The organism is Hongsoonwoonella zoysiae (assembly GCF_013266695.1).
GTDB lineage: Bacteria > Pseudomonadota > Alphaproteobacteria > Rhizobiales > Stappiaceae > Hongsoonwoonella > Hongsoonwoonella zoysiae.
In genome coordinates this window covers 514,277-570,595 of sequence record NZ_JABRXF010000002.1, presented here as the reverse complement: position 1 = coordinate 570,595, position 56,319 = coordinate 514,277, and the positions used below count along the sequence as shown (strand labels likewise).

The 56,319-nt window shown below is 60.2% G+C and carries 52 protein-coding genes and 1 tRNA gene (2 of these 53 only partly in view); 18 read left to right on the top strand and 35 right to left on the bottom strand.

Annotation, left to right across the window (positions count from 1 at the left end; all coding sequences use genetic code 11):
* The 6 genes from trkA to dusB form a co-directional block, all read right to left on the bottom strand.
* Window positions 1-99 carry the start of a Trk system potassium transporter TrkA gene (gene trkA, locus HPQ64_RS13840; RefSeq protein ID WP_172889071.1) on the bottom strand. The gene continues 1,278 nt to the left of window position 1, outside the view, so 99 of the gene's 1,377 nt are visible here — the first part of the coding sequence; its start codon is at window positions 97-99; its stop codon lies off the left edge, out of view.
* A 61-nt stretch (window positions 100-160) separates the two neighbouring features.
* Window positions 161-1,531 (bottom strand): nitrogen assimilation response regulator NtrX, encoded by a 1,371-nt coding sequence (ntrX, locus tag HPQ64_RS13835; RefSeq protein ID WP_172889070.1) that lies wholly within the window; start codon window positions 1,529-1,531, stop codon window positions 161-163.
* Entirely contained in the window at window positions 1,521-3,821 is a 2,301-nt protein-coding gene (locus HPQ64_RS13830; RefSeq protein WP_172889069.1) for a sensor histidine kinase NtrY-like, read from the bottom strand. Before HPQ64_RS13830 ends, ntrX begins: the two co-directional genes overlap by 11 nt.
* A gap of 206 nt (window positions 3,822-4,027) precedes the next feature.
* Window positions 4,028-5,464: a nitrogen regulation protein NR(I) gene (gene ntrC / locus HPQ64_RS13825; RefSeq protein WP_172889068.1), complete on the bottom strand. Its 1,437-nt coding sequence runs from the start codon at window positions 5,462-5,464 to the stop codon at window positions 4,028-4,030.
* A 3-nt stretch (window positions 5,465-5,467) separates the two neighbouring features.
* Window positions 5,468-6,607, bottom strand: coding sequence for a two-component system sensor histidine kinase NtrB (locus HPQ64_RS13820; RefSeq protein ID WP_172889067.1), 1,140 nt, complete (start codon window positions 6,605-6,607; stop codon window positions 5,468-5,470).
* Complete coding sequence (gene dusB, locus HPQ64_RS13815) at window positions 6,604-7,539, bottom strand: tRNA dihydrouridine synthase DusB (protein ID WP_425483820.1); 936 nt, start codon at window positions 7,537-7,539, stop codon at window positions 6,604-6,606. Before dusB ends, HPQ64_RS13820 begins: the two co-directional genes overlap by 4 nt.
* A gap of 267 nt (window positions 7,540-7,806) precedes the next feature.
* Between dusB and HPQ64_RS13810 the strand changes: the two genes are divergently transcribed.
* The 3 genes from HPQ64_RS13810 (at window position 7,807) to HPQ64_RS13800 (ending at window position 10,126) form a co-directional block, all read left to right on the top strand.
* The gene (locus HPQ64_RS13810) at window positions 7,807-9,075 is read left to right on the top strand and encodes a bifunctional 2-C-methyl-D-erythritol 4-phosphate cytidylyltransferase/2-C-methyl-D-erythritol 2,4-cyclodiphosphate synthase (protein ID WP_172889065.1); all 1,269 of its coding nucleotides are present in this window, start codon (window positions 7,807-7,809) and stop codon (window positions 9,073-9,075) included.
* On the top strand, window positions 9,072-9,566 hold the full coding sequence (locus HPQ64_RS13805; protein WP_172889064.1) for a CinA family protein: 495 nt from the start codon (window positions 9,072-9,074) through the stop codon (window positions 9,564-9,566). Before HPQ64_RS13810 ends, HPQ64_RS13805 begins: the two co-directional genes overlap by 4 nt.
* 110 nt (window positions 9,567-9,676) lie before the next feature.
* Complete coding sequence (locus HPQ64_RS13800; RefSeq protein WP_172889063.1) at window positions 9,677-10,126, top strand: hypothetical protein; 450 nt, start codon at window positions 9,677-9,679, stop codon at window positions 10,124-10,126.
* 10 nt (window positions 10,127-10,136) lie between these two features.
* Here the strand turns inward: HPQ64_RS13800 and HPQ64_RS13795 are convergent, their stop codons facing one another.
* The 6 genes from HPQ64_RS13795 to lpdA form a co-directional block, all read right to left on the bottom strand.
* The gene (locus tag HPQ64_RS13795) at window positions 10,137-10,592 is read right to left on the bottom strand and encodes a type II toxin-antitoxin system RatA family toxin (protein WP_172889062.1); all 456 of its coding nucleotides are present in this window, start codon (window positions 10,590-10,592) and stop codon (window positions 10,137-10,139) included.
* 49 nt (window positions 10,593-10,641) lie between these two features.
* The gene (gene lipA, locus HPQ64_RS13790; protein ID WP_172889061.1) at window positions 10,642-11,634 is read right to left on the bottom strand and encodes a lipoyl synthase; all 993 of its coding nucleotides are present in this window, start codon (window positions 11,632-11,634) and stop codon (window positions 10,642-10,644) included.
* A 61-nt stretch (window positions 11,635-11,695) separates the two neighbouring features.
* Complete coding sequence (locus tag HPQ64_RS13785; protein WP_210260269.1) at window positions 11,696-12,139, bottom strand: acyl-CoA thioesterase; 444 nt, start codon at window positions 12,137-12,139, stop codon at window positions 11,696-11,698.
* A complete protein-coding gene (locus HPQ64_RS13780; RefSeq protein WP_172889060.1) occupies window positions 12,136-12,381 on the bottom strand; it encodes a GlsB/YeaQ/YmgE family stress response membrane protein in 246 nt (81 codons plus the stop codon). The genes HPQ64_RS13785 and HPQ64_RS13780 overlap by 4 nt, the downstream gene beginning before the upstream one ends.
* A 21-nt stretch (window positions 12,382-12,402) precedes the next feature.
* Window positions 12,403-12,651, bottom strand: a complete 249-nt coding sequence (locus HPQ64_RS13775) for a GlsB/YeaQ/YmgE family stress response membrane protein (RefSeq protein WP_172889059.1) — start codon at window positions 12,649-12,651, stop codon at window positions 12,403-12,405.
* Between the two features lie 108 nt (window positions 12,652-12,759).
* Window positions 12,760-14,199, bottom strand: a complete 1,440-nt coding sequence (gene lpdA, locus HPQ64_RS13770; RefSeq protein ID WP_172889058.1) for a dihydrolipoyl dehydrogenase — start codon at window positions 14,197-14,199, stop codon at window positions 12,760-12,762.
* Between the two features lie 130 nt (window positions 14,200-14,329).
* Between lpdA and HPQ64_RS13765 the strand changes: the two genes are divergently transcribed.
* A complete protein-coding gene (locus HPQ64_RS13765; protein WP_172889057.1) occupies window positions 14,330-15,532 on the top strand; it encodes an MFS transporter in 1,203 nt (400 codons plus the stop codon).
* An 85-nt stretch (window positions 15,533-15,617) separates the two neighbouring features.
* On the opposite strand, the gene HPQ64_RS13760 is transcribed toward HPQ64_RS13765, so the two are convergent.
* From HPQ64_RS13760 to HPQ64_RS13745, 4 genes are all read right to left on the bottom strand, one after another.
* A complete protein-coding gene (locus HPQ64_RS13760; RefSeq protein ID WP_172889056.1) occupies window positions 15,618-16,985 on the bottom strand; it encodes a pyruvate dehydrogenase complex dihydrolipoamide acetyltransferase in 1,368 nt (455 codons plus the stop codon).
* Window positions 16,986-16,999: 14 nt separating this feature from the next.
* Complete coding sequence (locus HPQ64_RS13755; RefSeq protein ID WP_172889055.1) at window positions 17,000-18,382, bottom strand: pyruvate dehydrogenase complex E1 component subunit beta; 1,383 nt, start codon at window positions 18,380-18,382, stop codon at window positions 17,000-17,002.
* 15 nt (window positions 18,383-18,397) lie between these two features.
* Window positions 18,398-19,456, bottom strand: a complete 1,059-nt coding sequence (gene pdhA, locus HPQ64_RS13750) for a pyruvate dehydrogenase (acetyl-transferring) E1 component subunit alpha (RefSeq protein WP_172889054.1) — start codon at window positions 19,454-19,456, stop codon at window positions 18,398-18,400.
* Between the two features lie 205 nt (window positions 19,457-19,661).
* A complete protein-coding gene (locus HPQ64_RS13745; protein WP_343036005.1) occupies window positions 19,662-19,988 on the bottom strand; it encodes an FtsB family cell division protein in 327 nt (108 codons plus the stop codon).
* A 210-nt stretch (window positions 19,989-20,198) separates the two neighbouring features.
* Here HPQ64_RS13745 and HPQ64_RS13740 point away from each other — a divergent pair, with 210 nt between their 5' ends.
* Complete coding sequence (locus HPQ64_RS13740) at window positions 20,199-20,759, top strand: DUF3291 domain-containing protein (protein ID WP_172889052.1); 561 nt, start codon at window positions 20,199-20,201, stop codon at window positions 20,757-20,759.
* A gap of 18 nt (window positions 20,760-20,777) precedes the next feature.
* Here the strand turns inward: HPQ64_RS13740 and mfd are convergent, their stop codons facing one another.
* The gene (gene mfd, locus HPQ64_RS13735; RefSeq protein ID WP_172889051.1) at window positions 20,778-24,278 is read right to left on the bottom strand and encodes a transcription-repair coupling factor; all 3,501 of its coding nucleotides are present in this window, start codon (window positions 24,276-24,278) and stop codon (window positions 20,778-20,780) included.
* A gap of 32 nt (window positions 24,279-24,310) precedes the next feature.
* Window positions 24,311-24,610 carry an FAD assembly factor SdhE gene (locus HPQ64_RS13730; RefSeq protein WP_172889050.1) on the bottom strand — a complete coding sequence of 100 codons (300 nt, stop codon included), beginning with the start codon at window positions 24,608-24,610 and terminating at the stop codon, window positions 24,311-24,313.
* A gap of 163 nt (window positions 24,611-24,773) precedes the next feature.
* Here HPQ64_RS13730 and recG point away from each other — a divergent pair, with 163 nt between their 5' ends.
* Window positions 24,774-26,876 carry an ATP-dependent DNA helicase RecG gene (recG, locus tag HPQ64_RS13725; RefSeq protein ID WP_172889049.1) on the top strand — a complete coding sequence of 701 codons (2,103 nt, stop codon included), beginning with the start codon at window positions 24,774-24,776 and terminating at the stop codon, window positions 26,874-26,876.
* Window positions 26,877-26,881: 5 nt separating this feature from the next.
* Here the strand turns inward: recG and HPQ64_RS13720 are convergent, their stop codons facing one another.
* Window positions 26,882-27,559 carry a DUF502 domain-containing protein gene (locus HPQ64_RS13720; protein ID WP_172889597.1) on the bottom strand — a complete coding sequence of 226 codons (678 nt, stop codon included), beginning with the start codon at window positions 27,557-27,559 and terminating at the stop codon, window positions 26,882-26,884.
* 264 nt (window positions 27,560-27,823) lie between these two features.
* Between HPQ64_RS13720 and HPQ64_RS20730 the strand changes: the two genes are divergently transcribed.
* Window positions 27,824-28,015, top strand: a complete 192-nt coding sequence (locus tag HPQ64_RS20730; RefSeq protein WP_343036003.1) for a YbaN family protein — start codon at window positions 27,824-27,826, stop codon at window positions 28,013-28,015.
* 187 nt (window positions 28,016-28,202) lie between these two features.
* Here the strand turns inward: HPQ64_RS20730 and HPQ64_RS13710 are convergent, their stop codons facing one another.
* Window positions 28,203-28,823, bottom strand: a complete 621-nt coding sequence (locus HPQ64_RS13710; RefSeq protein WP_172889048.1) for a LysE family translocator — start codon at window positions 28,821-28,823, stop codon at window positions 28,203-28,205.
* 53 nt (window positions 28,824-28,876) lie between these two features.
* Window positions 28,877-30,703 (bottom strand): glutamine--fructose-6-phosphate transaminase (isomerizing), encoded by a 1,827-nt coding sequence (gene glmS / locus HPQ64_RS13705; protein ID WP_172889047.1) that lies wholly within the window; start codon window positions 30,701-30,703, stop codon window positions 28,877-28,879.
* Window positions 30,704-30,897: 194 nt separating this feature from the next.
* On the opposite strand from glmS, the gene HPQ64_RS13700 reads away from it, so the two are divergent.
* On the top strand, window positions 30,898-32,004 hold the full coding sequence (locus HPQ64_RS13700) for a hypothetical protein (RefSeq protein WP_172889046.1): 1,107 nt from the start codon (window positions 30,898-30,900) through the stop codon (window positions 32,002-32,004).
* Window positions 32,005-32,097: 93 nt separating this feature from the next.
* On the top strand, window positions 32,098-33,045 hold the full coding sequence (locus tag HPQ64_RS13695; protein WP_210260268.1) for a DMT family transporter: 948 nt from the start codon (window positions 32,098-32,100) through the stop codon (window positions 33,043-33,045).
* 62 nt (window positions 33,046-33,107) lie between these two features.
* Here the strand turns inward: HPQ64_RS13695 and HPQ64_RS13690 are convergent, their stop codons facing one another.
* From HPQ64_RS13690 to HPQ64_RS13680, 3 genes are all read right to left on the bottom strand, one after another.
* Window positions 33,108-33,845, bottom strand: a complete 738-nt coding sequence (locus HPQ64_RS13690) for a cytochrome c biogenesis CcdA family protein (protein WP_172889045.1) — start codon at window positions 33,843-33,845, stop codon at window positions 33,108-33,110.
* 276 nt (window positions 33,846-34,121) lie between these two features.
* Window positions 34,122-35,105: a TAXI family TRAP transporter solute-binding subunit gene (locus HPQ64_RS13685; RefSeq protein ID WP_172889044.1), complete on the bottom strand. Its 984-nt coding sequence runs from the start codon at window positions 35,103-35,105 to the stop codon at window positions 34,122-34,124.
* Window positions 35,106-35,270: 165 nt separating this feature from the next.
* On the bottom strand, window positions 35,271-35,573 hold the full coding sequence (locus HPQ64_RS13680; RefSeq protein ID WP_172889043.1) for a hypothetical protein: 303 nt from the start codon (window positions 35,571-35,573) through the stop codon (window positions 35,271-35,273).
* A 230-nt stretch (window positions 35,574-35,803) separates the two neighbouring features.
* Here HPQ64_RS13680 and HPQ64_RS13675 point away from each other — a divergent pair.
* From HPQ64_RS13675 to HPQ64_RS13640, 8 genes are all read left to right on the top strand, one after another.
* Window positions 35,804-35,879, top strand: a tRNA-Lys gene (locus tag HPQ64_RS13675).
* Between the two features lie 383 nt (window positions 35,880-36,262).
* A complete protein-coding gene (locus tag HPQ64_RS13670; RefSeq protein WP_172889042.1) occupies window positions 36,263-36,955 on the top strand; it encodes a dienelactone hydrolase family protein in 693 nt (230 codons plus the stop codon).
* Window positions 36,956-36,959: 4 nt separating this feature from the next.
* Window positions 36,960-37,640, top strand: a complete 681-nt coding sequence (locus HPQ64_RS13665; protein WP_172889041.1) for a phosphoribosyltransferase — start codon at window positions 36,960-36,962, stop codon at window positions 37,638-37,640.
* Window positions 37,641-37,693: 53 nt separating this feature from the next.
* Window positions 37,694-38,245 carry an HPF/RaiA family ribosome-associated protein gene (locus HPQ64_RS13660; RefSeq protein WP_172889040.1) on the top strand — a complete coding sequence of 184 codons (552 nt, stop codon included), beginning with the start codon at window positions 37,694-37,696 and terminating at the stop codon, window positions 38,243-38,245.
* Window positions 38,246-38,299: 54 nt separating this feature from the next.
* The gene (gene pdhA / locus HPQ64_RS13655; RefSeq protein WP_172889595.1) at window positions 38,300-39,391 is read left to right on the top strand and encodes a pyruvate dehydrogenase (acetyl-transferring) E1 component subunit alpha; all 1,092 of its coding nucleotides are present in this window, start codon (window positions 38,300-38,302) and stop codon (window positions 39,389-39,391) included.
* Window positions 39,384-40,364, top strand: a complete 981-nt coding sequence (locus tag HPQ64_RS13650; RefSeq protein WP_172889039.1) for an alpha-ketoacid dehydrogenase subunit beta — start codon at window positions 39,384-39,386, stop codon at window positions 40,362-40,364. Before pdhA (HPQ64_RS13655) ends, HPQ64_RS13650 begins: the two co-directional genes overlap by 8 nt.
* Window positions 40,361-41,449 (top strand): dihydrolipoamide acetyltransferase family protein, encoded by a 1,089-nt coding sequence (locus HPQ64_RS13645; protein ID WP_172889038.1) that lies wholly within the window; start codon window positions 40,361-40,363, stop codon window positions 41,447-41,449. The genes HPQ64_RS13650 and HPQ64_RS13645 overlap by 4 nt, the downstream gene beginning before the upstream one ends.
* A complete protein-coding gene (locus HPQ64_RS13640; RefSeq protein ID WP_172889037.1) occupies window positions 41,450-42,565 on the top strand; it encodes a Glu/Leu/Phe/Val family dehydrogenase in 1,116 nt (371 codons plus the stop codon). It begins immediately after the preceding gene.
* Here the strand turns inward: HPQ64_RS13640 and HPQ64_RS13635 are convergent.
* The gene (locus HPQ64_RS13635; RefSeq protein WP_172889036.1) at window positions 42,559-42,927 is read right to left on the bottom strand and encodes an AAA family ATPase; all 369 of its coding nucleotides are present in this window, start codon (window positions 42,925-42,927) and stop codon (window positions 42,559-42,561) included. The genes HPQ64_RS13640 and HPQ64_RS13635 overlap by 7 nt on opposite strands.
* 127 nt (window positions 42,928-43,054) lie before the next feature.
* Here HPQ64_RS13635 and HPQ64_RS13630 point away from each other — a divergent pair, with 127 nt between their 5' ends.
* Window positions 43,055-43,381 (top strand): GYD domain-containing protein, encoded by a 327-nt coding sequence (locus HPQ64_RS13630; RefSeq protein WP_172889035.1) that lies wholly within the window; start codon window positions 43,055-43,057, stop codon window positions 43,379-43,381.
* A 101-nt stretch (window positions 43,382-43,482) separates the two neighbouring features.
* Here HPQ64_RS13630 and HPQ64_RS13625 read toward each other — a convergent pair whose 3' ends face one another.
* From HPQ64_RS13625 to pyrG, 10 genes are all read right to left on the bottom strand, one after another.
* Window positions 43,483-44,295 carry an XdhC family protein gene (locus HPQ64_RS13625; protein ID WP_172889034.1) on the bottom strand — a complete coding sequence of 271 codons (813 nt, stop codon included), beginning with the start codon at window positions 44,293-44,295 and terminating at the stop codon, window positions 43,483-43,485.
* An 11-nt stretch (window positions 44,296-44,306) separates the two neighbouring features.
* The gene (locus HPQ64_RS13620; RefSeq protein ID WP_172889033.1) at window positions 44,307-45,500 is read right to left on the bottom strand and encodes a vWA domain-containing protein; all 1,194 of its coding nucleotides are present in this window, start codon (window positions 45,498-45,500) and stop codon (window positions 44,307-44,309) included.
* A complete protein-coding gene (locus HPQ64_RS13615; protein ID WP_172889032.1) occupies window positions 45,497-46,369 on the bottom strand; it encodes an AAA family ATPase in 873 nt (290 codons plus the stop codon). Before HPQ64_RS13615 ends, HPQ64_RS13620 begins: the two co-directional genes overlap by 4 nt.
* Window positions 46,370-46,404: 35 nt before the next feature.
* Window positions 46,405-48,825 (bottom strand): aerobic carbon-monoxide dehydrogenase large subunit, encoded by a 2,421-nt coding sequence (locus HPQ64_RS13610; RefSeq protein WP_172889031.1) that lies wholly within the window; start codon window positions 48,823-48,825, stop codon window positions 46,405-46,407.
* Window positions 48,822-49,316: a (2Fe-2S)-binding protein gene (locus HPQ64_RS13605; RefSeq protein ID WP_172889030.1), complete on the bottom strand. Its 495-nt coding sequence runs from the start codon at window positions 49,314-49,316 to the stop codon at window positions 48,822-48,824. Before HPQ64_RS13605 ends, HPQ64_RS13610 begins: the two co-directional genes overlap by 4 nt.
* 13 nt (window positions 49,317-49,329) lie before the next feature.
* Entirely contained in the window at window positions 49,330-50,163 is an 834-nt protein-coding gene (locus HPQ64_RS13600; RefSeq protein WP_172889029.1) for an FAD binding domain-containing protein, read from the bottom strand.
* 404 nt (window positions 50,164-50,567) lie between these two features.
* Complete coding sequence (locus tag HPQ64_RS13595) at window positions 50,568-53,750, bottom strand: efflux RND transporter permease subunit (RefSeq protein ID WP_172889028.1); 3,183 nt, start codon at window positions 53,748-53,750, stop codon at window positions 50,568-50,570.
* A gap of 6 nt (window positions 53,751-53,756) precedes the next feature.
* Window positions 53,757-54,914, bottom strand: a complete 1,158-nt coding sequence (locus tag HPQ64_RS13590; RefSeq protein ID WP_172889027.1) for an efflux RND transporter periplasmic adaptor subunit — start codon at window positions 54,912-54,914, stop codon at window positions 53,757-53,759.
* A 165-nt stretch (window positions 54,915-55,079) separates the two neighbouring features.
* Window positions 55,080-55,952 (bottom strand): VOC family protein, encoded by an 873-nt coding sequence (locus tag HPQ64_RS13585; protein ID WP_172889026.1) that lies wholly within the window; start codon window positions 55,950-55,952, stop codon window positions 55,080-55,082.
* A gap of 11 nt (window positions 55,953-55,963) precedes the next feature.
* Window positions 55,964-56,319 carry the 3' portion of a CTP synthase gene (gene pyrG / locus HPQ64_RS13580; RefSeq protein WP_172889025.1) on the bottom strand. The gene runs 1,273 nt beyond the window's last position, so only the last 356 of its 1,629 coding nucleotides appear in the window; its start codon lies beyond the right edge, outside the window; its stop codon occupies window positions 55,964-55,966.

Here is a 56,319-nt window from a genome sequence, read left to right as displayed (position 1 = left end):
CGGCGATGAATCGATTACCGAGACATCGTTTTGCTCCTGCGACAGCTTTTCGGCAATGCCGTAACCGACCTGGCCGGCGCCGCAGATGACAACTCGCATGCACTAAGCCCTTGTGGTTTCTATGCGGTGCTAACGGATATCGCTTCCCACGGCAATTTTTTTACGACAATCCCAGCGTCTTCAGCTTGCGGTGAAGAGCCGAGCGCTCCATGCCGACGAACTCCGCCGTGCGCGAGATATTGCCGCCGAAGCGCTTGATCTGCGCCTGAAGATAATCGCGCTCGAACATCTCGCGCGCGTCGCGAAGGGGAAGCGACATGAGATGCTCGCCATTGCCCGACGACGTCAGGCTCGGCAGCATGTCGCCGACTTCGGCCGGCAGAAGGTCGGCGGTCACCACCGCGTCGGGTTCGCCGCGGGTCAGGATCATCAGGCGCTCGACGTTGTTGCGAAGCTGGCGGATATTCCCGGGCCAGTCGTGCGCCTGCAGCACGGCCATGGCATCCTCCCCGATCTTGCGAACGGGAAGACCGGTCGCGCCGGAAATCTGCTCCATGAAAAAGGCGATCAGTTCGGGAATATCCTCCCGCCGGTCCGCGAGCGGCGGGATACCGAGCGGCACGACGCCGAGGCGATGGAAAAGATCCTGCCGGAAGGTGCCTTCCGCGATCTCCAGTTCGAGGTTGCGCGCACTCGACGAGAGGATGCGCACATCCACCTTCACCTTGCCCGTGCCGCCGACGCGCACGAATGTCTGCTCCACCAGAACGCGCAGGATCTTGCCCTGCGTCTCGCGCGGCATGTCTGCCACCTCGTCGAGGTAAAGCGTGCCGCCGTGCGCTTCCTCCAGCGCGCCGACCTTTCTGATCTTGCCGGTCGCCTCGTCCTCGATGCCGAAAAGCTCTTCTTCCATGCGCTCCGGCGTGATCGTCGCCGCATTGATGACGACGAAGGGTCCGCGCGCGCGCGGCGACATGGTGTGGATCGTGCGGGCGGCAAGCTCCTTGCCCGAACCGGAGGGGCCGGTGATCAGGATGCGGCTATTGGTGGCGGCGATGCGCTCTATCGTCTGGCGCAGGTGGTTTACGGCGGAGGAGGCACCGATCATCTGAAGGGCATCGGAGCTGCGCTGCTTCAGGTCCTTGATCTCGCGCCTGAGCGAGGAAGCCTCCAGCGCACGCTCGGTGATAAGCACCAGGCGGTCGGCCTTGAAGGGTTTTTCTATGTAGTCGTACGCGCCGCGCTTGATCGCGGAAACGGCGGTTTCGATATTGCCGTGGCCGGAAATGATGACGATCGGCAGGTCGGGATCCTGCTCCTTGATCACATCGAGAAGGGCCAAGCCGTCAAGCCGGCTGCCCATCAGCCAGATATCGAGGATCACCAGCGAGGGACGGCGCTCCCTGATCGCCGCAAGCGCGGAATCGCTGTCCCCGGCGGTGCGGGTATCATAGCCTTCGTCATCGAGAATGCCGGCTATCAGCTCCCGGATGTCGGCCTCGTCATCAACGATGAGAATGTCATAGGGCATTGTTTTCTACCGTTTCTTCAACCGTCGATTTGCTGGCGTCCGATTTGCCGGCGTCGTCTTGCGCCTGCTCTTCGGAGGTTGGCGGGCGTGCGCTCAACCGAAGGCGGACCATGGCGCCCCGCCCGCCCCCGGCTACGGCCGGCGCGTCCAGTAGGTCGATGCCGCCGCCGTGCTCTTCCATGATCTTGCGCACGATGGCGAGGCCCAGCCCCGTGCCCTTTTCACGCGTGGTCATATAGGGTTCGAGCAATCGCTGCCTGTTTTCCTGCGGCAGGCCGATGCCATTGTCGATGATATCGATCACGCGCATCTCGTCTTCATTGCGCAAATGCACATCGATGCGCCCCTTTTCGCCTTCGCTGAACTGTGCTGCGGCGATCGCCTCCGTCGCGTTCTTGATGACGTTGGTAAGCGCCTGGCCGACGAGGCGCGTGTCGAAGATCGTCGGCAGGCTTTCCTCCGGAAGATGGGTCTTTATCTCCAGTTCCGGGTGCGCAACGCTTTGCAGGAAGGCCGCCTCGCGCACCGTGTTCCTGAGATCCCCCTTGTCCATGGTCGGCTTGGGCATGCGCGCGAAGGAGGAGAATTCGTCGACCATGCGGCCGATATCGCCTACCTGGCGAATGATCGTGTCGACGCATTGATCGAAGATGGTGCGGTCCTCCTCGATCTTCTTGCCGTAGCGGCGGCGGATACGCTCCGCCGAAAGCTGGATCGGCGTCAGCGGGTTCTTGATCTCATGGGCAATGCGGCGGGCGACATCCGCCCAGGCGGAGGTTCGCTGCGCGGCGACAAGATCCGTAATGTCATCGAGCGTAACGACATAGCCGTGTTCGCGCCTTGTCGACTGTTCGCTGGTGACACGCACGTTCACCGTGCGCTCGCGCCCGTGGCGAACGATGGAAACCTGCGTTTCGCGGAACCGGCCGTCGTTCCTGTTGAGAATATCGTCGACGATGGGAGCAAGCTCGGGAACGGCTTCGGCAAGGGAATGGTCGAGCAACCTTTCCTCTTCCATGTCGAAAAGGGCAAGCGCGGAAAGGTTTACCAGCGAAATCCGCCCCGTCTCGTCGATGCCCACGACACCTGCGGTAACCCCCGAGAGCACGGCTTCCGTAAAGCGGCGGCGGCGGTCGATCTGGTCGTTGGCGGCAAGCAGCGCATCGCGCTGGCCGCGCAACTGCCCGGTCATGTTGTTGAACGTCTCGCCGAGATTGGCGAGGTCGCCTGCGGACTTCTCCGTTTCCACGTTTACCAAGAGATTGCCCCTGGAAACCTCATCGGCGGCGGCGATCAGCCGCCGGATCGGCGCGACCAGCCGGTTCGCGAAGCCGAAACCCATCCAGATCGCTGACAGAAGCAGAACGAGCGCCACGCCCGTAAAGACCAACGCAAAGGCGACCTGCACCCCGAAGCGGGTGTTTTCCAGCTCCGTGTATTGTTCGGCCCCCTCCTCCGCCAGGCGCATGTAATCGACCACGCGCTTGTCCATCGCGCGGGTGATGTAGAGATACATGTCGTCATAGGCGGAAAGCTTGATGACGCCGCCGACAAGATTGGACGGGCCGGGCGCGATCAGCACCGGTTCACCGTCTTCAGCCTCCCTGAAGGCATTGTCGGGCGGCAGCAGGACGCGAGCATCCGGCTTCGGCAGGACGCGGGTGATGATCGACCCGTCGGAGCTCATCAGATAGGCGCCGAGAAGCGCGCGAAGCGAAGTCTGCGCCTGAAAGAAGCTGTCGAACCGCGTCGGCTCGTAGTCATAGACGGCCTTGGCGCGGTCGATATCGTTGCCCATGGCGATGAGATCGGCACGCAGAACCCGCGCATGCTCCTGCAGATAGGCCTGGGCAACGACGAGCGCGTTGTTGATGATGGTGCGCGTGCGATCCTCGAACCAGCGGTCGAGGCCGCGGTCGAGCGTGACCGTGGCGACAACCGCGACGATGATCGCCGGAACGGCGGCAACCACGCTGAACAGCGTGACGATGCGCACGTGAAGGCGCGCGGCCGCCCGCCCCCGCCGCCTTGCTTGCACGAGGCCCACGACCTCGTAGCAGATCATGAAAACCAGGATCGCCACGAGCACCGTGTTGATCGCCATGGCAATCGTCACGACCCGGCTCGTCGGCTGAATCGGCGTCAGGCCGGTCAGGACGAAGAACGTCACGGCGATGGAGATCAGAGCAAGGATAACGAGCGCAAACCCCGCCTTGCGGAATCCGCCTGCTCGCGAAGGCTGCTCGCCCTCGATACCGCTTTTGCCGTGACGCTCCGCAAGTACGGACATCAAAACACCATTCGTAAAAAGCCCGATCACATATCGACGAGAAGATGTTTTTCGAAGTTCGCGACGCCGATACCACACTTTGTTGCTTAAATACGACAGTTTGCGGGCAACGTCATGCCCGGTTATGCGGAAATTTAACTATCCACATTTCCCGCAGGCAGAATGGCGCAAGGCGCGGCCGCTTTCCGGCACCTCTTGGAGGTCGTTCAGCGGCTGGAGCGGATGACCTGGATATCCAGATCTTTCACCTTCTTGCGCAAGGTGTTGCGATTGACGCCCAGAAGTTCTGCCGCGCGGATCTGGTTGCCGCGCGTGGCGGCAAGTGCCGCGCTGATGAGCGGATATTCAACCTCGCGCAGGATGCGGTGGTAAAGCCCCGGAGGCGGCAGCGCCTCGCCGAAATTGTCGAAATAGCCGTTGAGATAACGCTCCACCGAATCGCCGAGGTTTTCGCTGGCGTTCTCGCCGTTGAGCGAGGATGGGGCCGGCTGGCTCAGTTCCTGGTCGATCAGCGAGGTGGTGATCACGTCTTGCGGATAAAGCGCCGCAAGCCGTCGGATCAGGTTTTCAAGCTCGCGCACGTTGCCGGGCCAGCGATGACGGCGTAGACGCTCAAGCGCCGCCTGGTCGATCTGCTTGGCGGGAAGCCCTTCCTGCTCCGCCAGCATGAAGAAATGGCGCACGAGATCGCCGATATCCTCAAGCCGTTCGCGCAAGGCCGGCAGGCGGATCGGAACGACGTTGAGGCGGTAGAACAGGTCCTCGCGGAAGAGGCCTTGCTGGATCAGATGGCTCAGATCCTTGTTGGTGGCGGCGATTATGCGCACATCCGTCTTGATGGGCGTACGGCCGCCGACGGTCGTGTATTCGCCCTGCTGGAGAACGCGCAGGAGCCGCGTTTGCGCCTCCATCGGCATGTCGCCGATTTCATCGAGAAACAACGTGCCGCCGTCGGCCTGCTCGAAACGGCCGGAGGAGCGCGCCTGGGCGCCGGTGAAAGCGCCCTTCTCATGGCCGAAAAGTTCCGCCTCGATCAGATCACGCGGTATGGCGGCCATGTTGATGGCGACGAACGGCCCGTTCCTGCGCTTGCCATAATCATGCAGGGCCTTGGCGACAAGCTCCTTGCCGGTGCCGGATTCGCCGGAAATCATGACCGTCAGGTCCGTCTGCATGAGGCGGGCGAGAACGCGGTAAATCTCCTGCATGGCGGGCGAGCGCCCGACCAGCGGAATATGTTCGTTCGTCTCTTCCACGGGCGAAGCGTGCCGGCCCTTCGGCTCCGACAGGGCGCGGCCGACGATGGTCGTCAGTTCCTTGAGGTCGAACGGCTTCGGCAGATATTCGTACGCCCCCTTTTCCGACGCTCGGATCGCCGTCATGAAGGTGTTTTGCGCACTCATCACCACAACCGGAAGATCGGGCCGCAATTTCCGCATCCGCGGCAGCACATCGAAGATGTTTTCATCCGGCATGACGACGTCGGTGATGACAAGATCGCCATCTCCGGAACTTACCCATCGCCAGAGCGTGGTGGCGTTGGAGGTCAGGCGCACGGTGTAGCCCGCACGCGAAAGAGCCTGATTCAATACCGTGCGGATCGCGGCATCGTCGTCGGCAACGAGAATGGTCCCGGTCGGCATTGGTCAACATGTCCTGTCGTTCGAGGGCATACCCTTGGGCAGATAGGCAGGCATCAGGATGCGAAATACGGTTCGCCCCGCCTGGCTGTCGCATTCGATGACGCCGCCGTGGTCGCCGATGATCTTGGCGACAAGCGCAAGGCCGAGGCCCGAACCGTTGGTCTTGGTGGTGATGAACGGCTCGAACAGGTGCGGCAGCAGGTCTTCCGGCACGCCAGGGCCATTGTCGCGAACACAGAATTCAAGCGGCAGACTGACCCGCTCCGTCGTCCCGGGAACGGACAGGCGAATGCCGGGCCTGAAGGCCGTCGTGAGCGCGACCTCGGCATCGGATCTGCCGCCGAGCGACTCGCAGGCGTTTTTCACCAGATTGAGGAAGACCTGCACCAGTTGATCCCGGTTCGCATAGACGGCGGGAAGCGAGGGGTCATATTCCTCGACAATCCGCACGTTGCGGGCGAAGCCGGATTCGGCAAGCCGTTTCACGTGATCGAGCACGACATGGATGTTTACCGGCTCGCGCTCTATCGGCCGTTCGTCGGAAAAAACCTCCATCCGGTCGACGAGCTTCACGATCCGGTCCGTCTCGTCCATTATGAGGCGGGTAAGCGGGCGATCGTCCTCGCCGGTGGAAGCTTCGAGAAGCTGCGCGGCACCGCGAATACCCGAAAGCGGGTTCTTGATCTCATGGGCAAGCATGGCCGCAAGCCCCGTCACTGTGCGTGCGGCACCTCGCGAGGTGAGCTGCCGGTCGATCTTTTCAGCCATGCCGCGTTCCTGGAACATCAGCACGACAGCACCCTGCTGCTCGGTAACGGGCGCGGCGTTGATATCGACGATGCGATCCGCGCCGATGCGAGGCGAGCCGACATCGACCTTGTATTCGTTGACCGGCGCGCCACGTTCGCGCACCTGATCGATCAGCGCCAGAAGCGGGCTGCCGAAGGGCACGAAGTAGGAAATCGGGTGCCGCTTCAAAACGGAGGCGCTGGCGCCGAAGAAGTTTTCCGCCGCCATGTTGGCCGCCACGATCGCACCATCGGGACCGACCTGGATGACGGGATGGGGAAGCGAATCGAGAATGCGCGCGCTCGCCTCGCCGTTCACGGTGTTGCGCACCGGCTGCTGCAATGCGCCCGTCATGCCGCGCTCCGCAAGGCCGTTCCGTCAAAACAGGCAGGAATCGCGCGAAGGACTTCCGCCGGATCGTCGCAGGTGAGTATTCTGCGCCTGAGGTCCGCGGGAACGGGCGTTTCAGCTTCGTCCATATACCAGCCGAGATGCTTGCGCGCCGTCCTGCGCCCGACCTCGACGCCGTGGTGGGAGAGCATCATTTCGTAGTGTTCGGCCACCAGACCGGCAAGCGCGGCACCTGCCGGAACCTCCGGCCCCTCGTTTGCGGAAAGTTCCGCACCGATGAGGCCAGGCTGCCAGGGACGGCCATAGGCCCCGCGCCCGATCATGACGGCATCCGCGCCGGAAAGCTCCATCATCCGCCGGGCATCTTCGGTCGTGCGGCAGTCCCCATTGGCAACAAGCGGGATATCGATCGTCTCCCTCACCTGCCGAATCGCGGCCCAGTCCGCGCTGCCCTTGTAGAACTGGCAGCGCGTGCGGCCATGCACCGTCACCATTCTGACGCCGGCGGCTTCCGCGCGGCGGGCAAGCTCCGGCGCGTTGATGGACCGATCGTCCCAGCCAAGGCGCATCTTGAGCGTTACCGGCACATCGACGGCCTTCACCGTCGCTTCGATCAGCGTCATCGCATGGTCGAGATCGCGCATGAGAGCCGACCCGGAGTAGCCGCTCGTCACTTTCTTGGCCGGGCAGCCCATGTTTATGTCTATGATATCCGCGCCCGCGGCTTGCGCATGTTTCGCGGCTTCATGCATCCAGCGCGCCTCGCGCCCGGCAAGCTGTATGACATGCGGGAATATGCCGTCTCCTTCGGCGCGCAGCGACGTCTCGTCGTGACCTTCCACGAACTGCTCGCAGGCGACCATTTCCGATACGACGAGTCCGGCCCCGAAACGCGCGGCAAGCCGGCGGAACGGAAGATCTGAGACGCCCGACATGGGGGCCAGGAACGCCCGGTTCGGGATTTCAACGGAGCCAATCCGAAGCGGCTCAAGGGGGCTCATCGGCGCAAATGACACTGAATTATTGCTCATATGCTGTGCAGTTTCTTCTAGTGCCTATGTAATAGACATTTATCTCTCGTAGCAAGCCTGTTTTTTGCAGTGCGAAATAACCTTTGGACGATCATCCGTCACGTGACTTGTCTCGCAGGCCCCTTTGGCGCAATACCACGATGAGATGATGTAACGACGGCTGGGAGCGAGATGACGATTGACACGAAATCACGGCGGGAAGCGGGTCTATCCCCGCGAATTGTAGCGATCGTCGTTGCGGCCGGACGCGGCACGCGAATTGCCGGGACACAGGAAAGCGCGACGCCGAAGCAATATATCGAACTGGCCGGCGTTTCCATCCTCCGGCGCACGGTGACAGCGTTGCTCGATACGGGGCTTGTCGATGCCGTCTTGCCGGTCATCCATGCCGACGACCGAGCCCTTTATGACCGTGCGATGGGTAGCGACCCCGAGGACGAACGGATCCTGCCGCCCGCGGTGGGAGGAAGGACGCGTCAAGAATCGGTGCTGAACGGGCTTGAGGCGCTTTTCGAAAACGCGCCGGAATTCGTGCTCATTCACGATGCCGCACGCCCTTTCGTTACCCGCGACATTGTGTCGGATGCGGCCGCAAAGCTTGAAGAAGGCGCAAGCGCCCTCATCGCCGCGGTGCCGGTAGCCGACACGCTGAAACGGGTCGATGGCGGAATGACGGTGGGAGCGACCGTGGACAGGAACGGGATATGGGCGGCGCAGACGCCGCAATCGTTCCGTTATTCCGACGTTCTGTATGCCCACCGGAAAGCGGCGGATGCCGGCAGGGGCGATTTTACCGACGATGCGGCGGTGGCCGAATGGGCGGGAATGAACGTTCATGTTTCAACCGGTTCGCCCGGGAACACGAAGATAACGACGCCGGATGACCTGGTGGCGGCGGAACGGAGAGTGCTGATGGAGGAATGGCTCAAGCTCGGGGACATTCGTGTCGGTACGGGATATGACGTGCACGCGTTCGAACCGGGAAAAGCGGTCATTCTTGGCGGAGTGGAAATCCCTTTCGAGCGGAAACTCAAGGGCCATTCGGATGCGGATGTGGTGCTACACGCCATTACCGACGCGATTTTCGGCGCGCTTGGCGACGGAGATATCGGTCACCATTTCCCGCCGAGCGACCCTGAGTGGAAGGGTGCGGCTTCCGACAAGTTCCTGATATTCGCGATCGATCGCGTTGCGCAACAGCGCGGAAGAATCGCCCACATCGACGTGACGATCGTCTGCGAAGCGCCGAAGATCGGCCCCCACAGGGAAAGGATGCGGCGGCGTATTGCCGAAATCTGTAGCCTGCCGGTATCGAGAGTGTCGGTGAAGGCCACGACATCCGAACAACTGGGCTTCACGGGCCGTCGGGAAGGGATAGCCGCAATGGCTTGCGCAACCATCAGGTTGCCATTCGATAGAGCCGGAGAGGACAACCGATGACCGATCTCTCGACGCTGAAACCGCTTGCCCAGGCCCTTATCGCCGAGTGCACGGAAAAGGGCCTGATGATCGCCACCGCCGAATCCTGCACCGGCGGGCTGGTCGCCGGCCTTCTTACCGAAATCGCCGGATCGTCGGCGGTTGTGGATCGCGGCTTCGTCACCTATTCGAACACGGCAAAAACCGAGATGCTTGGTGTGCCGGAAGATCTGATCGCCAACGTCGGCGCTGTGAGCCGCGAAGTCGCCATCGCCATGGCGAAAGGCGCGCTTGCCCGCTCGCGTGCCGATATCGCCGTTTCAGTGACCGGAATAGCCGGACCGGGCGGTGGGTCGGAGGAAAAGCCGGTCGGTCTCGTTCACTTCGCCGTTGCGCGCAACGGCGAGCCCACTCGCCATGTAGAGCGCCGCTTCGGCGACCTCGGCCGTGACGGCATCCGGCTGGCGTCGGTTCGCCAAGCAATTGAAGGTATTTCAAATTTTATAATCTGACCTAACGTATTCTTTGTTTGCGTGAAATAGCGTCGCTGTCTGAAGCCAAAGGTTTTCATGCTCAAATGCAAATTGGGGCATGCCGTTCACGCCGACATGGACAGAGAAGAATGCGCACGCCCATCATCGCCCTAGCCCTCAGCCTTATCGCCGGTACGGCGCAGGCGACCGAATTCTTCATGATCTCCCGCCATGTCGACGGCGTCTTCTACGCAAGCCACCGCATGTATACCGAAAGAGCGCGCGGGCTTTACCAGATCGAACTCTGCGGCCGGAAGTATTGGTCCCGGCCCCGGACAATCGCCTGGATGCGTTGGGAAGTGGAGCACGGGCGCAAGGTCACGCTGGAGTTCAACCAGGGTTCCGGCTGGCGCCGCGCCTGCCTTAACCCGCAGGAACAAGTGAGCCTGAAGGATATCGGCATCGAGGAAGATTATGTCCTCGTCATGCGCCTCGACGATGGCGAGATCGAATACAACCAGCGCTTCCAGGCGCTGAAGAAGGCGTTCAACAAATACAGCAATTCCGGCGAGCAGGCCTCAACCTACCACGCGAAGTAAAGCACGGATTTCAGGCGGTCTTGTAGATCTCGTCGGCGCGCGCCTCGAACGCATCGGAAAACTTGCTGAAGGCGCGGTCGAACATCGCCCCCATGAGCGCGCCCAGCGTACGGCTCTTGAATTCATAGGTGATGTGGAAGCGTATCTCGCAGGAATTTGCCCCGAGCGGTGTGAAGGCCCAGGTGTTTTCCAGGTGCTTGAACGGCCCATCGAGATATTCGACGTAAATTTCGTAGCTGCCACGGTCTAGCGTGACACGGCTCGTGAAGGTCTCGCGGAAAAGCTTGTAGGCCACCGTCATATCCGCGATGAGCACTTCCTTCCCATCGTCGAACTGCTTGCGGCCCCGCACGACCAGCGCTTCGCAAAGCGGGACGAAGCGCGGATATTGTTCGACATCGGCCACCAGATCGAACATGTTTTTCGCGGAATGCTCAACCTTGTGTTCGGTGTGAAACGTCGGCATGTGTCCTCGGCCTGCTGCTCATCAAGTCGTGGTGCGTTTTCCGGTCGCCCTATCGGGCGATCCTGCCGAATTTCGCCTCGCGCGCGCGGCGAAGGTCCGCGAAATCTTCCCCCGCATGATGTGAGGAGCGGGTCAGCGGGCTCGACGATACCTTCAAGAATCCCTTGGCGTAGGCAATACGCTCATAAGCCTTGAATTCCTCAGGCGTGATGAAGGCCATGACCGCATGGTGCTTCTTCGTCGGCTGAAGATATTGACCGATGGTCAGGAAATCGACATCCGCCGTGCGCAGATCGTCCATCAGCTGAAGCACTTCGTTGCGTTCCTCGCCGAGGCCGACCATCATGCCGGACTTGGTGAACATCGTCGTGTCCAGCTCCTTGACCCGCTGCAACAGGCGAATGGAGTGGAAATACCGCGCGCCCGGACGGACCTTGAGATACTTCGATGGAACCGTTTCCATGTTGTGGTTGAAGACGTCGGGCTTTGCTTCCACGACGATTTCGAGCGCACCGTCCTTGCGCAGGAAGTCCGGCGTCAGAACCTCGACCGTCGTGCCCGGAGAGCCTTTGCGGATCGCCTTGATCACATTGGCGAAATGCGTTGCCCCACCATCGTCGAGATCGTCCCGGTCAACGGAGGTGATGACGACATGGTTCAGCCCCATGGCGGCAACGGCTTCGGCTATACGCTCCGGCTCGCCCTCATCCACCGGGCCGGGCATCCCGGTGCGCACATTGCAGAAGGCGCAGGCGCGGGTGCAGGTGTCGCCGAGGATCATGAAGCTCGCGTGCTTCTTCGACCAGCATTCACCGATATTGGGACAGCCCGCCTCCTCGCAAACCGTCACGAGCTTGTTGTCGCGCACGATATCGATCGTCTCGCGATAAACGGGCGACGTCGGGGCCTTAACCCTGATCCATTTCGGTTTGCGCTGGATCGGGTTATCCGGGCGATGCGCCTTTTCCGGATGGCGAGGACGCTCCGGCGACTTTGCCGCATCGGTGTCGGGCTTGGAGAGAGTGTCGACGATCGTAACCATGGGCTTCACATGTCGTTTTTGCGGAGAAAGGTCAAGTGACGAAGGCGACGGGCAGCGATGTTCATTCGGCCGGCGAAGCCTCCATTATCAATGCGCCCAACCGCTGCAGCACATCCTTTGACAGGGGCGTCGAGCGGCGCGTCGCCTCATCCATCTGCACGATCACGGTTTGCGCCCTGGCAACGCAGGCGTCGTTCTGGAAGATAGCCTGATCAAGCGTCATCGAACTGCGCCCTACCTTCAAAACGCGCGTGCCGATATCGACCGTGCCGGGCCAGTTGATCTCCGACAGAAAATCGAGCTTGAGGCTTGCGATCACGAAGGCGGCACTTTCCTTCGCAAGCGGTCCTGTCTCGGGATTGAAGAACAGCTCGACCCGGCCGGTTTCCAGAAACGTTGCGAAGACGGCGTTGTTCACATGGCCCTGGCGGTCCGTATCGGCATAGCGCAGCTTGTCCGACGTCCGCACCGGAAAGTCTTCAAGCTTCGGCATCTCACCTTTCATGCGGCTTCCCTGATCTTGCGCCAGACGAAGAGGAACAGGATGGCCCCGACGGTTGCGAGCACGAGCTGATCGACGAAGCCACCCGTAATCTTGAGGCGCAGGATCTCGGCAAGCTTGCCGCCGACAAGCGCTCCGACCAGCCCCACAACGAGGCTGCCGATGAACCCGCCACGGCTGTCGAGCACACGATAGGCTACTGCACCGGCAATCAGGCCGATGACGATCCAGAAGATGAATCCCATAAGTTCCCCGGTCGATCTTCGTCAGGCGAGGAAGCGGGCGATCAGCACAACGATGATGGCACCGATGGCAGCAACGACGATCTGGTTCACGTATTCATTGCCCAGATTGACGTTGATCCCGCTCAGGTTCACGAGCAAACCGCCCGCGAATGCCCCGATCAGTCCCGTAACGAGATAGCGCAGTAACCCGCCGCCCCCCACGATGAAGCTGGCCAACCATCCTGCAAGAATGCCGATTGCGCACCAGATAAGGATGTTTTTCGCTTCCATGTCCGCCTCCGTTCCGTATCGCCTGCCTGAGATGCGGCGTATGCCGCACTCTCAGGGTATCGTAAGGCTTTATATCCGCAACGGTATTTATCTGTAATGATCGCCACCTCAGATATTCAGCACCCGCCCGTAAGCATCGAGCACGCTTTCCTTCATCATTTCGGAAAGCGTCGGGTGCGGGAATACGGTGTGCATCAGGTCTTCTTCCGTGGTCTCAAGGTTCATGGCAACCACGTAGCCTTGGATAAGCTCGGTCACTTCGGCCCCAACCATATGCGCGCCGAGAAGCTGGCCGGTCTTGGCATCGAAGATGGTCTTGACCAGACCATCCGGCTCGCCAAGGGCGATCGCCTTGCCGTTGCCCATGAAGGGGAAGCGGCCGACCTTGATCTCATAGCCCGCCTCCTTCGCCTTCGGCTCGGTGAGGCCGACGCTTGCGACCTGCGGATGGCAGTAGGTGCAGCCCGGGATCTTGTTCTTGTCCATCGGGTGGACGTCGAGACCGGCGATCTTCTCGATGCAGATGACGCCCTCGTGCTCCGCCTTGTGAGCAAGCATCGGCGGGCCGGCGACATCGCCGATGGCATAGACGCCGGGCACATTGGTGCGGCCGTAGCCGTCGATCACGACGCAGCCGCGGTCCGTTTTCACGCCAAGCTCCTCAAGGCCAAGGTTCTCGATATTGCCGACGACACCGACGGCGGAAATCAGCTTGTCGGCGGTAATGTCCTGCTTCTTGCCGTCCTTCGTCTCAACGGTTGCAGTGACCGAGCCCTTGCCCTTCTTGACGGCGGTGACCTTGGCATCCAGCAGGATCTTGATGCCCTGCTTCTCGAAAGCTTTCTTGGCGAGGCCCGAGATTTCCGGGTCTTCCACCGGCATGACCTGGGGCAGAAGCTCCACCACCGTCACGTCCGCGCCCATCGTTCGGTAGAAGGACGCGAACTCGATGCCGATCGCACCAGAGCCCATGACGATGAGGGATTTCGGCATGGACGGCGGGACCATCGCCTCGAAATAGGTCCAGATGTTTTCCTTGTCCGGCTCGATGCCCGGCAGCGTGCGCGGGCGCGCGCCCGTGGCGATGATAACGTGTTTGGCGGTATAGGTGCCCTCGCCCTTCACGCCTTTGGGTGCGGGATGCTGCGGCTCCATCGCGGGCTTGCTCGACTTCGAAACCTTGACCTCGCCCGGTTTCGTCAGCTTCGCCTCGCCCCAGATGACGTCGATCTTGTTCTTCTTCATCAAAAAGCCGACGCCGGCATTAAGCTGGCCGGACACGCCGCGCGAACGCTTGACGACGGCGGCAGCGTCGAAGCCGACCTTTTCCGCAGAAAGCCCGTAGTCCTTGGCGTGCGTCATGTAGTGATAAATCTCGGCCGACCGCAGCAGCGCCTTGGTCGGGATGCAGCCCCAGTTCAGGCAGATGCCGCCCAGGTGCTCACGTTCGACAAGCGCCGTCTTGAAGCCGAGTTGCGAAGCCCGGATCGCGGTGACATATCCTCCCGGCCCGCCGCCGATCACGATAACGTCGTAGCTCTCAGCCATGGTTTGATCCCTTTTTTACTGATCCGGCGCTTGCGCTGCCGCTTCTCTTCAAGTTCCAATCCCGCGTGCCGAGTCGTCCGACCCGGCACGTTCAAACTCTGTCGCCATCCGACCGGACGAAGCCGATCCCATGAAATCCAAACCGCTCAGCATCGCGCTTCTGGCGATTTCCTGCGTCGCAGTACTTTCGCTGTGGTTCGCGGCGTCCGTCGTAACTCCGGCGCTGATCGCCGATTACGGCATCGGCCCGACGCGCGCGGCAATGCTGACGACGGCCGTACAGATCGGCTTCGTTGCCGGAAGCCTTGTCAGCGCGATCCTCGGTCTGCCCGACAGGCTGGACCCGAGGCTGCTTTATTGCGCCGCCGCCCTGACGGGTGCCGTCGCCAATGCGGCATTTCTCTTCGTCGAGCCCGGCTCGACCGTTTCCATCGTTCTTCGGCTGATAACCGGCGCGATCATGGCGGGTGTCTATCCCGTCGCCATGAAGCTTTCGGTGAGCTGGGCGAAAAACGATGCGGGCCTTCTGGTCGGCACGCTCGTCGGCGCGCTCACCGTCGGCTCCGCGCTGCCGCATCTCTTCGCCTTCGCCGGCGATCTCGACTGGCGCGTGGTCATGACAACGGCGTCCACCGCCGCGGCAATCGGCGCCGTCCTGGTGCTTGGCGTCGGCATCGGCCCCGGCTTCAAAAACGCCGGCCGGTTCGATCCGCATGTTGCGCTGAGGGCGCTGAAAAGCAGGCCGCTTCGCCTGGCGAACTTCGGCTATTTCGGCCATATGTGGGAGCTTTACGCCGTCTGGGCCTGGCTTGGCAGCTACATCGCGGCAAGTTTTACCGTTACCGGCATGGCGGATGCGGCATCCAACGCCCGTCTCGTCGCGTTTCTGGCGATCGGCTCCGGCGCACTCGGCGCCTTCGGTGGCGGCTACCTGGCCGACCGTATCGGCCGGACGCGGCTGACGATCATCGCACTTGCGATCAGCGGGGTCTGTTGTCTTGCCGCCGGGCCGCTGTTCGGAGCAGCACCCGGCCTGATCGTCCTGCTCTCGCTGGTCTGGGGTGTTTCGGTCATCGCCGATTCCGCGCAATTCTCCACCGGCGTCGCGGAACTCAGCGAACCGGGAACCCAGGGCACCATCCTCACCGTCCAGACCGCGATCGGCTTTGCAATCACGGTCATCACCGTTCAGGGCCTGCCGGCGTGGGTGGAGCTTGTCGGCTGGCAATGGGCATTCCTGCCGCTCGTTCTGGGGCCGATTTTCGGTATCGTGGCGATGGCTCGCCTGAGAAACCTGCCGGAAGCCGCGAAGATGGCTGGCGGCAAACGCTGAACGGATATGGGGTTGCGGCGGAAACCTTCCGCCGCAAACCTTATTCGATTTACTGATTTCGGCCGTGGCCGGCATCGATCCGGCCTCAGACGAGCATCGACATCGGATTTTCGATGAAGCCCTTGAAGGCCTGCAGAAGCTGGGCCCCAAGCGCACCGTCCACCGCGCGGTGATCGGTCGACAAGGTAACGGTCATGACCGTGGCGATCGCCAGCGCACCGTCCTTCACCACCGCGCGCTGCTCGCCCGTGCCGACCGCCAGAATGGTGGCGTGCGGCGGGTTGATGACCGCGCTGAAGTCCTTGATGCCGAACATGCCAAGGTTCGAGACTGCCGTCGTGCCGCCCTGATATTCCTCGGGCTTCAGCTTGCGCTCACGCGCACGGGTGGCGAGGTCCTTCATCTCGGTGGAAATGACGGAAAGCGTCTTTTCTTCCGCCCGGCGGATGATTGGCGTGATCAGCCCGCCATCGATCGCGACCGCGACGCCTACATCGGCATGCTTGTGGAGGAGCATTCCGCCGTCCGTCCAGGAGGCATTCGCCGCCGGAACAGCCTTGAGGGCCAGCGCCTGGGCCTTGATCACCATGTCGTTGACCGAAAGCTTGTAGGCGGGCTTTCCGTCCTTGTCCGTCGGGGCGGAAGCGTTGAGCTGGGAACGCAGCTTCAGCAAGGCGTCGAGCTGACAATCCACCGACAGGTAGAAATGCGGGACGGATTGCTTGGATTCCGTCAGGCGGCGGGCAATTGTCTTGCGCATGCCGTCATGCGGCACAAGCTCGTAAGACCCTTCCTCGAAAAGCTTGAGGATCTGCTCATCCGACGGACCCGCAGCGACCGCCGCCTTCGGTGCCTCGGCGGCAGCCGGTGCCGCAGCCGGGGCAGCCTTGCCGGTGCCCTTCGCCAGCGCTTCGTCAATGTCGCGCTTGACGACACGTCCATGCGGGCCGGTGCCCTTGATTGCCTTCAGATCGAGGCCGTTCTGCTGGGCAAGCCGCCTTGCGAGCGGCGAGGAGAAGATCCTGTCGCCCGAGGCCGTCACGGGAGCGGGCGCCGGGGCCGCCGCGGCGGGAGCACCGACCTCGACAGCCGGAGATGACGCAGGTGCAGGCGGCGCTTCGCGCGCCTGATCGGCGCCATTTCCGGAAGACGGGCCGTCCGCTTTGGGAGCAGATGCGCTACCCGCCCCCTCGAGTGCGGAGGCATCTTCGCCTTCTTCCAGAAGAAGGGCGATCACCTCGTTGACCTTCACGCCGGAAGTGCCTTCGGCGACGACGATCTTGCCGACGGTGCCTTCCTCGACAGCCTCCACTTCCATGGTGGCCTTGTCCGTCTCGATTTCGGCGATGACGTCGCCGGGGGCGACCTGGTCGCCCTCCTTGACGAGCCACTTGGCCAGGTTGCCCTCTTCCATCGTCGGCGAGAGGGCCGGCATCAGAATATTGATCGGCATGGCTTCCTCCGGCCTCAGGACGTGTAGGTAACGGCTTTGACCGCGTCGATGACTTCACCGACGTTGGGTAGCGCGAGCTTTTCAAGGTTTGCGGCATAAGGCATCGGAACGTCCTTGCCGGTAACCCTGAGGACCGGTGCGTCCAGCCAGTCGAACGCGCGCTCCTGCACCTGGAAGCCGATTTCCGACGAAACCGAGCAGACGGGGAAAGCTTCTTCTACCGTGACGAGGCGGCCCGTCTTCTTGACCGATTCAATCACCGTGTCGATGTCGAGCGGCCGGATGGAGCGCATGTTGATAACTTCCGCGGAAATTCCCATTCCAGCCAGTTCATCGGCGGCCTTGATCGCATAGGTCATGCCGATGCCCCAGGAGACGATGGTGACGTCGGAGCCTTCACGCTCGACCTTCGCCTTGCCGATCGGCAGAACGAAATCCTCCATGTCCGGCACCTCGAAGGAGTGGCCATAGAGTATTTCGTTTTCCAGGAAGATCACCGGGTTCGGATCGCGGATCGCGGCCTTGAGCAGGCCTTTCGCATCCGCCGCCGAATAGGGCTGCACGACCTTGAGGCCCGGAACATGGGCGTACCATGCCGCATAATCCTGGCTGTGCTGGGCGGCAACGCGCGCGGCAGCTCCGTTCGGCCCGCGGAAAACCATGGGCGCGCCCATCTGCCCGCCCGACATATAAAGCGTTTTCGCGGCGGAATTGATGATCTGGTCGATCGCCTGCATGGCGAAATTGAAGGTCATGAATTCCACGATCGGGCGCAGGCCCGCCATCGCCGCGCCGACGGCCAAACCGGCAAAGCCGTGTTCCGTGATCGGCGTGTCGACCACGCGTTTCGGGCCGAACTCGTCAAGCAAGCCCTGGCTGATCTTGTAGGCGCCCTGATATTCGGCAACTTCCTCGCCCATCAGGTACACGTTCTCGTCACGGCGCATTTCCTCCGCCATCGCATCGCGGAGCGCCTCGCGTACCGTGGTCGAGACCATGCTGGTGCCTGCCGGAATTTCCGGATCGGCGGCGGGTTTCGGCGCGGCAGGCGCCGCGGGAGCGGGCGCCGCACCCTCAGCAGGAGCTTCTGCAGGTTTAGGTGCCGCCGGAGCTTCGGCCTTCGCTTCCGCCCCTTCAAGCGCGGAAGCATCCTCGCCATCGGCCAAAAGCATCGCGATCGGCGTGTTGACCTTGACGTTGTCGGTCCCTTCGGAAACGAGGATCTTGCCGAGCGTGCCCTCGTCGACGGCTTCCACTTCCATGGTGGCCTTGTCGGTCTCGATTTCCGCGATCACGTCACCGGCGGCGACCGTATCGCCTTCGGACTTGACCCATTTGGCAAGTTTGCCTTCCTCCATGGTCGGAGAAAGAGCCGGCATCAGAATTTCAATCGGCATCGTTTTCTCTCCGCCTCAAAGAAGAATATCGGTGTAAAGCTCGGACGGGTCCGGCTCGGGATCGTTCTGGGCGAATTCGGCCGCTTCGTTGACGACCTCCCTCACCTTCTTGTCGATCTCCTTGAGCTCGTCCTCACTCGCCCATTTCTTTTCGATCAGGCGGTTGCGAACCTGCTCGATCGGATCGCGCTCGGTGCGCATCTTCTGCACCTCGTCCTTCGAGCGGTATTTCGCGGGATCGGACATGGAATGCCCGCGGTAGCGATAGGTAATCATTTCGAGAATGTAAGGGCCCTTGCCCGAGCGGCAGTGCTCAAGCGCCTTTTCGCTCGCCGCCTTCACCGCGCGAACGTCCATCCCGTCGACCTGCTCGCCGGGAATGCCGAAGGAAGCGCCGCGCTGCGACAGGTCGGTCGTCGCCGACGCGCGCTCGACACTGGTGCCCATGCCGTATTTGTTGTTCTCGATCACGAAGACGACGGGAAGCTTCCAAAGCTGCGCCATGTTGAAGCTTTCGTAGACCTGGCCCTGGTTCGAGGCACCATCGCCGAAGAAGGTCATCGAGACGCGCCCGTCTTCCCGGTATCGATTGGCGAAGGCAAGCCCGGTGCCGAGCGAGACCTGCGCGCCGACGATGCCGTGGCCGCCGTAGAAATCCTTTTCCTTGGAGAACATGTGCATCGAGCCGCCCTTGCCCTTGGACAAGCCGCCGCGACGCCCGGTCAGTTCCGCCATCACGCCCTTGGGGTCAAGCCCCATGGCGAGCATGTGCCCATGGTCGCGGTAACCGGTGATCATCTGGTCGCCGTCTTTCTTGGCAAGCTGCATGCCGATGACGACAGCCTCCTGGCCGATATAGAGATGGCAGAAGCCGCCGATCAGGCCCATGCCGTAAAGCTGACCCGCCTTTTCCTCGAAACGGCGGATGAGCAGCATCTCCTTGTAGGCTTCAAGCTCCTCTTCCTTCGAGAAATCGGCAATTGCCGGCGCGGCTTTGGATTTCGACGCGCTGGAGCGGGACCGACCAGCGCTCTTTGAGCGCGTGGCGGTTGTTTTTCTTGCTGTGGCAGCCATAACCCTCTTCTCGCAAAAGGCCCGTTTCGGGCGGCGTTCCCTCACAAACGATAGCGGACGGTACTTGAGGTCGCCTGTCAACAAAAGACCATTTCGACGCGTATCAGCCATGCATCAACATATTGGCTGGATTTACGAATTCGGAATAAACCGATATTAGATTAATTATGTCTAATGAACGCGATTTTAGTTAACGCTACAAAGGCTATCGGCGCGGGCGCAGGATGGCGACTTCCTGAGGGTGAACCAGATTGAGCGTCTTGCGCGCGCGTTCGTCGATCATATCCGGGTCAAGACTTTCCGGACGCAGCAGCGCAACGCGGTGCTGAAGCTCCTTGCGCTGTTCCCTGAGGACGGCAAGCTCCGCTTCGAGCTTCTGTATCTGATGCTCTATCCGCGCGCGCCCGACGAGGCCGAATTCGCCGTTGATCGCGTGAAATCCGAAATAGGTGACAATGGCGATGGCAATCGTCGGGATGACGAGACGTTGCCAGATCGACTTCTTGCGGTGGCGGGTCGCTTTGAACGGCACGAACGGGTCCCTTACACAGATACATTCAGGGCCATTTGCCTCGAGGTCTTGATGCTCGAGGTGATTAGGAGACTTTGCCCGAACAGGCTTAATAGTTGGTTTCGATACTTCGTAAAAATGCTTCGCCGGGATGTGGCGGCCAATCGCCCTTGCGCATAGCATTGCGGCTCGAGAAACGGAATTTTCGGAACAACCCATGACCATTACGCCATGACAACGCGGCATTTGGCCGTTTACACCTTCGGCAATTTCATCAGGCCGTCGGAGCACCCTTCAAATCAGGGCTTCCATGATCGCAACGATCCGAATTTCGCGGCAGTAGAAGTGGCAGACGGTTTTATCGCCCGCTCCGGCTATGATGACGAGCCGGGCCCTGAAAGCTGGGGCGAGCAAGTCTATCCGCGTTTCTACATCGAGCATGGCGACGGCTGGGCGCCGTCCACGCTGTCGCTCTGGGAAGACGTTCCATCGATCATAGCCTTTGCCTACCACTCGGGCATCCACGCCGAGGCCATGAGGCACGGGCGCGAATGGTTCATTAAACCTGAGTGGCCGCCCTATGCGCTCTGGTGGGTGGACAGCGGGCACATGCCGACATGGGCGGAGGCGATCGAGCGGCACGAATTCCTGCACGACAACGGGCCGACGGCTTTTGCCTTCAACTTCAAGCAGCCGTTCGATGAGAAAGGCCAGCCGACGACGATCGACCGCGACGCGATAAAGCGGAAGGCGGCAAGGAATGCCCAAACGCTTCGCCGCATCGCTTCATAGGGCGAGCGATAGCCCGCCTCACGCCGCCTTTGTCTCGGCTTGCGCAAGCCTGGAGAGCTTCATCAGGATCGCCGCGGTTCCCTTCAATCGGCTCTCGGGCGTTTCCCAGTCGCGCGACAGCACGATCTTCTGGTCGGGCCGGATGCGCGCGAGCGAGCCCTGCTCGGTGATATAGGCGACAAGGCCTGACGGATTTGGGAACTCGCTGTTGCGGAACTGGATGACGGCGCCCTTCGGACCGGCGTCGATCTTTTCCACATTCGCCTGACGGCAAAGCCCCTTGATGAAGACGATCTTCAAAAGATGCTCGACCTCCTCCGGCAGCGAGCCAAAACGGTCGATCATCTCCGCGCCGAAGGCATCGATGTCCTGCGGGTCCGAAAGATCGGCCAGGCGGCGGTAAAGCTGCAGGCGCAATTGCAGATCGGGCACGTAATCCTCCGGGATCAGGACCGGCGTGCCGACGGTGATCTGTGGCGACCACTGCTCCTCGCCAAGATCCTCGCCGCCGGACTTGAGTTGCGCGACCGCCTCTTCCAGCATCTGCTGGTAAAGCTCGAAGCCGACCTCCTTGATATGGCCGGACTGTTCCTCGCCCAGAAGATTGCCGGACCCGCGGATATCCAGATCGTGGCTGGCAAGCTGGAAGCCGGCGCCGAGGCTGTCAAGCGACTGAAGCACCTTGAGGCGGCGCTCCGCCGTCGCCGTCAGCGTTTTGTTGGCGGGCACCGTGAAGAGCGCATAGGCGCGCGTCTTGGAGCGGCCGACCCGGCCGCGAAGCTGATAAAGCTGGGCAAGGCCGAACATATCGGCCCGATGCACGATGAGCGTATTGGCGGTTGGGACGTCCAGCCCCGATTCCACGATCGTGGTGGAGAGAAGCACATCGAACTTGCCTTCGTAAAAGGCGTTCATGACGTCGTCCAGTTCGCCCGGCGGCATCTGTCCGTGGGCGACGGCGACCTTCACCTCCGGCACCATCTCATCGAGGAAGGCCTTCGTATCCGCAATGTCGGAAACGCGTGGGCAGACGTAGAAGCTTTGGCCGCCGCGATAGCGCTCGCGCAAGAGCGCCTCGCGTACCACCAGCGGATCGAACGGCGAGACGAAGGTGCGGACCGCGAGCCTGTCCACCGGGGGCGTGGCGATCAGCGACAGTTCGCGAACGCCGGTGAGCGCAAGCTGCAGCGTGCGGGGGATCGGCGTCGCTGAAAGCGTCAGCACGTGGACATCGGCCTTCAGTTCCTTGAGCCGCTCCTTGTGCTTCACGCCGAAGTGCTGCTCCTCGTCGATGATGAGAAGGCCGAGGTCGCGGAACTTGATCGACTTTCCAAGGAGCGCGTGCGTGCCGATGACGATATCGAGCGAACCGTCGGCGATCCCCTTCTTGGCCTCCGACAACGCCTTGGCCGAGACAAGGCGCGAAGCCTGCGCGACGTTGATCGGCAGGCCCTGGAACCGTTCGGCGAAGGTGCGGTAGTGCTGGCGGGCAAGCAGCGTGGTCGGCACGACGACGGCGACCTGGCGACCGGTCATGGCCGTGACAAAGGCAGCCCTGAGCGCCACTTCCGTCTTGCCAAAGCCGACATCGCCGCACACCAGACGGTCCATCGGTCGCCCGGTTGAAAGGTCCTCGAAGATGGAATCGATCGCCGTGAGCTGATCGTCCGTTTCCTCGTAAGGAAAACGCGCGGCGAACTCATCATAGACGCCGTCGGGCGCCGAAACGACAGGCGCCTGCTTGAGCGCGCGTTCGGCAGCCGTCTTTATCAGACCGTCGGCGATCTCCAGGATGCGCTTCTTCATGCGCGCCTTGCGCGCCTGCCACGCACCACCGCCGAGCTTGTCCAGCTGGACGTCGACATCTTCCGAGCCGTAGCGCGTCAGAAGCTCGATATTCTCGACCGGCAGGAACAGCTTGGCGCTGAGCGCATATTGCAATTCCAGACAGTCATGCGGCGCACCTGCCGCCTCGATCGTGCGAAGGCCCAGAAAGCGGCCGATGCCATGCTCGACATGAACCACAAGATCGCCTTCCGAAAGGCTTGTCGCCTCGGTCAGAACATTGGCGCCCTTGGCCTTGCGCTTGCGCTGACGGACAAGACGGTCGCCCAGGATGTCCTGCTCGCCGATGACGGCAAGATCGCCGATTTCGAAACCATGCTCGATGCCGAGCACGGCAAGTCCGGTCATGCCCCTGGGCAGTTCACGCGCCAAAGCTTCGGTCTCCACCGGAGCAACACGATCAAGCCCGTGATCGCCCATCACCTGGGCAAGACGCTCGCGCGAACCGTCGCTCCAACAAGCGATGACGACCCGTTTGTCGTCTTTTTCGAGCTTTCGAACGTGATCCGTGAGCGCATCGAAAATATTTATGTCGCCAGCAGCGCGCTCGGCCGCGAAAGAACGGCCCTGCCGCCCGTCAAACTCGATGATCTGCTGCCCCTGCCCCTGCGGCACGGAAAAGGCGGAAAGCCGCGCCGTCGCCTGATCGGCAAGATCCTGCGTCCATTCGTCCTTGCTAAGATAAAGCTCGCGCGGCTCAATCGGCTTATAGGGCACGGCACCCGCCGTCATTCCGCCTTGCATCGCCTCCACGCGGGCGGAGTAATGCTCCTCAACCTGCTCGAGGCGTTCACGAACAACATCGTCAATGGCGCCATCCAGCATGATGGGCGTATCGCCCGTATAGTCGAACAACGTTTCGAGCTTGTCGTGAAAAAGCGGCAGCCAGTGCTCCATGCCGGCGTAGCGGCGGCCTTCGCTGATCGATTGATAGAGAATGTCGCCACGGTCGGCGGCGCCGAAGCGGCTGACATAGCCTTTCCGAAACCTGGACACCGCCTCTTTGGAAAGCACAGCCTCGCTCATGGCGACAAGCTCAATCGCCTTCATCTGGCGCGTGGTGCGTTGGGTTTCCGGATCGAAGGCGCGGATCGATTCCAGCGTATCCCCGAAGAAGTCGAGCCGCACCGGTTCATCGCCTCCAGGCGAAAAAAGGTCGACGATGCCGCCGCGCACCGCGTATTCGCCGGTCTCGCGCACCGTGGAAGAGCGCAGAAAACCGTTAAGCTCCAGCCAATCGACCAGTTTTGAAAGATCGACCCGGTTGCCCGGCAGCGCGCGCCAGCTCTGAGCCTTGGAAAAATCGCGCGACGGCAGACGCTGGAGTGCGGCATTCGCCGTCGTCAGAAGCACGACCGGCCTTTCTTCCCTCACTCCATGGGCAAGCTGACCCAAAACCGCCAGGCGCTGCGCCACAACGCTCGCGTTGGGCGATACGCGATCATAGGGCAGACAATCCCAGGCCGGAAGTTGAAGAAGCCCCGCCTCGGGAGCGAAGAAGGAGAAAGCATCCGCCGCCATCTGCATATGCTGTGCATCGCGCGCGATGAAAACGAGCGAAAGGCCGTTTTTTTGCTGCTCGCGCAGGATGCGGGCGAGCGCATAGACATCCGCCCCGTCAGGAATACCGGTCAGGACAACATTGCCGCGGTCACGCAGGAAAGCTTCGAACACCTTCGGTCAACTCCGTGAAAAAATACGAAATATCAGTCGGAAACCCGGGTCCGCTGATAGGCGAGAATCCGCCGGAAAAGGGCTGTATCCCACTTCTCAGGCACCTCGGCGCGACCCGTCATCCATGCGTATAGCTCCTGATCGGGAATTTCGAGCATCGCCTCGATCTCATCGAGTTCGCCGTCCTCAAGGCTCGCCACATGCTGCCTGATGAAACCGCCGAAGATGATATCCATCTCGCGAATGCCCCGGTGCGTGCTGCGGAAGAGGATTCGCTTGCGGCGCGGATCGAGGGGCTGCTCCGATGAAGCATTCGGGTTTTCGGCGGTCATTCAAGCCTCTTGCGATAACGGCACCACGAAACAGGAATAGCGCCGGAGGCAAATCCGCCGCCCGCGCCCATATGACCGCGGGTTATAGCTTGCCCGCACGGCGATGTCAGCGCCGAGGTGAAAGAAGATTGCCTATTGCCTGCCCGGGTGGCAGTAAACGGGGATGCGCCCGCCGAAGCTCGACCCGTATTTCGCCGCCGTATCCTCGCTGCAAGGCGTGGGGCCAAAGACCGTGAAACTGCTTGGCAACCTGTTCGGTACCGCCACTGAGCGGGAGCCGACGGTCGCCGATCTCCTGTTCCACCTGCCGCACGGCATGATCGACCGGAGAAAACGACCCGGCATCGCCTTTGCGCCCGAAGGCGCGATCGTGACCCTGGACGTGCGGATAGACCGGCACAACCCACCGCCCCGGCATAGCAAGACGCCATATCGCATATTCGCCCATGACGAGACGGGCGAAATCGCGATCGTTTTCTTTCATGCGCGGCGTGATTGGCTGGAAAAGACATTTCCCGTCGGGGCTGAGTTTCTCGTCTCCGGCAAGGTCGAATGGTTCAACGGCCGCCCGCAAATGGTCCACCCCGATCATATGGTGCCTGCCGACAAGGCAGATCAATTGCCACTGATCGAACCCGTCTATCCGCTGACGGCCGGACTGTCCGGCAAGATGCTTCACAAGGCGGTGCTGGATGCGCTGCGTCATGTGCCCGATCTGCCAGAGTGGCTAGACCCGGCATTCAAAGCGCGGCAAAACTGGCCAGACTTCAATCATGCATTGAAATATTGCCATGAACCCACTGGCGAAGAAGAGTTTTCCCTCGATTCCAATCCGATCAGAAGATTGGCCTATGACGAATATCTGGCGAACCAGCTCGCGCTTGCATTGATTCGCCGGTCGTTGCGAAAGGCGGGCGGCGTGGCACGCGCGGCAACCGGCGAGTTGAAACGCAAGGTGCTTCAGGCTTTGCCCTACAGCCTGACAGGCGGCCAGCAAGAGGCGGTGGCGGAGATCGAGGCCGACCTTGGCGAGCCGACACGCATGCTGCGCATGCTGCAGGGCGACGTTGGCTCCGGAAAAACGATCGTTGCGCTTCTGGCCTCTTGCGCCGTCATCGAGAGCGGCGCGCAAGCTGCAATAATGGCGCCCACGGAAATCCTCGCCCGGCAGCATCTGGCGTCCATCGCCCCTCTCTGCGAAGCCGCCGGCATTTGCGCCGCAGTTCTGACCGGGCGCGACAGCGCGAAACACCGCCGAGAGATTCGCGAACAGCTCGAAGCCGGCGAAATCGACCTCGTGGTCGGCACGCACGCGATTTTTCAAGGGGATGTCGCGTTCAAGGACCTCGGACTGGCGGTGATCGACGAACAGCATCGCTTCGGCGTACATCAGCGCCTCGCGCTTTCAGCCAAAGGACAGGGCGTCGACGTTCTCGTGATGACGGCAACGCCCATCCCGCGCACGCTGGTTCTAACGTTCTTTGGCGATATGGACGTCTCGCGCCTCACCGAAAAGCCGGCCGGGCGGCAGCCGATCAAGACTGTAACCGTCTCTCTGGAGCGGATCGGCGAGGTGGTCGGGCGCCTGAAGGCTGCGATTTCCGAGGGTCAGAAAATCTATTGGGTCTGCCCGCTCGTCGAGGAATCGGAGAAATCCGACCTCGCGGCGGCGGAAGAACGTTTCGGTGACCTGCAACGCGCGCTTGGTCCGCTCGTAGCACTTGTCCACGGCCGCCAGTCTGCGGAAGAAAAAGAAACCGCGATGACCGCCTTCAAGGATGGCGATGCGAAAGTGCTTGTCGCCACCACCGTCATTGAGGTCGGCGTCGACGTGCCGGATGCGACGATTATCGTCATCGAACACGCTGAACGATTTGGCCTGTCACAGCTTCATCAGCTTCGCGGGCGCGTCGGGCGCGGCTCGAAACCGTCGACCTGCCTGCTTCTTTACAAGGGCCCGCTTGGCGAAACCGCCGCCGCGCGGCTTGCCATCATGCGCGAGACGGATGACGGCTTCCGTATCGCCGAAGAAGACCTGCGCCTGCGCGGCGAAGGGGAAATCCTCGGTACGCGCCAATCCGGCACGCCGGGCTTCAAGATCGCGAACGTGGAAGTTCACGGCGACCTGATGGAAATCGCCCGCGACGATGCGCGCCTCATCCTGGAAACCGATCCGGACTTGAAGAGCCCGCGCGGCGAAGCGCTTCGGCTGCTTCTCTATCTCTTTTCGCGGGACGAGGCGGTGCGCCTGTTGCGCGCTGGATAAGCAGCTCAATCAGCCGGCTCTAGCACCGGCGGCTGCTCGCTCTTCCGGCCTGGCTTCTTCACGGCCAGCTTTCTTGGATAGTCCGGATTTACAAGGCCGGCTGAAATCACGAGCTTTGCCGCTTCCTCGACGCTCATGTCGAGTTCCATGACATCGGTTTTGGGCACAAACAAGAGAAAGCCGGATGTCGGGTTCGGCGTCGTCGGCAGGAAGACGGAAATCGTATCGGCGGACGGTTCCAGCTTGTGCGACACTTCGCCTTTCGTATCCGTAGCGATGAAAACGATCGCCCACAGCCCCTTGCGCGGATATTCGATGAGCGCGGCCTTCTTGAAGGTGTTGGAACGCTCCGCCAGCACCGTTTCGAAAATCTGCTTCAGTCCACCATAAAGGTTACGCACGAGCGGCATGCGGCCAAGCAGGGATTCGCCGTAGGAGACCAACGTCTTGCCGGCGATGTTCGCCGTCAGGAAACCCACGACCGTCAGCGCGACGAAGGCGACGATGAGCCCGAATCCGGGCACGGGAAACGGCAGATAGGTATCCGGATTATAACGCAGCGGGATGAAAGGCTTTACCCATCCGTCTATCCACTGGATCAGCGACCAGGTAAGATAAAGCGTAATCCCGATCGGGCCGGCGATAACAAGGCCAGTCAGGAAATAATTGCGAATACGCGTCATGCCCGTATGCTTCGGCGGCCTCGCGGGCACATGATCGTCCTGGCCGCTCGGGCCTTTCAATTCCGTCATAAAGTCTCCGGCGACGTGAGGCCGCAGTGAATGCGGCCAATCCCGCAACTATTCCCAGCCCCGTACTCGACCTTATAAATAGTGTAGAAAACGCGCCGATGGTATCCAAACCTTGGTGAAAGTTTGCGCAAATCCGCATCTACAGATCCTTCCAGCCGAATTCGGCCGACTTAAACCCGCATCTATCGAGGCAATATGCTGCAAAGGCCGTTGTTGAAGTCGCTTGGCGCCCTTTTCGTCGCGATCGGCCTTGTAGGTATCGTGGTGCCGCTCCTGCCGACGACGATCTTCTTCATTCTCGCTGCGTCCTGCTTCGCCCGCTCCTCGCCGGAGCTTGAACGCCGGATAATGGAACATCCGCGTTTCGGGCCGACCGTACGAGCGTAGCGCGACCATGGGGTGATCTCTCCGCGCGCGAAACTCACGGCGTTTTCAGGGATGGGAGCAGGCTTTATGCTGTTCCTCTATACCGCGTCTCCCGATCTGTCGCTTGCGATCGGCGTGGCCCTGTTTTTCCTTGTCTGCGCGGCATATGTCGCAAGCAGGCCTTCGGCACCTTGAGTAAGGGGCGTCCTTACCTCACATCCTTCAGGCCGAGCAGAACGGCGGCGCCGATCATCGCCGAGGCGGAGATGCGTTCGACAAGCCTGTAACCGGACTGCGAAACCTTTCGGGCGACCCATTCCGCCGACTTTCCGTAGAAGGTGAGAAACAGGCCATCCATCGCGATATAAGTCGCGCCAAGGATGAAGAGCTGCGGCGCGACCGGCTGGCCAGAGTCTATGAAAAGCGGAAAGAGAGAGGCAAAGAAGATCACCGCCTTCGGGTTTGTCGCCGACGTGATGAAGCCGTCCAGCCAGAGCTTCCCCAAGCTTTTGCGGGGCCTAGTGCCGGCAATCCCGACCTTGGCTTTCGCCATCCTGAGTTTCGTTACGCCCATGTAAACAAGATAGGCGACGCCAACCCATTTCACGGTGAGAAACACGGTCTCTGAAGACGTAATCAGCACCGCAAGCCCTAGGCCGGCGGCCAACATCTGTAGAATATTCGCCGTAAGATCGCCTGCAGCCGTCGCGATCGATCTGCCGAAACCGTTGGACATCGAGTTCGACAGCATCAAGATCTGGCTCGGCCCCGGTGTCGACATCAGCACCAAAACCGTCGCGACATAGCCAAGCCAGATTTCCAACGTCATCGGGTTATCCTTCCGCTCACACGATCAATACGTGCAGTTATCGGAGCGGAACGTTATTCAACGGTAACCGACTTCGCAAGATTGCGTGGCTGATCCACGTCGGTGCCCATGAACACGGCTGTGTGATAGGAAATCAGCTGCACCGGCAATGCGAACATGATCGGTGCGGCGATCTCCGGCACATGCGGCATCACAATCGTCTTCCAGGCATCGATCCCGGCTTCCGACGCTCCCTGAGCATCCGTGATCAGTATGACGCGACCGCCGCGCGCCGCAACTTCCTGAACGTTGGAGACCGTCTTCTCGAAAATTTCGTCATGCGGAGCGACAACGATGACAGGCATCGATTCATCGATAAGCGCGATCGGGCCGTGCTTCAATTCGCCTGCAGCATAGCCTTCGGCGTGGATGTAAGACAGCTCCTTCAGCTTCAGCGCACCTTCCATCGCTATCGGGAAATTAGGCCCGCGCCCAAGGTAAAGAGCGTGATTTGATTTCGAAAGCGGCTGGGCCAGCTTCTCGATTTCCGGCTCCATTTTAAGCGCCTGAAGCGCATAGGCCGGCACCTCGCCCAGGATACGCACCAGTTCGGCCTCGCGCTCGGCGCTCAGGACGCCCCGTGCCCGCCCGGCGTGTATCGCAAGACAGGCGAGAACGGCAAGCTGGCATGTGAATGCCTTGGTCGAGGCGACGCCGATTTCCGCACCCGCAATGGTCGGGAACACCACGTCGGCTTCACGCGCGATCGTCGATTCCGGCACATTGACCACAGCGCCGATGCGCATGCCTTGCTGCTTGCAGTAACGCAGCGATGCCAGCGTGTCCGCCGTCTCGCCGGACTGAGAGATGAAAAGGGCAAGATCGCCAGCCTTCACCGGCATCTCCCGATAGCGGAATTCCGACGCAATATCGATATCGACCGGGAGCCTGGCGTATTTCTCGAACCAGTACTTGCCGATCAGGCCCGCATAAAATGCCGTCCCGCAAGCGGAAATGACGAGCCGGTCCAGCGAGGCGAAGTCGACGGACAATCCTTTTGGAAGCTCCGTGCAAAGGTTGTTCAAGTCGAGATAGCGCGACAGCGTATGGCCGATCACTTCGGGCTGCTCGTAAATCTCCTTAAGCATGAAGTGGCGATAGTTGCCCTTGTCCACCTGAACAGCCGTCGCCGTGCTCGTATGCTCAGGCCGCGAGACGGGGGTGTTGCTTTCGTCGAAGATTTCAAAGCTGTTGCGCGTGAGGACCACCCAGTCACCATCTTCGAGATAGGTGACACGGTCGGTGAAAGGCGCGAGCGCGATGGCATCCGAACCAAGATACATCGCGCCGTCGCCATGACCGACGGCAAGCGGCGACCCGCGCCGGGCGCCGATCATCAGATCTTCCTCACCCTTGAAAATTATGGCGAAGGAAAATGCTCCCTTCAGACGCTGCAGCGTTTCGGCAACAGCTTCCCTGGGCGTCTTGCCGGTTTGCAGAGCCTGCGTGATGAGATGGGCCACGACTTCGGTATCCGTGTCCGTATCAAGCACCGCACCCGCTTTTTTCACCTGCTCGCGAAGGTCCAGGAAATTCTCGATGATACCGTTATGGACGACGGCGACCTGATCGGTCGCGTGCGGGTGGGCATTGCGTTCGGTCGGCGCGCCGTGCGTGGCCCAACGGGTGTGACCGATGCCGGTTGCGCCGGCGAGAGGCTCGCTCTTTAGCGCCCGCTCAAGGTTCCTGAGCTTGCCTTCGGCGCGGCGTCGCAGGATCTCTCCGTTGACGATCGTCGCGACTCCAGCAGAATCGTAGCCGCGATATTCCAGCCGCTTGAGCGCGTCGACCAATTGATCGGCGACGCCTTCCCTGCCCAGGATACCGACAATTCCGCACATGCAGTTCACCTTTCAGGAAATGAAATCTCTAGCCCTGTCAGACGCTTCCATACCCGAATCCCGATCTGGAAGAACAATCAATCCCTGTTTCGTTTCGTAACAGGCAGTATGCGCTATCGAAGGCCGCAGCAGAAATGCCCTTGCCCTGCTCCCCAGCCGTACACGAAACGGTGTTTCCGCGGAACTTTTAACGCTTGTTAACCATAACCGTCGTTTCCTCGTTCGTGCGCCTCAAAGATTCGATCCTGAAAGTCATCGACGTGAAAGTGCCGTCCAACCGTTCCTCCAAAAAGGTCCATTCCGGCAAGCGGGTGGATATTGCCTGGGCATTCGTCTGGGGCGCGGGCGCGGTGTTATTTGCCGCGGTTGCGGTTGGGTCATACTTCTTCTCCCCCGCGATTCGTGGGGCGAACGATCTTTACGCCTCACTTCCGCTGCCACCTGCCAGCGGCGAAGTGACGACAACGGGCGCGGTCGCCGCGGACGGCGAAACGGTGAATTTCGCAGTTTACCCTTCCGGCGGCGGGCTCATAGCGCAGCAGTCCACCACCCGTATGCAGTCCGAGATCGCGACCTTGCGCAGGGAAATTGCCGGTCTGCGCCGCAATCTCTCGGTTCTGGAGCGCCAGAACGACGGTTTGTCGCGCCGTCTCGCCGCCATCGAAGGCGGCAAACACGCGGAGGCGCAGTCATTGAAGCCGCAAGAGGCAGGGGAGCCGTCAAGCCCTGCCGCTTCCGCAACGCCGGAAACACCCAGACCGCGCGTGGAAACGCTTCCCGCCCCTGAAATTCGAGAGGTCGACGAAGTTCATAGCAAAAGCGGGATTGGCGCCTCGGCCTCCGGTGTCGATTCGGCAGCGCCGGTTCGAATCGTTGCCCTTCCGCCAGCCGGCGAACCTGCCACTGTCGGTTCCATCCCGGCTGAGGCCCTCTCGCCCGGGCACGAGACCGGAGAACAACCCGCGCCCGTTCTTTCCATCGCTCCCCCTGCGGGAAAAACAGACGGCGAAGCGCTTTCGCGCACGGATTTCGCCGCCGACCTCGGCCTTTATCCCTCCGAAGACGCAGCGCGAAAAACGCTTTCGGCCATAGAAGAACACCTGTCGCTTCTTTCAGGAGACGTAGAGCCTCGCGTTAGACCTGCTCAAGCGGGTAAAGGTGCCAAGAATAACGAGGTGCGGCTGCTGCTTGGCCCATTTGCCAATGCCGCCGACGCAGCGGCTGCCTGCGTGCTGCTTTCCGCCCGTAACCTTGCTTGTCGTCCGAATATTTTCGCAGGCGATTTATTGCACGATGAATGAACCGGCCTGACGTGCAATTCGGTTCACGACGGGTTATACGCGACACGGATCCGTCTGCGGGTTCATCGTTATCTCTTTCAAAATGGCCGCTTCATGCGCTTTCTGATCGATGAAAAATCGCGGGCATTCGTGCTGCTCACGGTCATGCCTCTGTTTTTCTCCTCGAACCTCATTATCGGCCGTGCGGCAGTGGAGGCAGTGGAACCCTGGACACTCGCTTTTCTGCGCTGGACGCTTGCGTTCGCCGTCCTGCTTCCGTTCGCGATGCCTGGAATCAGCCGGAATGCACACATTTTTCTGCGCCACAGGGGCTTGATTGCGATCATGGGCTTTCTCGGCATGTGGATCTGCGGGGCCGGGGTCTATTTCGCGCTACGCTTCACCACCGCCACGAACGGAACACTGATCTACACATCCTCTCCGGTGCTGATCCTTCTTCTTGAATGGATTTTCCGCGGCCGAAGAATCGCTCCGCGTGAAATCATCGGGATCGTGCTTGCGATCGCCGGCGTCGTCACAATCGTAGTCAAGGGTTCCTTGTCGGTACTCCTCGGCCTCGATCTGAATGCCGGCGACCTCGTCTTCGCTTTGGCCGCGCTGAGCTGGGCCGTATATTCCGTCCTGCTCAAGCGTCCGGAATTTACGGGCGTGCCGACCCTGTCACTGTTCGCCGTACTTGCGTTTGCCGGTGCGGTTTCGCTACTACCGTTTACCGCGCTTGAAATCGCGGTGACGGAGCGGTTTCCTGAAAGCTTACCTGCGTGGTCGTCGATCGCGGGTATCGCGCTCGTATCATCGGTGCTCGCTTTTTCCTGCTTTCAATATGGCGTCAAGGTGCTTGGCCCTGCAACCACCGGCGTCTTCATGTATCTGCTTCCACCTTATGGTGTGATGATGGCGGTGGTGTTTCTCGGCGAAGATCTTGAGCTCTATCACCTTTCAGGGTTTGTCCTTATCATGGCAGGTCTTGTCCTCGCCACCGCGCCGGTTGCGCTTGTAAGGCGCGTTATCGCACTGCTGCCCTTGCCGACCGCGAGGTGACACCAATAAAAAAGCGGGCCTTGGGGCCCGCTTTTCCAAAACCCATCGCTTTCCGCGCTCCATCAGCCGACCGCAGCGAATTGGGGAAACGCTTCCAGTAGCCAATAGGAAAGAGCCGCCATCTGCCCTGTCATAAAGGCGACACCGGTTATGATGAGGAGCACGCCCATTGCCCGTTCAACGGTCATCATATGCCGCTTGAAACGGCCCATGAACTTCATGAACGGGCCGGCGAATAAAGCAGCCGCCAGGAACGGGACGCCAAGTCCCAGCGAATAGGCCCCAAGCAGAGTTGCCCCACGCAGAACGGTGTCTTCCGATCCGGCAATGAAAAGGATGGCCGCCAGGATCGGGCCGACGCACGGCGTCCAGCCGAACGCGAAAGCAAGGCCGATGACATAAGCGCCAATCAGGCCGGCGGGCTTCTTTTCCACCTGGAAGCGCGCTTCGCGATAGAAAAGGCCGATCTTGAAAATACCGAGAAAATGCAGACCCATGACAATGATTATGGCGCCTGCGACATAGGCCAGCGTTTGTACGTGTTGGGTGACGAACTGACCGATCAGCGATGCGCTGGCGCCAAGCGAAACGAAGACCGTCGAAAAGCCGAGCACAAATAACAGCGCCGTCAGGAAGACACGCCGCGCATCCGCTTTTTCCTCACCTTCACCTGTGAGTTCATCAAGGCTCACGCCTGCCAGAAAACCCAGATAGGGTGGCACAAGCGGCAAGACGCAGGGCGACACGAAAGAAATGATGCCAGCCACGAATGCGCCCAACACCGTTACTTCACTCAACATGAAACCGCGTTCCCTTTTGTTGCTCTCGCAGTATCGAAGCACCGCCCTCAACGATTTGAAAGCAGGACGCTCCGGTTAGCGATTTGACGAATTCCCAGCGTTCCTAAGGCCATCCCGCATGATCCGCAACGCGCCGAAGTGTCGCTTGAGACCGGCCCCGGTCCGAGGGTGATTTGTGCCAGACTATAATGATGGGAGAAATCGTAGTCTTCTCAACCTTCTGCGAGGCCGCAGTGAGCAATATGAAGCCGCGGCCGGGGAAGCTGTTCGTCAGTCTCAGTTGTTGCTGTCCAGCCAACCGCGCTCCAGATAGTAGCGCTTCGCTCCCGGATGAAGGGGGGCTGTAAGCGAGTCGCGTATCATTTCCCCGATGGTGAGTTGCTCAAAGGCCGGGTGCCTGCTCTTGAAGGTTTCGAAATCATCGAACACGGATTTGACGACCGCATAGACAATCTCGTCAGAAATATCCTTTGACGTGATGAACGTTGCGCCGACGCCGAAAGTTTCTATGTCTTCTTTGTTGTTATACATGCCAGCCGGAATAACGGCTTTCCGGTAGTAAGGATATTTCGCAAGCAAGCTTTCGACACCTTTGCCGCCGACGGAAACAAGCTTTGCCTCGCAAGAGGAAATCGTCTCCTGCGTCAGTGCGGAAGGGTGGCCCACTAGCCAGAAATAACTGTCAAGTTTTCCTTCGCAAAGCGCCTGGCCCACGTCCGCGGACTTGAGTTGTGTGGCCTCGCCCAGGGAATTGCGATCCACAAGGCCCTCGGCTTCCATCACCTCCCAGGTGGCATATTGGCCGGAACCGGGATTGCCGATGTTGACGCGCTTTCCCGCGATATCCTCCAGCGTGGTTATTCCGGCATCCGTGCGCGCCAGCATGGTAACCGGCTCGGCATGAAGCGAAAACACCGCGCGTAGATCTTCAAATGCCCCTTTATCCCATTGCCCCCTGCCCTGATAGGCATTCGCCTGCACATCGGACTGAACAATGCCGAATTCCCGCGATCCACTCTCGATCGCCCGGATATTGTCGAGCGAACCGCCCGACGGTTCGGCTATGCAGCGAAACCCGTGCCGGTCGCGGGAATTATCGACAAGCTGACAGATCGCCAGCCCGGCAGGATAGTAGACGCCGGTTACGCCCCCCGTGCCGATGGATACGAAATGGCGCTGGTCAGATGTCTGCGCCCGAAGTGATTGTCCGAAGGCTGCAGCGAAACAAACTGCCACGACGGCTATTGCGATCGGCCGCATGCTTCCCTCCGGTAACGGTGATTGGTATTGAGCTGTTAGAAGGCGCTATTTTGTCGGTCAAATCAGGCTTGGGCAACAAACAAATGAACAGTAAACTGCCCCACCCTTCCAGCGACGGCCTATCTCACGTTTTGTGTCAAAAGTCCGTTATATTCGCAGTCTCCGTCAGCTCCCGCCCATCTCGTCGCTTTCAATCACAGAAAGAACTTTGCCTTTAAGCTCGCTGCTGGTCATGCCATTGCGCAGATCCTCGCGCCACTGATCGATGATCAACCGCAGCGGCAAAGTGGTTCTGTCACTTGGCAGGTTTTCAAGATATTTTGTAAAATACCGTTCCAGCGCCTCCTTATCGAGCAGATTTTGCTCCCAAAGACCCTGGATGAGCACCATCGTCGCGGCAATATGTCCCTTGACGAATTCCATCTCGACGCTGCTGGCGCCGACGGTCGGCGACTTGTCTTCACTCATGGCATCTTCAGCCCCGTATTTCCGAAAACCGCATCTAGCCTTTTCTTGAGTACGGATCACATGCCCGTCGGATCAATTTTCCTAAACTTCTCCGGCATTACCCATCCTTTTCCGTCCAAATCTCATCCACTCTTGATATCCTCGTCTTTCGGTCGACGAGGGCTTGCCCTTGCCCAAACGAGTCGCTATGTCTTCGCTCCATCGACGGACATCGTTCCGGAGCTTGGTGAGAGCCTGTAGCTCAGCTGGTAGAGCAACTGACTTTTAATCAGTAGGTCCAGGGTTCGAGCCCCTGCGGGCTCACCAAACTCGTCAATATCTTGGCCAATGTCAGACATTGCGTCCAAGATGAATGGTCAGCTGCGCGCATGTGCCACGGCGCGGTGATCTTGTGAAGATCATTCGCGGGTTCGTCGAAGCATCTCTCGAACATTCCCTCTCCGCCGCCGTGAGCTTTGTATCCAGGCACCGATCAAACTAGGCACTGCCATGAGAGCGCGAACCTCTCCGTAACGCCAGTTTTTCCAAGGCACCATGTCGGCATGTCTCTTCCGCCAGATCCGTTTTGGACCCGGCACGATGTGCTTCGGCTCCGTGGGCGTTTTCCGCTTCCAGGCAATTATTGATCACGATCAACGACAGAACACCGACGGGGGAGCAGTGTGGCCGCTCAGGTAAGGAGCAGGACAATGTTTCCCCATGCCGCCCGCTCAACCGATAACGTTACCCTGCCGGTCGAGGATGTAATTATCCAACCCTCGGGCCTGCCCGGAATTTTGCACTTGCCGGAGCATCCCCATGGGATTGTGATCTTCGCGCACGGAAGCGGCTCAAGCCGCCTCAGTCCGCGCAACAGCCAGGTTGCCGAGGGGCTTGGTGCAGCGGGCTTTGCAACATTGCTGTTCGATTTGCTGACGCATGACGAGGCGATAGACCGCCGCAAGGTATTCGACATCCCACTTCTGGCCGATCGGCTGGTGAACTCTATCAAATGGGTCGAGGCCTACGAAAAGACATCGCGCCTTCCTATCGGCCTGTTTGGTGCAAGCACCGGCGCCGCTGCGGCACTTATCGCCGCAGCAGCTTTCGGACGCCGTATTTCCGCCGTCGTTTCACGCGGCGGGCGGCCGGACCTCGCCGCTTGCGCATTTTCCTCCGTGTCATCGCCGACCTTATTGATCGTAGGCGCCGCCGACAGGGATGTTCTTGCCCTCAACGAGGATGCTCTGGCGCAGCTTCGCTGCCAAAAGAAGCTGACGATCGTTCCGGGCGCAACCCACCTTTTCGACGAACCCGGCGCACTTGAGGCTGTGATCCGCGAAGCTTCCGACTGGTTCACCGCCCGTATGACTACTCCGAGGCGACAGGCTCGCGCAGGTTGATCTGATGATGTTCGACGACCGCACAGATGCCGGCCGGAAGCTGGCCGGAAAACTGTCCGACTATAAAGGCCGGGACGCCGTCGTCCTGGCGCTTCCTCGCGGCGGTCTGCCGGTTGCCGCGCAGATCGCCGAGCAGCTCGATGCTCCGCTTGACCTGCTAATCGTTCGAAAGATCGGCGTACCCTGGCAACCCGAACTTGCCATGGGCGCATTGATAGACGGCGACGAACCGGTCACTGTTCGCAATGACAACGTCATCCGGCTTGCCTGGGTTTCTGCCGGCGATTTCGACAAGGCGGCCGAACAGGCACTGAAGGAGATCGAGCGCCGGCGGCAACAGTACATCGACGATCGCCCGCGCGCCGGGATCGAGGGGCGAATTGCCATCGTCGTGGATGATGGCATTGCCACGGGAGCGACGGTACGAGCGGCAATCCGTGGCCTGAGCCGGAAGAACCCGGCAAAAATCATTCTCGCGGTCCCTGTTGCTCCGCCCGAAACGATCGCAGAACTGGCGCGGGAGGTCGATGAAGTCATTTGCCTTTATTCGCCTGAAACGTTCCAGGCGATCAGCCCCTACTACCGGCATTTCGATCAATTGGACGACAAAGAGGTAATCGGCATTCTCACCGCGCATCCGATCGCCCCGGCAAAACAGGGCGTAACGAAATCCAATTCAGCTTGATGTTCGGCGCGACGCCAAAAGACAATCGCACCTCGGAGGAGAAGGCCGAAGCCATGCAAGTATCGCCTCAAATCACCTTCAAGGGGCTGGAATCCTCGCCCCGGATAGAAGATACGATCCGCAAGCGGATCGAGCGCCTTGAACAATTTCACAGCCGCATGACGTCCTGCCGTGTAACCGTCGAATTGCCTCACAGGCACGGCCACAAAGGCAAGATCTATCACGTCCATGTCGACATAACTGTTCCTGGCGCGGAAATCGTCGCGGGCCGGGAACCGGAAGAAAACCACGCCCACGAACACGTTATGGTGGCGATCCGTGATAGCTTCAACGCCGCACAGCGTCAGTTGGAGGATGCCGTTCGAAAGATGAGCGGACACCGCATCAAGCCCGAACCCATGAAATCACATGGCACAATAGTGCGAATGGTGGCGGATGAAGGTTTCGGCTTTATTCGCGCGCTTGACGGGCGGGAGTTCTTCTTCAGGCGCGAGAGCCTGACCGCCGACGGGCAGTGGGATGACCTGACGACCGGGATAGACGTCAGGTTTACCGAGCACGAAGGCGAGAAAGGTCCGTATGCGTCTGCGGTGGCACCGGTATAGCGAGACTAGCGATTTCCTTAGTGGCGGCGCCGCCACAAAAGAGGGGAAACGGCCATTCGAAGACACAAAAACAAAACGACGTTCAGCGTCGAATTCACCGGGTTTCTGGACGCGGACGGCAGAACCACGTGCGAATTGCCGGCATTCGCCGTGGATGCGCGAAACCTTTTGCCTCTCTACCGAGCAATGGTGCTGACCAGAACCTTCGACGAAAAAGCCGTCGCGCTTCAACGGACGGGAAGGCTTGGCACCTATGCGTCCTCGCTCGGGCAGGAAGCGGTTGCCATTGGCGTTGCAAGTGCGATGCGTCCCGAAGATGTGCTCCTGCCCTCGTTTCGCGAGCAAGGCGCACAAATCTGGCGTGGCGTTGCGCTGAAAGAAGCGCTCCTTTATTGGGGCGGCGATGAACGTGGCAGTGCTTTCAAGGAACAGAAGGAAGACTTCCCGGTATGCGTTCCGGTCGGCACGCAGTTTCCTCATGCGGCGGGTGTCGCCGCCGCCTTTCAATCACGCAATGAGAAGCGGGTAGCGGTTGCCGTTGGCGGCGACGGCGCAACCTCCAAAGGCGATTTCTATGAAGCGCTGAATGTTGCCGGCGCCTGGAAGTTGCCCGCCGTCTTCATCATCAACAACAATCAGTGGGCGATCTCTGTGCCACGCTCGGCGCAGACTGCAGCCGAAACACTCGCGCAAAAGGCAATTGCCGCAGGCATGCCGGGCGCACAGGTGGACGGCAACGATGTCATCGCCGTACGTGACGCGGCATCGAGGGCAATCGAGCGCGCGCGCGACGGTGGCGGACCTAGCCTCGTGGAAGCCGTGTCCTACCGGTTGTCGGATCATACAACCGCCGATGATGCCCGCCGGTACCGCGATGAAAAGGAAGTTTCCGCGCACTGGAAGGAAGATCCGGTCGCGCGCCTTCGCACCTACCTGGTTTCCCAAAATGCCTGGTCGAAGAGCGATGAAGAAACGTTGATCGGCGAATGCGTGCAAGCGGTCGGCGCCGCGGTCGATGAATACCTTTCCGCAGGCGTCGCAAACGTCGGCGATATCTTCGACTACCTCTATGCGCGATGCCCGCCCGATCTGGCGCATCAGCGCGACGAGGCTGTCGCTTTCGCCCGGGAGTCTGACGATGGGTGAGATCACACTCGTCGAAGCGGTACGGCTTGCCTTGGCGCGCGCCATGGAAGAAGACCCGCATGTCATCGTACTGGGCGAGGATGTGGGCGCCGACGGCGGCGTATTCCGGGCAACCGAAGGCCTGTTGCAACGCTTCGGTAACATGCGCGTACGCGATACTCCCCTTTCGGAATCGGCAATCGCCGGCGTGTGCGTAGGGCTTGCGGCGCAGGGCTTCAGGCCAGTTGGCGAAATCCAGTTCATGGGGTTCATCTATCCGGCTGTCGACCAGATCGTCAGCCATGCATCACGGCTCAGGAACCGTACGCGAGGCCGCCTTGCCTGCCCCATGGTTCTGCGCGCGCCATATGGCGGCGGCATACACGCGCCGGAGCACCATTCGGAAAGCACGGAAGCGATCTTCGCCCATGTTCCGGGCTTGAAGGTCGTTATCCCCTCTTCGCCTTCCAGAGCTTACGGCCTTCTGTTGGCGGCCATCCGGGATCCCGATCCCGTAGTCTTTCTCGAGCCCAAACGCATATACCGCGCCTTCAAGGAAGATTTCGCGGACGACGGCTCGGCCCTCGACTTGGGCCGCTGTTTCACCTTGCGCGAAGGCGATGACCTGACTTACGTGACCTGGGGTGCGATGATCATGGAAACGCTGGCGGCGGCCGATGACCTCGCGGAGGACGGCATCCGCGCGGAAGTGATCGATGTGGCGACGCTGAAGCCGCTAGACGCCGATACGATCTTGAGATCCGTCGACAAGACGGGCCGTCTTGTCATCGTGCACGAAGCCCCGCTCACCGGCGGTTTCGGCGCGGAAATCTCAGCCCGGGTAGCCGAAGGTGCGCTCGCAAGCCTTCTGGCGCCGGTGAGACGGGTGACGGGGTACGACACGGTGATGCCGCTTCCAAAGATGGAGCATCACTACATGCCGTCGAAGGTGCGAATTTTGAAAGCCGCGCGCGAGACGATGGAGTACGCATGAAGACCTTCACGCTGCCGGATCTCGGAGAAGGGCTGCAGGATGCAGAGGTGGTCGCCTGGCATGTCAGCGAAGGTGCAAGGGTCGTTGCCGACCAACCCCTCGTCTCAGTGGAAACCCAGAAAGCGGTTGTCGAGGTGCCTGCCCCGTGGTCGGGAACTGTAACGGTGTTGCATGCCAAACCCGGCGACATCATCGAGGTCGGCGCGCCGGTCGCCGATTTCGATATTGAAGGCACTGGAGAGGACGCCGGCGCCGTTGTCGGTACCCTGTCTAAGGAAAGCACTGCGGCTGCAAGCTTGCCCTCCCGGCGGGAGGGTTCAGCCATAAGGGCGGTTCCGGCAGCCCGCAAACTCGCAGCCGATCGCGGTATTGACCTGGCCGCTATCACAGGCACGGGCCCGGACGGAACGATTACCCGAAAGGATGTGGAAGCCGCGGCGTCGCAGCCCCCCAGCGAAGGCTATGAACCCTTGAGGCGCGTGCGCCGGGCGATGGCCCGCAACATGGCGCGTGCGCATGCCGAAGTCGCCACCACCAATGTCACCGACGAGGCCAACCTGTCCGGCTGGAAAGCCAACGAAGACATCACGCTTCGTCTCGTCCTCGCCACCGCCGCCGCCTGCAAGGCGGAACCTGCATTGAACGCCTGGTATGACGGCAGACGCGAGGCGAGACTGCTGCACGCCAGGATCGACCTTGGAATTGCGACGAACACGGAGGAAGGCCTGTTCGTGCCCGTATTGCGTGATGCCGGCAATCGGTCGAAGAAGGATCTGCGCGCTGGGCTCAACGCCATGCGCAAGGATGTGGAAGCGCGCACGATCCCCGCACATGAACTTCGCGATCAGACCATCACCTTGTCGAATTTCGGCATGATCGGCGGGCGCCATGCAAACCTCGTCGTCATGCCGCCACAGGTGGCAATCGTCGGCGCCGGGCGGATCACCACGGAACCGCGCATCGTGGAGGGTAAGGTGGCGGCCTGCCGGGTGATGCCCTTGTCGCTCACATTCGACCACCGGGCGGTAACAGGCGCGGAAGCCGCTCGGTTTTTGATGAAAATTATGAAGGCATTGGAGGAATGAATGGCCGAAAGCATCTTCCGTTTTGCTGACGAGATCGGCCCCTCGAAGATTGTTCATCTTTACAATCCTGCCGTTGACCTCAAGGCGATTGTCGTTGTCGACAATATCGCGGCGGGACCGGCAATCGGCGGAACGCGCATGGCACCCGATGTGAGCGTCGACGAGTGCTTCCGCCTCGCCCGCGCGATGACGCTGAAGAATGCCGCTGCCAGCCTCCCCCATGGCGGCGCGAAGTCCGTCATATTCGGCGATCCGGCCATGAAGAGCGCCGACAAGGAAGCCCATATTCGTGCATTCGCCTGCGAAATACGGGATCTAGTGGAATACATTCCCGGCCCCGACATGGGCACGAATGAAACCTCCATGGCCTGGATAAAGGACGAAACAGGACGGTCCGTCGGACTGCCGCGCGAACTTGGCGGAATACCGCTTGACGAGATCGGAGCGACCGGATTTGGCCTGGCCATAGCTGCCGAGGCTGCGGAGCCGTTCTGCGATATCGAACTTGCAGGCGCGCGCGTCGCGATCCAGGGCTTCGGTGCGGTGGGCAAGCATGCCGCGCGCTTTCTCACCCAACGTGGAGCGGTGCTCGTGGCGGCATCGGACTCCAGTGGCGCGATCCACGATCCGGACGGTATCGACGTCGCCGATCTCATCGCATTCAAGGAAAGCGGAGGCCAAATCGGCGACTATGAAAAAGGCCGGAAGCTCGGCAGCGATGACATAGTCGGCACCGCCTGCGACATCTGGATACCCGCCGCCCGCCCCGACGTTCTTCGCATGGATAACGTCGACCGGGTCGACTGCAAATTGGTGCTTCAAGGCGCGAATATTCCGGTGACGCCGGAAGCCGAAGCACGCCTTCACGAGCGCGGCATTCTTTCTCTTCCGGATTTCATTGCGAATGCCGGCGGCGTCATCTGCGCATCCGTCGAATATCGTGGCGGCACCGAAGCGGACGCATTACGCACGATTGAGGAAAAGATCCGCCGCAATGCGAATGAAGTGCTCGAACGCGCAAGAGACGACAACTCCACACCACGCAGGGCAGCCGTAGAATTGGCAACGGAACGTGTACGCAAAGCCATGCACCTGCGAAGGTGGCATTCTCAATAGAATGATACGACTCCTGGAAGCCTGTTTCTGGAGGTCGCAAAAGCTTCTACCTGAGCCTTTTGAAATTCTTCGTCGATCGTTCCGCGCCGCGTTTGATATTTCTGGCTTTGGCAAACGGCAGGCAAGCCCGCCCGCAGGGTATCGGCCAGCTCATCCATTGTTTTTGTAAGCTTCCGGCCTCTCCTGCCTGAAACTCGATCGCGACATACCGAAAAAGGTTCGGTGTGGAAGGGGATCCCGTTCTCCAGAGGAGACACCTTTGTTTTCGTTGAAAAATTCCCCTTCAGTAAAATAAATTCAACCATAGATACTTGAACGAACACAAGGCAATACATCAAATTGAATTCGTATTTCAGCTCCATTACCGGATATAATTTATACGGATTCTTACTTAGAAGAGTAAATATCGGCGATGCATACTTCTGATGTGGTAAACTGCAATGGCAGTCGGGTGTATCCAGCTCGTATTTAACGATGGGAGGATAAACTATGACGCTTTACCTGTACCAAGGCGCTTATACGCCCGAATCCTGGGCCGCGCAGCTTGCCGATCCTCAAAACCGTGTAGAGACCGTAGGAAAGGCGGTGTGCGAATCCGTCGGCGGAAAGCTCGTCGGTGCATGGCTTTCATTCGGCGAATTCGACATCGCCCTCATCATGGACGTTCCGGATAATGTCAGCATGGCGTCCGTAGGCATGGCCGTCGCGGCCGGTGGTGCCATGAAGTCCGGCAGGACAACGGTTTTGATGAGCGGGGAAGACGGCGTCGCGGCGATGCGTAAGGCATCATCCGTCACCTACAAACCGAAGAAATAGCTATTCTCTGCCGAAGCACCGGTTACATCGCACCCCCGGGAGTGAATTCACTTCCGGGGTGCAATTGATTGCCGAAACGAGAGTATATTTGGGTTTATCATCTAACTTTCGACCGAGATCAGCCCGTTCTCGATGCTCCCGGCATGTCGGCGGCGAACGATTTCTGAAAGGATGGAGATGGCGATCTCTCCGGGATCAACGCCGCCCAGATCCAGTCCGGCAGGGGATACGAGGCGGGCAAGCCGCTCAGGCGCCATTCCACTTTCAGCGAGTTTCTGCTTCAGGAATTCGGCTTTCCGCCGGCTGGCGACCATTCCCACATAGTCTGCAGGGCTTTCAATCGCCGCACGAAGTGCCGCGAGATCGCCCTCGCCCTGCGTCGCGACGATGACGAAGTCGCCCGCCGACAGTCCAAGCTCCGAAAGATCGGCATTTTCGATCAACCGGTATTGACCGGCGATTCCATCGGGATCGACGGTCGCCGCTATGTCGTACCCGAGCATTGCGGCATGACGCGCAACTGCTCGGGCGATCGGCGTTTTCCCGAATATCACTACCATCGGCGGCCTGCGGTATGGCTCAAGCAGAATATCAACGGTGCCGCCCGACGGGCAGCCGCTTTTGTAAAGCCTCACTCCGTCATCGTCTTCAAGCGAGACGACGGTCTCCGACGGCTTGACCCGGATTATGCCCGGCTCGCCGGACGACAAGGCCTCGACGGCAGCCTTGCGGGCCGCGCCTTGCACGCATCCCCCACCCAGATGGCCGATGATTTCTCCTGTATCCGTTATCGCTGCCTTGCAGCCGGCCTTGGCGGCCGTAATACCGGCAGCGCGCAGCACGGTCGCGACGCAAAACGGACGCCCCTCCGCGCGAAGCCGTTCGATTGTGTCGAAAATGTCGAAGCTCGTCATGATATCGACTTTCAAAGCTTGGCGAATTCACCCTCAAGTGCTGACAGCGCCTCAAGCGTGTTTGCCGGAAGATGCGCATCCAAATAGGGAAGCGCGGCGGATATTCCTGCCGCAACCGGCGCGAAATCCCGCCAGCCCTTGAGCGGATTTAGCCAGACGATGCGTCCCGCTTTCCGGCGAATGCGTGCAAGGGCAGCCGCCAGTTTGCGCGGCTCGGAGGTACAATATCCATCGGAAAGGATGATCACCACCGTACGCCTGTTGAGCGCCTTTGCTGCATAGGCGTCGGCGAAAGCCGAAAGGCTGCCGGCTATATCGGTGCCGCCACCGAAACCTTCGGCCATCAGGGAAAGGCGCGCGGCCGACCTCAACGCGTCCCGGTCACGCAACGCAGGCGTAACCCGCATCAGCCGCGTATGGAAAAGATAGGCCTCGGTCGCCCCTTCGGCGCTTACGAGCCCCTTTACAAACGAAAGGAACACACGCGCATAAACCGACATGGAGCCTGATACATCGGCAAGCGCCACAATCCGCATTGGCCGGTCGGGCCGACGCTTGAAGGCAAGGTCGAGCGGATCGCCGCCCCGCGCAAGGCTCTTGCGGATGATGCGCCGCATGTCGGGTGCCACGCCCTTACGCGCGGCCTTTCGCCGGCGGGACCGCCTATCCCTGATCGCACGTGCAAGATCATGCGCGATGATCTCGGCGCGGCGCAGCGTCTCCTCATTCATGAGTTCGCGAAGATCTTTGCGGGTAAACGCATCGGTGCGTGTGGCAAGAAGCCTGCCTTCCGTGCTCTCGACCCCTTCATCGTCAGAACCCGGCGAACCGGATTCTGGCTCGCTGGAAGCATTGCCATCCGCATCTACGCCAAAATGCGGCTGCCAGATCGTCGGGCGGCGCAATTGGGTTCGAATATGGGTCGATTGCCGTGCTTCGCGATGCTGACGGCCCGCATTGAACCAATAGGCGTCAAACAGATCGTCGAATCTGCGCCAATCCTCCGCACCGGTGGCAATCAGTGTTTTTAACGCCAACCGCGCTTGATCGGGGTCAACTGCGTCAACCAGCGCAAGCGCCCCTAGCGCATCCGCCGTTTCACCCGGTCCTGCTTTCATGCCGTTCAGGCGCAGGTGCGCCATGAAGCCGGATACCCGCTCCGCAACGCCGGAGGCGCGAGCGGGAAATCGGGTGACCGTACTCATGCCGCCTTACCGATCAGCCGCTGGAGCACTTCGCCCGGCACGGCGTCCCGGTCCGCAGCGGTCTTGAGCAGACAGACGATGCTCGCCTGAACCGAGGCGGGATCATCGGCCAGATCGTTGACACCAAGCCCCGCAAGTGCCGCCGCCCAGTCGAGCATTTCGGCGACACCGGGCTTCTTTTCCAGCTCCTCGCGCCGCAGCGCCTGAACGACACCGACGATCTGCGTGGCAAGGCGCGGCTCGAGTTGCGGCCCGCGACGGGCGAGGATCGCCAGTTCCGTTTCCTTGTCGGGATAGGAAATATAAGCGTAGAGGCAGCGGCGGCGCAGCGCATCCGACAGGTCGCGCGCCCCATTGGCCGTCAATACGACCATCGGGCGCGACTTGGCTTGAATCGTACCGAGCTCCGGTACGGATACCTGGAAATCTGACAGGATTTCGAGAAGATAAGCTTCGAACTCCTCATCAGCACGGTCGATCTCGTCGATCAGAAGAACAGGCGGCTCGTCTTGTGAAATCGCCTCCAGAAGCGGACGGCGCAACAGGTATTTTTCCGAAAACAGCCGCTCTTCGACGGCACTGGCGGCCTCACCCTCTCCCGCCGCGCGGATCGCCAGCAACTGGCGCTGGTAGTTCCATTCGTAGATCGCGGCGGAAGCATCGAGCCCTTCATAACACTGCAGCCGGATCATCCGTGCGCCGCGCACCTCCGCCAAGGCCTTGGCGATCTCCGTCTTGCCGACGCCGGCCGGCCCTTCAAGAAGAAGGGGCCGCCCAAGCGACAGCGCCAGATAGAGCGCCATGGCCAGATTTTCATCCGCGACGTAGCCGGCCTCGGCGAGTTGAGATTGAAGGTCCCGATGGTTCATTCCAGACAGCCTTTCATGCGTCGTGAACCCGCTTCTCAGCCATGAAGGCCAAGATCATGGGCAACCTTCCAGACACGCCAATGATCATGCGGCATATTTGTCTGGGTCAGGCCGAAAGGCCGGAACGCGTCATGAACCGCATTGGAAAAACAGGGAACGCCGCCGACATTCGGGCTTTCGCCAACGCCCTTTGCGCCGATCGGGTGATGAGGCGATGGAGTGGTCGTCCAGTCCGTTCGATAATTCGGCGTCTCCCAGGCCGACGGCCAGAAGAAATCCATCAGCGTAGCCGTCTTGACGTTGCCGATTTCATCGTAGGCCATCTCCTGGCCCATGGCGATGGCGAGCGCCTCGGTCAATCCGCCGTGGACCTGCCCTTCGATAATCATCGGGTTGATCCGCGTTCCACAGTCGTCCAGCGCATAGAACTGGCGAATGTCGGTGACGCCGGTATCGACATCCACATCGACGACACAGACATAGGCGCCGAAGGGGTACGTCATGTTCGGCGGATCGTAGTAGCTCACCGCCTCAAGTCCAGGTTCCACGCCCGGTATCGCCTGGTTGTAGGAGGCGAAGGCAATCTCCTTCATGGTCTTGAAGCGCTCCGGCGCGCCCTTGACCACAAAGCGGTCCACGTCGAACTCCACGTCGTCGTCATGAACCTCCAGCAGGTAAGCGGCGATCATCTGCGCCTTGGCGCGTATTTTCCGCCCGGCCATTGCGGTCGCTGCACCGGCTACCGGCGTGGAGCGCGACCCGTAGGTACCAAGGCCGTACGGGGCGGTATCAGTGTCGCCTTCTTCTACCGTGATGTCGTCTGCCGGTATGCCGATCTCGGAAGCCAGGATCTGCGCGAATGTCGTCGCGTGTCCCTGCCCCTGGCTGATGGTGCCAAGCCGCGCGATCGCCGATCCTGTGGGGTGGATGCGGATCTCGCAGCTGTCGAACATGCCAAGGCCAAGGATGTCGCAATTCTTCACCGGGCCGGCACCGACGATTTCGGTGAAATGCGTAAGGCCGATCCCCATCAGCTTGCGAGTCTTGCCGGCCTTGAAATCCTCGAGGCGCTTCGCCTGTTCGGCACGCAGGCCCTCGTAGTCGACGGCCTTCATCGCCTTTTCCCAGGCCGCGTGATAGTTGCCTGAGTCGTACTCCCATCCAAGCGCCGACTGATACGGGAACTGGTCGGCGCGGATGAAGTTGATCCGCCGAAGCTCGGCCGCATCCATACCGAGCTTGATTGCAAGCACCTCGATCATCCGCTCGATGAAATAGGCTGCCTCCGTCACCCGGAACGAGCAGCGATACGCCACGCCGCCCGGCGCCTTGTTGGTATAAACGCCGTCGACGGAAAGATATGCGGTCGGGATGTCGTAGGACCCGGTGCAGATGTTCATGAAGCCGGCGGGAAATTTCGTCGGATCCGCGCAGGCGTCGAACGCGCCGTGGTCGGCGGTCGTGTGGCACCAGAGACCGGTAATCTTGCCGTCCTTCGTCGCGGCGATCTTGCCCTTCATCCAGTAATCGCGGGCAAAGGCGGTGGACGTCAGGTTCTCGATCCGGTCTTCCACCCATTTCACCGGCTTGCCGGTCACGATGGAAGCGACGACGGAGCAGATATAACCCGGATAGACGCCGACCTTGTTGCCGAAACCGCCGCCGATATCGGGCGATATGACCCGAATATTGTGCTCGGCAATGCCCGAAATGAGCGAGGCAACGGTGCGCACCGCATGCGGCGCCTGGAAGGTGCCATAGAGCGTGAGCTTGTCGTTCACCTTGTCCATGGAAGCAACGCAACCGCATGTCTCAAGCGGGCAAGGGTGCGTGCGATGGTAGTAAATCATCTCCTCGGCCACGACATCGGCCCCGGCAAGCACGGCTTCCGTCGCCGCCTTGTCGCCCTGCTCCCAGGTGAAGATGTGGTTGTTGTGCCTGCGAGGGCCGTGGGCGCCTTCCATCTGGTCGCGAATATCTTCCCGCAGCACCGGCGCATCGGCATCGAGCGCCTTGAAAGGATCGACGATAACGGGCAGCTCTTCGTATTCAACCTCGACAAGCTCAACCGCATCCGCCGCGATATAGCGGTCCTCGGCGATGACGAAGGCCACCTCCTGTCCCTGGAACAGGACCTTGCCGTCTGCAAGCACCATCTGTTTGTCGCCCGCAAGTGTCGGCATCCAGTGCAGGCCGAGCGGCTCCAGATCTGCTGCGGTAAGTACGGCAACCACTCCCGGCAGCGCGCGTGCCGCATCGGCGTTTATCGAAACGACCTTTGCGTGCGCATAAGGAGAGCGGACAAAATCGCCGAACAGCATTCCGTCGAGCTTGATGTCGTCGACGTAATTGCCCTTGCCCTGCGTGAAGCGAACATCCTCGACCCGTTTTCGCGCGGTCCCGAGACCTTTAAGGGCGGTGGCGCGGTCTTCCCTGGTTTGCGTTGCCTCGGTCATTGCGCAGCCTCCTTCGCAGCGTTCAACTCGGCCGCGGCGGCCAGGATCGCCTTGACGATATTCTGATATCCCGTGCAGCGGCACAGGTTGCCCGACATGCCGAAGCGAACCTCCTCTTCGCTCGGGTTCGGGTTTTCCTGAAGCAGGCGATGGGCGCGGGTAATCATGCCCGGCGTGCAAAAACCGCACTGGAGACCATGATGCTCGCGAAACATCTCCTGAAGCACGCCGAGCGTGCCGTCTTCATTCACCAGCCCCTCGACCGTGGTGACATTCGCCCCGTTCGCCTGGGCCACGAAAACCGTGCAGGCTTTCACGGACTTGCCATTCAGATCGACCGTGCATGCCCCGCAGTGGGTCGTTTCGCAGCCGATATGCGGCCCTGTGACGTTCAGTTCCTCGCGCAGGAAATGGATCAGCAGCATGCGCGGTTCGGCCAGCGCTTCCACTTCCTTTCCGTTCACCGTCATCTTGACATGCATCTTCGACATCTGTCCCTCCCGCTCAGCTGGCACGGCTTTGCGCGCGCTCGATCGCGCGGCGGAGAACGACGCCCGCGAGATGTTTCTTGAATTCCGCCGGCCCGCGATTGTCCGACGCCGGATTGATGGCGGCCATCGCCGCGTTTACCGCGCCTTCGACATCGCCGTTCGTCAGCGCGTCATTGGCCTCGGTCGACCAGACCGGCGTGTCGCCCAGGTTCGTCATCGCAATGGATGCGCCGGCTTTACCAATCATCACTGCCGCTGCGGCTGTCGCGTAGTCGCCGATCTTGCGCTTCTGCTTTTCATATGCGTAGCCCGTGCCGGCATCGGGTTTCGGAAAGATAACGCGGCTCAGTATCTCGTCGTCCGCAAGAGCCGTAAAATAGGCGCCTTCATAAAACTCTCGCGCCGCAATCCGCCTTGTCCCCTTTTCCCCTGCAACCTCATAGGTCGCATTAAGGCACTGCATGAGCCCCGGCATATCGTTACCCGGGTCGCCATTCGCGACGTTTCCGCCGATCGTGCCGACATAGCGCACCTGCGGATCGGCGATCTGCAACGCGGCCTCCCGGATAATCGGAACCGCCGTGGCAAGTGCCTTGTCGTCGATCAATTCATGCTGCGTGACCATCGCGCCGATGGAAATTTCACCGCCTGAAATGGATATGCCCTTGAGCTCGCCCACATCCTGGAGGTCGACCAGATGCTCCGGGTTTGCCATGCGCAGCTTCATCATCGGGATCAGGCTGTGCCCTCCCGCAAGCACACGCGCTTCGTCGCCGAAGCGGGTCAGAAGACCAGCCGCCTCTGTCAGGGTCGACGGTCGATGATATTCGAACACACCAGGAATCATGTCCCTGTTTCCTCCCTGCCGGCGCGCCATTATCCGGCGCTTGCAATCGCTTTGCGTGTCCTCCCGGGGACTTCGCCACTCCGCAATTTCAACGATGTTGATCTTACTTGTGCTCCGCATGCAATACGCACCGCACCAATGCAACTACATCTTTTTCATCAAACATATTATGGCGTTACGTAAATTCTTATCAGGATATTATTATGATAGATTTAAAATATATTAATGATTACAATATCATAATACTTTTTCGTACGCTACCGCAACGCAAATAACCTCTTTTCGCATTAGACTGTCGAAATAGACATCGAATTCCATAAAATTGAAGAATTTCAGCGACCTTTGGCTTGATATACCAAGCGGGAGTCGGGCGTGCATAGCGGCTTCTTCCTGAGGCCTGTTACTCAGCCCGTCGGTGCTTCGGCTTTTTCGCTCGTCCTGGCGTTTTCTTCCGCTGGCTCGCCCGGCGTATCCGCGCCCTTGTATTGGCCTTTTACGCGTTCGCGCAGGATCTGCATCACCACGTAAAGCACCGGGATCAGGATCACTCCGATGGTTGTCGCGAGGAACATGCCGCCAAACACGGCAAAACCGATGGCTTTCTGGCTGGCCGCTCCTGCGCTTGACGCCGTCATCAGCGGAACGACGCCAAGAAGGAACGAGAGCGCCGTCATCATGACAGCACGGAAACGCAAGTGCGCGGCTTCCGCTGCCGCCGCCAGGATGGATTTTCCGCCCGCCCGCTGCTCCATGGCGAACTCCACGATCAGAATCGCGTTTTTCGCTCCGAGCCCGACAAGCATCACCATGCCGATCTGCGTGTAGAGATTGACATCGCCTCCGGTCACGAGAACCGCCAGGAACGCACCGAGAAGCGCCACCGTTACGGACATCAGGATCGCCACAGGCATCGACCAGCTTTCGTACTGGGCGACCAGGAAGAGATAGGCAAAGAGGATCGAAAGAAGCAGGACGAAGACCACGATCGCCCCGGCTCCCTTCTGTTGCAACGCCGTACCTGTCCATTCGTAGGCATAGCCAGGCGGCAGGGCCTCGATCGCCGCGCTTTCCATGCTGTTGATCACGGTACCGGTCGAAGCACCGGGCCTTGGCTCCGCGTTCACCGATGCGGAGCGGAACATGTTGTAACGGTTGATCATCTGCGGCCCCAGGACGTTGTCCACCGCAACGAGCGTGCGAAGCGGAACCATTTCGCCCGTGTTGGAACGCACATAGAGCTGAGAGATATCCTCCACGCGGTTCCTGAACGCGCCCTCCGCCTGGATCATGACCTTGTAAACGCGCCCGAAAAGGTTGAAATCATTGACGTAATAAGACCCAAGATAGGCCTGGAGCGTCAGAAACACATCGGACACATTTACGCCGAGGGTCTTCGCCTTCTCCCGGTCGAGGTCCACGAAAACCTGGGGAACATTGGAGCGGAAGGTCGAGTATGCCTGCCCAATTCCGGGAGACTGGTTGGCCGAATACACCAGCGAACCGGCAGCAGAAGCAAGATCTTGCGGCGTGCCACCGCCGGTCTGCTGCAGCTTCATCTCCACGCCGCCCGTCGTGCCGAGGCCGGGGATTGGCGGTGCGTTGAACGCGATGATATTGGCGCTGGCGATGGTGGAAAATTCCTGCCAGAGCCTCGCCAGGATTGAATCCACCTTCAGCGAAGGTTCCTGCCGCTCATCCCAGGGCGTCAGTGTTACGATCAGCATTGCGCCGTTCGGCAGCAGGCCGCTGTTCAGGATGCTGTAGCCGTTCACCGTCACGACATGGGCAATGCCTTCGACATTCTCAAGTCGTGTCTCGATATCCTGCGTTACCGCTTCCGTGCGCTCCAGTGCGGACCCGTCCGGAAGCTGTACGTCGACCATCAGGTAACCCTGGTCCTCCAGCGGCAGAAAGCCTGAAGGCAGCCGCCCACTCAACAGGACTATGCCCCCGATGATGATCGCAACCGCGATGATGCCGACAAAGGAGCGCCTGACCAGACGGCCAACGACACCTGTGTAGCCGTTCCGCACCCGGTCGATGCCGCGATCGAAGACGGCGAATATTCCCGTGGCCTGAGAGCGCTGTTTCAGCACGAGCCCGCAAAGCGCCGGCGAAAGCGTCAATGCATTGATCGAGGAAATAACCACGGATACGGAGATGGTGACGGCGAACTGCGAATAAAGCCGGCCGGTGATGCCCGGCATGAAGATTGTCGGCACGAAAACCGCCAGGAGCACAAGCGTCGTCGCAACGACGGGGCCTGTAATCTGGCCCATGGCCTTTGCGGTCGCTTCCTTGGCGGCCAGCCCCTCCTCCGCCATGATGCGCTCGACGTTTTCCACGACGACGATGGCATCATCCACGACGATACCGATCGCAAGCACAAGCGCGAACAGGCTGATCGTGTTGAGCGACATTCCGAATGCCAAAAGCACTGCGAATGTGCCGATCAACGATACCGGTATCGCGACGACGGGAATGATCGTTGCCCGCCAGTTTCCAAGGAAGATGAACACCACGGAAACCACGAGCATGAACGTCAGCATCAACGTGGAGATCACATCGTTGAGCGATTGCTCCACGAAATCCGTCGTGTTGAAGGGCACGGAATATTCGATATCTTCGGGAAACGACCTTGCCAGTTCTTCAAGTCTGCTCAACGCTCCCTCGGCAACCGCAAGCGCATTGGCGCCGGGCGCCTGGTAGATCGCGAGAACCGTGGAAGATTGGCCATCGTATTTGCCGCTCGCGGCATAAATCTGCGAGCCGAGATCGACACGGGCCACATCGCCAATGCGCACGATGGCCCCGTCGGCGCCGGTGCGCAGGACGATATTTTCGAACTCCTCGACCGAATCGAGCCGCCCCTTCGCCTTGATCGTGTATTGAAACTGCTGGCCTGCCGGAACCGGCGGCGCCCCGATTTCGCCGGCTGCAACCTGAATATTCTGGTCCTGAATGGCCGTGATGAAATCCGAAGGCGTCATGCCAAGGCTTGCCATGCGGTTGGGATCGAGCCAGATGCGCATGCCATAGGCGAAATCCGTCAGTACTTCCGCCTTGCCGACGCCGTTCACGCGGGCAAGCGTATCCTTCAGGTTGATCGAGGCATAATTCGACAGGAAAACTTCGTTATAGGTGCCGTTCGGCGAATAGAGCGTGATGACAAGCAACATGTTCGTGCTGGCTTTTTGCACCGTCACGCCGTTCTTCGTTACCTCGCTCGGCAGCTGGCTTGTCGCCTGGCTCACCCTGTTCTGCACGTTGACGGTGGCGATGTCCGGATCCGTGCCGACGTTGAAGGTCACATTCAGCGAATAATTGCCCGAATTGGTGCTGTTGGACGACATATAGATCATGTCGTCCACGCCGTTGACCTGCGCTTCGATGGGGGCTGCGACCGTTTCTTCCAGCACTTCGGAGTTTGCGCCGGTATAGGTCGCGCTAACATTCACCACAGGTGGGGTGATTTCGGGAAACTGTGCGACGGGAAGCGCGATGTATCCGAGGATGCCTGCGATGGTGATGACGAGTGAAATTACCAACGCAAACTTGGGCCGGTAGATGAAGAATGCGGAAAACATCCTGCCTTACCCCGCCGGCTGGTCGCTCAACACTGCGTTTACCGGCACGCCGGGCCGCACCTTCTGCAACCCCTGAACAATAACCCTGGTGCCCTCCTGTAATCCTTCCTTGACGACGAAATCACCTCCGACCTGCTCGCCAAGCTCCACGTAGCGTTGCTCGACCATCTCCTGATCGGTGATCGCAAGCACAAACGGGCCCTTTTGATCGCGCTGGATCGCGGCTTGCGGAACGACCACTGCCTCGGTAGTCACCGGCGCTTCGATGGTGACCGTCACGAAGGTTCCCGGCACAAGGATCTTGCTATCGTTCTCGAACTGGCCTCGAACCGAGATCGTGCCGGTGTTCGGATCGACGACATTGTCGATGAACACAATCCGCCCGCTTTCATCGAAGGTTTCGCCATTCGGGAGCAACAATCTCAAGTTGGGCAGCCTATCCTTGGCACTGGGGTCGTCAGGATCGGTGCCGGTAGTCTTTATGGCGTTCAGCAAATCCCGTTCGCTGACGGAAAAGCTCACATAAACGGGCGCCTGGCTTATCAATCGGGTGACCGGTTCCGCGCTCGGTCCCACCACATCGCCAACGCTGTAGACCACCTTGCCGATCCGCCCGTCGAAGGGCGCCTTTATATCCGTGTAACCAAGGTTTAGCTCTGCTTGGGTCAGTGCTGCCTTCGAAGCTTCCACAGCCGCATCCGCCTGCTGCTTTGCCGCCAGCGTCGCCTCGTATTTCGCCTTTGAAACATGCCCCTTCTGGTAGAGATCCTCATCTCTTTCCAGATCCGCCACCTTTAGCGCGGCATCCGCTTCCGCCTTTGCAACCTCGGCTTTTGCGGACAGGAGCGCAGCCTGATAGGGCGCCTTTTCGATCGTGAAAAGGATCTGATCCTTTTTGACGACAGCGCCGTCCTTCACATCCTTGGTTTCCAGAAAGCCCGAAACCCGGGCTACCAGTTCAGCGTCATCCACGGCTTGTATCTGGCCGACGAACTGCGCGGAACGGCGCACTTCCTGTTCGCGCGCCGCCGAAACCTGCACCGACGGGGCTTCCGGCGTGCTCTCGGCCCGCTGGTCATCCTGACACCCGGCCAGAATTGCCGCAGCGGCCATTATCCGGAGGAAACGGAAGGCTCCCGAACGGAGAAATAAATTTTCAGGCATCTGGCCTCCCGCCTCTCCCACACGCGGCGCAGAAAATTACGCCACGTCAGATTATTCGGGAAGCTGCGGAACACAAACCTAAAATTTCACTGTTCGCCAAGCCTTAGACGAAAACGCACCCGCCCGGCTAAGGGTTAAGAGCCGCCTCGAGAGCAAAGAGGCACTCTAGTCGAAAATCAGGGAAAGGCCGAAACACCCGGATGCCGGAACGACAACGCCGGCTTGCGATCGATAGAAGCGAATACCGGCATCCCTCAGGTAGGCTTCAAGAGTATCCCGGTCTTCCACGATCATTCGAATGGCCGCGATCGATGGGGAAATACCGGATGCATCGGCTGCCTCGCCGCCGTAGAGAGCCCGGTAGCCCGCAGGTGTGAGCAGATCGATATCCCCGCGTGGCGTCGAAATCTCGATGCCAAGGCTTGTCGTGCGTGTTTCCCGAATGCCTGTGAAGGTCGAAAAGAAGATGTGGTGCTCCGCCGGTTCGTCCACGACGATGACCACGGCGGAAATCTCAGTTACCGAATTGGGATGCTTTTGGAACTTGGGTTGCCAGAAATTCGTCGGGAATCGATGATGGCAGGTAAAGAAGCCAATGTCTGGCGCGCGCTCGTCACGCGTGAAAGTCAGATCGAATGCGACCTTGCGTTCGCTGCCATCGGGACTCTTTGCAATGCGTTCGAATGAGAACGGTTTGAATGACGGAAGCCCCGCCTTTTCAAAGGTTTGTTTGTCCTCCTTGGGATCACTGCTTTCCACCACCAACATCGAGCCACCTTCGCGTTGCTCGAGGAAATCGCGGTTGAAAGCGCCGAAAGAAAACGCTCCTTCGCCCGCATTGGGAATGAGCGTCTCATCGCCAACCGACAGGAGTTCAAAGAAAAAACCGTTCAGTTGAACCAGCCGGTTGACCGTTCCCCAAGGATGACGTGCCAGCGGCGTCAGCGTGAAGCCGATGTTCTCGAGAAAGGCCGACGCGGCCGCGATATCCCGGACTGCCCAGACGACATGATCGAGACCGCGCTCAAGGCTTCTCACCGCCCGCCCCATCAGACCAGACGGCTTTTTTCGACCGCAGCCGAAATAAAGGAAGCGAACAGCGGATGCGGCTCGAACGGGCGCGACTTGAGCTCGGGATGATACTGGACGCCTATGAACCAGGGGTGATCATCAATTTCGACTGTCTCCGGCAACACACCATCAGGCGAAGTTCCGGCAAAGCGCAGTCCCGCCGCTTCCAGCCTCTCTCGGTAGGCGATATTGACCTCGTAGCGGTGCCTATGACGTTCGGAAATCTCGGTTGAGCCATAGATCGAGGCGATCTTGGATCCATCCTCGAACCGCGCGGGATAGGCGCCAAGGCGCATCGTGCCTCCAAGATCGCCCTCCGCATTGCGAATTTCCA

What these genes read in the sequence shown, in the direction of transcription:
- HPQ64_RS13800 (WP_172889063.1), top strand. Translation starts at nt 9,677, where the DNA reads ATGCGCACGCCCATCATCGCCCTAGCCCTCAGCCTTATCGCCGGTACG.
- HPQ64_RS13795 (WP_172889062.1), bottom strand. Translation starts at nt 10,592, where the DNA reads ATGCCGACGTTTCACACCGAACACAAGGTTGAGCATTCCGCGAAAAAC.
- HPQ64_RS13730 (WP_172889050.1), bottom strand. Translation starts at nt 24,610, where the DNA reads ATGACCGCCGAAAACCCGAATGCTTCATCGGAGCAGCCCCTCGATCCG.
- pdhA (WP_172889054.1), bottom strand. Translation starts at nt 19,456, where the DNA reads ATGGCTGCCACAGCAAGAAAAACAACCGCCACGCGCTCAAAGAGCGCT.
- HPQ64_RS13630 (WP_172889035.1), top strand. Translation starts at nt 43,055, where the DNA reads ATGACGCTTTACCTGTACCAAGGCGCTTATACGCCCGAATCCTGGGCC.
- HPQ64_RS13670 (WP_172889042.1), top strand. Translation starts at nt 36,263, where the DNA reads ATGTTTCCCCATGCCGCCCGCTCAACCGATAACGTTACCCTGCCGGTC.
- HPQ64_RS13665 (WP_172889041.1), top strand. Translation starts at nt 36,960, where the DNA reads ATGATGTTCGACGACCGCACAGATGCCGGCCGGAAGCTGGCCGGAAAA.
- ntrX (WP_172889070.1), bottom strand. Translation starts at nt 1,531, where the DNA reads ATGCCCTATGACATTCTCATCGTTGATGACGAGGCCGACATCCGGGAG.
- HPQ64_RS20730 (WP_343036003.1), top strand. Translation starts at nt 27,824, where the DNA reads ATGCTGCAAAGGCCGTTGTTGAAGTCGCTTGGCGCCCTTTTCGTCGCG.
- HPQ64_RS13625 (WP_172889034.1), bottom strand. Translation starts at nt 44,295, where the DNA reads ATGACGAGCTTCGACATTTTCGACACAATCGAACGGCTTCGCGCGGAG.
- HPQ64_RS13595 (WP_172889028.1), bottom strand. Translation starts at nt 53,750, where the DNA reads ATGTTTTCCGCATTCTTCATCTACCGGCCCAAGTTTGCGTTGGTAATT.
- dusB (WP_425483820.1), bottom strand. Translation starts at nt 7,539, where the DNA reads ATGTCGGGCGTCTCAGATCTTCCGTTCCGCCGGCTTGCCGCGCGTTTC.
- recG (WP_172889049.1), top strand. Translation starts at nt 24,774, where the DNA reads ATGCGCCCGCCGAAGCTCGACCCGTATTTCGCCGCCGTATCCTCGCTG.
- HPQ64_RS13775 (WP_172889059.1), bottom strand. Translation starts at nt 12,651, where the DNA reads ATGGAAGCGAAAAACATCCTTATCTGGTGCGCAATCGGCATTCTTGCA.
- HPQ64_RS13740 (WP_172889052.1), top strand. Translation starts at nt 20,199, where the DNA reads ATGACAACGCGGCATTTGGCCGTTTACACCTTCGGCAATTTCATCAGG.
- HPQ64_RS13640 (WP_172889037.1), top strand. Translation starts at nt 41,450, where the DNA reads ATGGCCGAAAGCATCTTCCGTTTTGCTGACGAGATCGGCCCCTCGAAG.
- HPQ64_RS13695 (WP_210260268.1), top strand. Translation starts at nt 32,098, where the DNA reads ATGCGCTTTCTGATCGATGAAAAATCGCGGGCATTCGTGCTGCTCACG.
- HPQ64_RS13635 (WP_172889036.1), bottom strand. Translation starts at nt 42,927, where the DNA reads ATGGAGCTGAAATACGAATTCAATTTGATGTATTGCCTTGTGTTCGTT.
- HPQ64_RS13600 (WP_172889029.1), bottom strand. Translation starts at nt 50,163, where the DNA reads ATGATTCCTGGTGTGTTCGAATATCATCGACCGTCGACCCTGACAGAG.
- HPQ64_RS13650 (WP_172889039.1), top strand. Translation starts at nt 39,384, where the DNA reads ATGGGTGAGATCACACTCGTCGAAGCGGTACGGCTTGCCTTGGCGCGC.
- lipA (WP_172889061.1), bottom strand. Translation starts at nt 11,634, where the DNA reads ATGGTTACGATCGTCGACACTCTCTCCAAGCCCGACACCGATGCGGCA.
- HPQ64_RS13680 (WP_172889043.1), bottom strand. Translation starts at nt 35,573, where the DNA reads ATGAGTGAAGACAAGTCGCCGACCGTCGGCGCCAGCAGCGTCGAGATG.
- HPQ64_RS13690 (WP_172889045.1), bottom strand. Translation starts at nt 33,845, where the DNA reads ATGTTGAGTGAAGTAACGGTGTTGGGCGCATTCGTGGCTGGCATCATT.
- HPQ64_RS13710 (WP_172889048.1), bottom strand. Translation starts at nt 28,823, where the DNA reads ATGACGTTGGAAATCTGGCTTGGCTATGTCGCGACGGTTTTGGTGCTG.
- HPQ64_RS13785 (WP_210260269.1), bottom strand. Translation starts at nt 12,139, where the DNA reads ATGAAAGGTGAGATGCCGAAGCTTGAAGACTTTCCGGTGCGGACGTCG.
- HPQ64_RS13765 (WP_172889057.1), top strand. Translation starts at nt 14,330, where the DNA reads ATGAAATCCAAACCGCTCAGCATCGCGCTTCTGGCGATTTCCTGCGTC.
- HPQ64_RS13605 (WP_172889030.1), bottom strand. Translation starts at nt 49,316, where the DNA reads ATGTCGAAGATGCATGTCAAGATGACGGTGAACGGAAAGGAAGTGGAA.
- HPQ64_RS13645 (WP_172889038.1), top strand. Translation starts at nt 40,361, where the DNA reads ATGAAGACCTTCACGCTGCCGGATCTCGGAGAAGGGCTGCAGGATGCA.
- HPQ64_RS13805 (WP_172889064.1), top strand. Translation starts at nt 9,072, where the DNA reads ATGACCGATCTCTCGACGCTGAAACCGCTTGCCCAGGCCCTTATCGCC.
- HPQ64_RS13610 (WP_172889031.1), bottom strand. Translation starts at nt 48,825, where the DNA reads ATGACCGAGGCAACGCAAACCAGGGAAGACCGCGCCACCGCCCTTAAA.
- HPQ64_RS13685 (WP_172889044.1), bottom strand. Translation starts at nt 35,105, where the DNA reads ATGCGGCCGATCGCAATAGCCGTCGTGGCAGTTTGTTTCGCTGCAGCC.
- HPQ64_RS13780 (WP_172889060.1), bottom strand. Translation starts at nt 12,381, where the DNA reads ATGGGATTCATCTTCTGGATCGTCATCGGCCTGATTGCCGGTGCAGTA.
- HPQ64_RS13590 (WP_172889027.1), bottom strand. Translation starts at nt 54,914, where the DNA reads ATGCCTGAAAATTTATTTCTCCGTTCGGGAGCCTTCCGTTTCCTCCGG.
- ntrC (WP_172889068.1), bottom strand. Translation starts at nt 5,464, where the DNA reads ATGCCGACCGGGACCATTCTCGTTGCCGACGACGATGCCGCGATCCGC.
- lpdA (WP_172889058.1), bottom strand. Translation starts at nt 14,199, where the DNA reads ATGGCTGAGAGCTACGACGTTATCGTGATCGGCGGCGGGCCGGGAGGA.
- HPQ64_RS13830 (WP_172889069.1), bottom strand. Translation starts at nt 3,821, where the DNA reads ATGTCCGTACTTGCGGAGCGTCACGGCAAAAGCGGTATCGAGGGCGAG.
- glmS (WP_172889047.1), bottom strand. Translation starts at nt 30,703, where the DNA reads ATGTGCGGAATTGTCGGTATCCTGGGCAGGGAAGGCGTCGCCGATCAA.
- HPQ64_RS13810 (WP_172889065.1), top strand. Translation starts at nt 7,807, where the DNA reads ATGACGATTGACACGAAATCACGGCGGGAAGCGGGTCTATCCCCGCGA.
- HPQ64_RS13620 (WP_172889033.1), bottom strand. Translation starts at nt 45,500, where the DNA reads ATGAGTACGGTCACCCGATTTCCCGCTCGCGCCTCCGGCGTTGCGGAG.
- HPQ64_RS13615 (WP_172889032.1), bottom strand. Translation starts at nt 46,369, where the DNA reads ATGAACCATCGGGACCTTCAATCTCAACTCGCCGAGGCCGGCTACGTC.
- HPQ64_RS13820 (WP_172889067.1), bottom strand. Translation starts at nt 6,607, where the DNA reads ATGACGGGCGCATTGCAGCAGCCGGTGCGCAACACCGTGAACGGCGAG.
- HPQ64_RS13720 (WP_172889597.1), bottom strand. Translation starts at nt 27,559, where the DNA reads ATGACGCGTATTCGCAATTATTTCCTGACTGGCCTTGTTATCGCCGGC.
- HPQ64_RS13760 (WP_172889056.1), bottom strand. Translation starts at nt 16,985, where the DNA reads ATGCCGATCAATATTCTGATGCCGGCCCTCTCGCCGACGATGGAAGAG.
- HPQ64_RS13755 (WP_172889055.1), bottom strand. Translation starts at nt 18,382, where the DNA reads ATGCCGATTGAAATTCTGATGCCGGCTCTTTCTCCGACCATGGAGGAA.
- HPQ64_RS13660 (WP_172889040.1), top strand. Translation starts at nt 37,694, where the DNA reads ATGCAAGTATCGCCTCAAATCACCTTCAAGGGGCTGGAATCCTCGCCC.